At 60.1% G+C, this 57,671-nt stretch carries 56 protein-coding genes and 7 pseudogenes (1 of these 63 running past the window's edge); 19 read left to right on the forward strand and 44 right to left on the reverse strand.

All coding sequences use genetic code 11. The features are described 5' to 3' along the window. Positions 1-4: 4 nt before the first annotated feature. Entirely contained in the window at positions 5-94 is a 90-nt protein-coding gene (locus R4P64_RS34140) for an IS3 family transposase (RefSeq protein ID WP_411742747.1), read from the forward strand. A 403-nt stretch (positions 95-497) separates the two neighbouring features. Here R4P64_RS34140 and R4P64_RS31080 read toward each other — a convergent pair whose 3' ends face one another. Then, the gene (locus R4P64_RS31080; protein ID WP_317824067.1) at positions 498-1,322 is read right to left on the reverse strand and encodes an SDR family oxidoreductase; all 825 of its coding nucleotides are present in this window, start codon (positions 1,320-1,322) and stop codon (positions 498-500) included. Between the two features lie 218 nt (positions 1,323-1,540). On the opposite strand from R4P64_RS31080, the gene R4P64_RS31085 reads away from it, so the two are divergent. From R4P64_RS31085 to R4P64_RS31100, 4 genes are all read left to right on the forward strand, one after another. Continuing rightward, complete coding sequence (locus tag R4P64_RS31085) at positions 1,541-2,509, forward strand: IclR family transcriptional regulator (RefSeq protein WP_317824068.1); 969 nt, start codon at positions 1,541-1,543, stop codon at positions 2,507-2,509. After that, the gene (locus R4P64_RS31090; protein WP_317824070.1) at positions 2,506-3,324 is read left to right on the forward strand and encodes an alpha/beta hydrolase fold domain-containing protein; all 819 of its coding nucleotides are present in this window, start codon (positions 2,506-2,508) and stop codon (positions 3,322-3,324) included. Before R4P64_RS31085 ends, R4P64_RS31090 begins: the two co-directional genes overlap by 4 nt. A 737-nt stretch (positions 3,325-4,061) precedes the next feature. Then, positions 4,062-5,927, forward strand: a complete 1,866-nt coding sequence (locus tag R4P64_RS31095) for an NAD(P)/FAD-dependent oxidoreductase (RefSeq protein WP_317824071.1) — start codon at positions 4,062-4,064, stop codon at positions 5,925-5,927. A gap of 37 nt (positions 5,928-5,964) precedes the next feature. Then, positions 5,965-6,276 (forward strand): ABC transporter substrate-binding protein, encoded by a 312-nt coding sequence (locus tag R4P64_RS31100; protein ID WP_317824160.1) that lies wholly within the window; start codon positions 5,965-5,967, stop codon positions 6,274-6,276. Positions 6,277-6,676: 400 nt separating this feature from the next. On the opposite strand, the gene R4P64_RS31105 is transcribed toward R4P64_RS31100, so the two are convergent. Beyond that, positions 6,677-6,967 (reverse strand): TetR family transcriptional regulator, encoded by a 291-nt coding sequence (locus R4P64_RS31105; RefSeq protein ID WP_317824161.1) that lies wholly within the window; start codon positions 6,965-6,967, stop codon positions 6,677-6,679. A 720-nt stretch (positions 6,968-7,687) separates the two neighbouring features. On the opposite strand from R4P64_RS31105, the gene R4P64_RS31110 reads away from it, so the two are divergent. Further along, complete coding sequence (locus R4P64_RS31110; RefSeq protein ID WP_317824072.1) at positions 7,688-8,155, forward strand: MaoC family dehydratase; 468 nt, start codon at positions 7,688-7,690, stop codon at positions 8,153-8,155. 111 nt (positions 8,156-8,266) lie between these two features. Here the strand turns inward: R4P64_RS31110 and R4P64_RS31115 are convergent, their stop codons facing one another. The 6 genes from R4P64_RS31115 to R4P64_RS31140 form a co-directional block, all read right to left on the reverse strand. Next, on the reverse strand, positions 8,267-9,184 hold the full coding sequence (locus R4P64_RS31115; RefSeq protein ID WP_317824073.1) for an LLM class F420-dependent oxidoreductase: 918 nt from the start codon (positions 9,182-9,184) through the stop codon (positions 8,267-8,269). 65 nt (positions 9,185-9,249) lie between these two features. Next, complete coding sequence (locus R4P64_RS31120) at positions 9,250-10,161, reverse strand: SDR family NAD(P)-dependent oxidoreductase (protein ID WP_317824074.1); 912 nt, start codon at positions 10,159-10,161, stop codon at positions 9,250-9,252. A gap of 116 nt (positions 10,162-10,277) precedes the next feature. Then, positions 10,278-11,528 (reverse strand): CoA transferase, encoded by a 1,251-nt coding sequence (locus R4P64_RS31125; RefSeq protein ID WP_317824075.1) that lies wholly within the window; start codon positions 11,526-11,528, stop codon positions 10,278-10,280. A 234-nt stretch (positions 11,529-11,762) separates the two neighbouring features. Further along, on the reverse strand, positions 11,763-12,602 hold the full coding sequence (locus R4P64_RS31130; protein WP_317824077.1) for an NAD(P)-dependent oxidoreductase: 840 nt from the start codon (positions 12,600-12,602) through the stop codon (positions 11,763-11,765). Between the two features lie 26 nt (positions 12,603-12,628). Beyond that, on the reverse strand, positions 12,629-13,369 hold the full coding sequence (locus R4P64_RS31135; protein WP_317824162.1) for an enoyl-CoA hydratase/isomerase family protein: 741 nt from the start codon (positions 13,367-13,369) through the stop codon (positions 12,629-12,631). Between the two features lie 195 nt (positions 13,370-13,564). Continuing rightward, positions 13,565-14,803 carry an amidohydrolase family protein gene (locus R4P64_RS31140; RefSeq protein ID WP_317824078.1) on the reverse strand — a complete coding sequence of 413 codons (1,239 nt, stop codon included), beginning with the start codon at positions 14,801-14,803 and terminating at the stop codon, positions 13,565-13,567. 235 nt (positions 14,804-15,038) lie between these two features. On the opposite strand from R4P64_RS31140, the pseudogene R4P64_RS31145 reads away from it, so the two are divergent. Next, a pseudogene (locus tag R4P64_RS31145) lies at positions 15,039-15,818 on the forward strand (2-oxo acid dehydrogenase subunit E2); the annotation flags it as partial. Positions 15,819-16,775: 957 nt separating this feature from the next. On the opposite strand, the gene R4P64_RS31150 reads toward R4P64_RS31145, so the two are convergent. The 4 genes from R4P64_RS31150 to R4P64_RS31165 all read right to left on the reverse strand — a co-directional run bounded on the left by R4P64_RS31150 (position 16,776) and on the right by R4P64_RS31165 (position 19,975). Beyond that, complete coding sequence (locus R4P64_RS31150; protein ID WP_317824079.1) at positions 16,776-17,372, reverse strand: transposase; 597 nt, start codon at positions 17,370-17,372, stop codon at positions 16,776-16,778. 616 nt (positions 17,373-17,988) lie between these two features. After that, positions 17,989-19,548 carry a class I adenylate-forming enzyme family protein gene (locus tag R4P64_RS31155; protein ID WP_317824080.1) on the reverse strand — a complete coding sequence of 520 codons (1,560 nt, stop codon included), beginning with the start codon at positions 19,546-19,548 and terminating at the stop codon, positions 17,989-17,991. Positions 19,549-19,580: 32 nt separating this feature from the next. Continuing rightward, positions 19,581-19,778, reverse strand: coding sequence for a hypothetical protein (locus R4P64_RS31160; RefSeq protein ID WP_317824081.1), 198 nt, complete (start codon positions 19,776-19,778; stop codon positions 19,581-19,583). Between the two features lie 38 nt (positions 19,779-19,816). Then, complete coding sequence (locus tag R4P64_RS31165) at positions 19,817-19,975, reverse strand: hypothetical protein (protein WP_317824082.1); 159 nt, start codon at positions 19,973-19,975, stop codon at positions 19,817-19,819. 427 nt (positions 19,976-20,402) lie between these two features. Here R4P64_RS31165 and R4P64_RS31170 point away from each other — a divergent pair, with 427 nt between their 5' ends. Next, a complete protein-coding gene (locus R4P64_RS31170) occupies positions 20,403-20,717 on the forward strand; it encodes a hypothetical protein (protein WP_317824083.1) in 315 nt (104 codons plus the stop codon). Positions 20,718-21,760: 1,043 nt separating this feature from the next. Next, positions 21,761-22,549 carry an enoyl-CoA hydratase/isomerase family protein gene (locus tag R4P64_RS31175; RefSeq protein WP_317824084.1) on the forward strand — a complete coding sequence of 263 codons (789 nt, stop codon included), beginning with the start codon at positions 21,761-21,763 and terminating at the stop codon, positions 22,547-22,549. 35 nt (positions 22,550-22,584) lie between these two features. Here the strand turns inward: R4P64_RS31175 and R4P64_RS31180 are convergent, their stop codons facing one another. From R4P64_RS31180 to R4P64_RS31220, 10 genes are all read right to left on the reverse strand, one after another. Then, positions 22,585-23,388: a FadR/GntR family transcriptional regulator gene (locus tag R4P64_RS31180; protein WP_317824085.1), complete on the reverse strand. Its 804-nt coding sequence runs from the start codon at positions 23,386-23,388 to the stop codon at positions 22,585-22,587. 551 nt (positions 23,389-23,939) lie between these two features. Then, a complete protein-coding gene (locus tag R4P64_RS31185) occupies positions 23,940-24,695 on the reverse strand; it encodes an SDR family oxidoreductase (RefSeq protein WP_317824086.1) in 756 nt (251 codons plus the stop codon). Positions 24,696-24,906: 211 nt separating this feature from the next. Next, positions 24,907-25,218 (reverse strand): hypothetical protein, encoded by a 312-nt coding sequence (locus R4P64_RS31190; RefSeq protein ID WP_317824087.1) that lies wholly within the window; start codon positions 25,216-25,218, stop codon positions 24,907-24,909. Further along, positions 25,215-25,406, reverse strand: coding sequence for a transposase (locus tag R4P64_RS31195; protein WP_317824088.1), 192 nt, complete (start codon positions 25,404-25,406; stop codon positions 25,215-25,217). Before R4P64_RS31195 ends, R4P64_RS31190 begins: the two co-directional genes overlap by 4 nt. Positions 25,407-25,494: 88 nt before the next feature. Continuing rightward, positions 25,495-26,055 carry an IS110 family transposase gene (locus tag R4P64_RS34145; RefSeq protein ID WP_411742748.1) on the reverse strand — a complete coding sequence of 187 codons (561 nt, stop codon included), beginning with the start codon at positions 26,053-26,055 and terminating at the stop codon, positions 25,495-25,497. Positions 26,056-26,105: 50 nt separating this feature from the next. After that, on the reverse strand, positions 26,106-27,251 hold the full coding sequence (locus tag R4P64_RS31200) for an epoxide hydrolase (protein WP_317824090.1): 1,146 nt from the start codon (positions 27,249-27,251) through the stop codon (positions 26,106-26,108). Then, a complete protein-coding gene (locus R4P64_RS31205) occupies positions 27,236-27,610 on the reverse strand; it encodes a hypothetical protein (RefSeq protein WP_317824092.1) in 375 nt (124 codons plus the stop codon). The genes R4P64_RS31200 and R4P64_RS31205 overlap by 16 nt, the downstream gene beginning before the upstream one ends. Before the next feature lies 1 nt (position 27,611). Next, positions 27,612-28,469, reverse strand: a complete 858-nt coding sequence (locus tag R4P64_RS31210) for a mycofactocin-coupled SDR family oxidoreductase (protein WP_317824094.1) — start codon at positions 28,467-28,469, stop codon at positions 27,612-27,614. Then, positions 28,466-30,076 (reverse strand): NAD(P)/FAD-dependent oxidoreductase, encoded by a 1,611-nt coding sequence (locus R4P64_RS31215; protein WP_317824096.1) that lies wholly within the window; start codon positions 30,074-30,076, stop codon positions 28,466-28,468. Before R4P64_RS31215 ends, R4P64_RS31210 begins: the two co-directional genes overlap by 4 nt. A 107-nt stretch (positions 30,077-30,183) precedes the next feature. Then, the gene (locus R4P64_RS31220) at positions 30,184-31,575 is read right to left on the reverse strand and encodes a hypothetical protein (protein ID WP_317824098.1); all 1,392 of its coding nucleotides are present in this window, start codon (positions 31,573-31,575) and stop codon (positions 30,184-30,186) included. A 147-nt stretch (positions 31,576-31,722) separates the two neighbouring features. Here R4P64_RS31220 and R4P64_RS31225 point away from each other — a divergent pair, with 147 nt between their 5' ends. Next, a complete protein-coding gene (locus tag R4P64_RS31225; protein WP_317824099.1) occupies positions 31,723-32,679 on the forward strand; it encodes a PDR/VanB family oxidoreductase in 957 nt (318 codons plus the stop codon). 45 nt (positions 32,680-32,724) lie between these two features. Here the strand turns inward: R4P64_RS31225 and R4P64_RS31230 are convergent, their stop codons facing one another. The 5 genes and pseudogenes from R4P64_RS31230 to R4P64_RS31250 all read right to left on the reverse strand — a co-directional run. Then, entirely contained in the window at positions 32,725-33,462 is a 738-nt protein-coding gene (locus R4P64_RS31230) for a hypothetical protein (RefSeq protein ID WP_317824100.1), read from the reverse strand. A gap of 20 nt (positions 33,463-33,482) precedes the next feature. Continuing rightward, a pseudogene (locus R4P64_RS31235) lies at positions 33,483-33,817 on the reverse strand (transposase); the annotation flags it as partial. A 921-nt stretch (positions 33,818-34,738) separates the two neighbouring features. Next, a complete protein-coding gene (locus R4P64_RS31240) occupies positions 34,739-35,485 on the reverse strand; it encodes a glucose 1-dehydrogenase (protein WP_317824102.1) in 747 nt (248 codons plus the stop codon). Between the two features lie 66 nt (positions 35,486-35,551). Further along, positions 35,552-35,860, reverse strand: a complete 309-nt coding sequence (locus R4P64_RS31245) for a hypothetical protein (RefSeq protein WP_317824103.1) — start codon at positions 35,858-35,860, stop codon at positions 35,552-35,554. Positions 35,861-36,330: 470 nt separating this feature from the next. Beyond that, positions 36,331-36,952 (reverse strand): annotated as a pseudogene (locus R4P64_RS31250) (transposase); the annotation flags it as partial. Between the two features lie 87 nt (positions 36,953-37,039). On the opposite strand from R4P64_RS31250, the gene R4P64_RS31255 reads away from it, so the two are divergent. Together R4P64_RS31255 and R4P64_RS31260 are read left to right on the forward strand one after the other, a co-directional pair. Next, complete coding sequence (locus R4P64_RS31255) at positions 37,040-37,165, forward strand: hypothetical protein (RefSeq protein WP_317824104.1); 126 nt, start codon at positions 37,040-37,042, stop codon at positions 37,163-37,165. Positions 37,166-37,565: 400 nt separating this feature from the next. Next, on the forward strand, positions 37,566-38,264 hold the full coding sequence (locus R4P64_RS31260) for an alpha/beta hydrolase (RefSeq protein ID WP_317824105.1): 699 nt from the start codon (positions 37,566-37,568) through the stop codon (positions 38,262-38,264). Between the two features lie 137 nt (positions 38,265-38,401). Here the strand turns inward: R4P64_RS31260 and R4P64_RS31265 are convergent. The 9 genes and pseudogenes from R4P64_RS31265 to R4P64_RS31295 form a co-directional block, all read right to left on the reverse strand. After that, positions 38,402-39,449: pseudogene (locus R4P64_RS31265) on the reverse strand (IS256 family transposase). Next, positions 39,446-40,270, reverse strand: a complete 825-nt coding sequence (locus tag R4P64_RS31270) for a hypothetical protein (protein WP_317824106.1) — start codon at positions 40,268-40,270, stop codon at positions 39,446-39,448. The pseudogene R4P64_RS31265 and the gene R4P64_RS31270 overlap by 4 nt, the downstream one beginning before the upstream one ends. Positions 40,271-40,757: 487 nt before the next feature. After that, complete coding sequence (locus tag R4P64_RS34150) at positions 40,758-41,033, reverse strand: LLM class flavin-dependent oxidoreductase (protein WP_411742741.1); 276 nt, start codon at positions 41,031-41,033, stop codon at positions 40,758-40,760. Then, the gene (locus R4P64_RS34155; RefSeq protein WP_411742742.1) at positions 40,933-41,409 is read right to left on the reverse strand and encodes an LLM class flavin-dependent oxidoreductase; all 477 of its coding nucleotides are present in this window, start codon (positions 41,407-41,409) and stop codon (positions 40,933-40,935) included. The genes R4P64_RS34150 and R4P64_RS34155 overlap by 101 nt, the downstream gene beginning before the upstream one ends. A 59-nt stretch (positions 41,410-41,468) precedes the next feature. Continuing rightward, entirely contained in the window at positions 41,469-42,278 is an 810-nt protein-coding gene (locus R4P64_RS31275; protein ID WP_317824107.1) for an ABC transporter ATP-binding protein, read from the reverse strand. Then, positions 42,265-42,969: an ABC transporter ATP-binding protein gene (locus tag R4P64_RS31280; RefSeq protein WP_317824108.1), complete on the reverse strand. Its 705-nt coding sequence runs from the start codon at positions 42,967-42,969 to the stop codon at positions 42,265-42,267. The genes R4P64_RS31275 and R4P64_RS31280 overlap by 14 nt, the downstream gene beginning before the upstream one ends. 49 nt (positions 42,970-43,018) lie before the next feature. Next, on the reverse strand, positions 43,019-44,047 hold the full coding sequence (locus tag R4P64_RS31285) for a branched-chain amino acid ABC transporter permease (RefSeq protein WP_317824110.1): 1,029 nt from the start codon (positions 44,045-44,047) through the stop codon (positions 43,019-43,021). Beyond that, on the reverse strand, positions 44,047-44,922 hold the full coding sequence (locus R4P64_RS31290; RefSeq protein WP_317824111.1) for a branched-chain amino acid ABC transporter permease: 876 nt from the start codon (positions 44,920-44,922) through the stop codon (positions 44,047-44,049). The genes R4P64_RS31285 and R4P64_RS31290 overlap by 1 nt, the downstream gene beginning before the upstream one ends. Before the next feature lie 2 nt (positions 44,923-44,924). Continuing rightward, on the reverse strand, positions 44,925-46,121 hold the full coding sequence (locus R4P64_RS31295; protein ID WP_317824112.1) for an ABC transporter substrate-binding protein: 1,197 nt from the start codon (positions 46,119-46,121) through the stop codon (positions 44,925-44,927). A gap of 252 nt (positions 46,122-46,373) precedes the next feature. On the opposite strand from R4P64_RS31295, the pseudogene R4P64_RS31300 reads away from it, so the two are divergent. Next, positions 46,374-47,525, forward strand: a pseudogene (locus R4P64_RS31300) (IS3 family transposase). Positions 47,526-48,225: 700 nt separating this feature from the next. Here the strand turns inward: R4P64_RS31300 and R4P64_RS31305 are convergent. Next, positions 48,226-48,702, reverse strand: coding sequence for a transposase (locus tag R4P64_RS31305; RefSeq protein ID WP_411742743.1), 477 nt, complete (start codon positions 48,700-48,702; stop codon positions 48,226-48,228). Between the two features lie 339 nt (positions 48,703-49,041). Here R4P64_RS31305 and R4P64_RS31310 point away from each other — a divergent pair, with 339 nt between their 5' ends. Together R4P64_RS31310 and R4P64_RS31315 are read left to right on the forward strand one after the other, a co-directional pair. Next, positions 49,042-50,022, forward strand: coding sequence for an NAD-dependent epimerase/dehydratase family protein (locus R4P64_RS31310; RefSeq protein WP_317824113.1), 981 nt, complete (start codon positions 49,042-49,044; stop codon positions 50,020-50,022). After that, the gene (locus tag R4P64_RS31315; RefSeq protein WP_317824114.1) at positions 50,019-50,471 is read left to right on the forward strand and encodes a nuclear transport factor 2 family protein; all 453 of its coding nucleotides are present in this window, start codon (positions 50,019-50,021) and stop codon (positions 50,469-50,471) included. Before R4P64_RS31310 ends, R4P64_RS31315 begins: the two co-directional genes overlap by 4 nt. Before the next feature lie 301 nt (positions 50,472-50,772). On the opposite strand, the gene R4P64_RS31320 is transcribed toward R4P64_RS31315, so the two are convergent. From R4P64_RS31320 to R4P64_RS31335, 5 genes and pseudogenes are all read right to left on the reverse strand, one after another. Beyond that, complete coding sequence (locus R4P64_RS31320) at positions 50,773-52,020, reverse strand: IS256 family transposase (protein WP_317824115.1); 1,248 nt, start codon at positions 52,018-52,020, stop codon at positions 50,773-50,775. Between the two features lie 139 nt (positions 52,021-52,159). Beyond that, complete coding sequence (locus R4P64_RS31325) at positions 52,160-52,753, reverse strand: nuclear transport factor 2 family protein (protein WP_317824116.1); 594 nt, start codon at positions 52,751-52,753, stop codon at positions 52,160-52,162. Positions 52,754-52,873: 120 nt separating this feature from the next. After that, on the reverse strand, positions 52,874-53,272 hold the full coding sequence (locus tag R4P64_RS31330; RefSeq protein ID WP_411742749.1) for an integrase catalytic domain-containing protein: 399 nt from the start codon (positions 53,270-53,272) through the stop codon (positions 52,874-52,876). 36 nt (positions 53,273-53,308) lie between these two features. After that, positions 53,309-53,395 (reverse strand): annotated as a pseudogene (locus R4P64_RS34160) (IS3 family transposase); the annotation flags it as partial. A gap of 205 nt (positions 53,396-53,600) precedes the next feature. Beyond that, complete coding sequence (locus R4P64_RS31335) at positions 53,601-53,771, reverse strand: transposase (RefSeq protein WP_411742744.1); 171 nt, start codon at positions 53,769-53,771, stop codon at positions 53,601-53,603. A 33-nt stretch (positions 53,772-53,804) separates the two neighbouring features. Here R4P64_RS31335 and R4P64_RS31340 point away from each other — a divergent pair. Further along, positions 53,805-54,020, forward strand: a pseudogene (locus tag R4P64_RS31340) (ATP-binding protein); the annotation flags it as partial. A gap of 375 nt (positions 54,021-54,395) precedes the next feature. Here R4P64_RS31340 and R4P64_RS31345 read toward each other — a convergent pair. Further along, complete coding sequence (locus tag R4P64_RS31345; RefSeq protein WP_317824119.1) at positions 54,396-55,037, reverse strand: TauD/TfdA dioxygenase family protein; 642 nt, start codon at positions 55,035-55,037, stop codon at positions 54,396-54,398. Positions 55,038-55,147: 110 nt separating this feature from the next. Between R4P64_RS31345 and R4P64_RS31350 the strand changes: the two genes are divergently transcribed. Together R4P64_RS31350 and R4P64_RS31355 are read left to right on the forward strand one after the other, a co-directional pair. After that, the gene (locus tag R4P64_RS31350) at positions 55,148-55,690 is read left to right on the forward strand and encodes a LysR family transcriptional regulator (protein ID WP_317824120.1); all 543 of its coding nucleotides are present in this window, start codon (positions 55,148-55,150) and stop codon (positions 55,688-55,690) included. After that, the gene (locus R4P64_RS31355; protein ID WP_317824165.1) at positions 55,666-56,016 is read left to right on the forward strand and encodes a LysR substrate-binding domain-containing protein; all 351 of its coding nucleotides are present in this window, start codon (positions 55,666-55,668) and stop codon (positions 56,014-56,016) included. Before R4P64_RS31350 ends, R4P64_RS31355 begins: the two co-directional genes overlap by 25 nt. Before the next feature lie 87 nt (positions 56,017-56,103). Here the strand turns inward: R4P64_RS31355 and R4P64_RS31360 are convergent, their stop codons facing one another. Beyond that, positions 56,104-57,441 carry a CaiB/BaiF CoA-transferase family protein gene (locus tag R4P64_RS31360; protein ID WP_317824121.1) on the reverse strand — a complete coding sequence of 446 codons (1,338 nt, stop codon included), beginning with the start codon at positions 57,439-57,441 and terminating at the stop codon, positions 56,104-56,106. 101 nt (positions 57,442-57,542) lie between these two features. Between R4P64_RS31360 and R4P64_RS31365 the strand changes: the two genes are divergently transcribed. Beyond that, positions 57,543-57,671, forward strand: partial view of a hypothetical protein gene (locus tag R4P64_RS31365; RefSeq protein WP_317824122.1) — the 5' portion only. The gene runs 600 nt beyond the window's last position; only the first 129 of its 729 coding nucleotides appear in the window; its start codon is at positions 57,543-57,545; its stop codon lies off the right edge, out of view.

Below are 57,671 nucleotides of genomic sequence, written 5' to 3' on the forward strand. Positions count from 1 at the left end.
CTACCTGCGATGGTGGAACACCACCCGCATTCAACAGCGACTCGGCTACCTCAGCCCCGACGAGTACCGCGCCCAAACACCCGCCATCGCATAAGGTTCCATTAAGAGTCCAACTTTTGGGGTCCACTCCAGAAGATCATTGATATTTTCATTCGTCCCGCGCGGCCACGGACTGTAAGAATCGCAGAAGTAGACGCTATTCCGGCGGCAACAGTGAGGTCCGCGTGTCGGGCCATGCCCTTCCCCCAGACCCAGGTCAACGATCGGCGAGATGCTCCGATAGAGGCGACAATGCCGTGGTCAGAGCATCACGGACAGCCTCCGACTCGTAGCCGGAAAGTGCCGGCCCGTACTTCACGGGTGGTATTGTTCCGTATCCGCCTTGCGCGGCAGGTGCAGCAGCACCGTGAATCTGCTGGTTCGCTCGACCATTGTGCTGATCGCGGATCGGCTCGTGATTCTCTTTCGGTTGCGCAACTGGTGACCGTTGAAACAAGTCATGCCATGAATGCTCCACCGTTGATCCGGATCACCTGACCAGTCACGAATGACCCGGCCCCAGACACCAGCCACAGCACCCCCATCGCGATATCCCGAGATGTCCCCACAGTCGCCATGGGTGAGATGCCTTGCATCTTTGCGATGTACTTCGTGCGCTTATCTTCATCGATGGTGCCGTCAGGGGCTGTCCAGTGTTGCCTTGTCATCCCTGTCTCGACCCAACCTGGCGCAATCGCGTTGACACGAATACCTGCGGGGCCGAGTTCGAGTGCAAAGGTACGCGTCACTTGCACGACTCCACCCTTGGAGATTCCGTACGTGCCGCGGCCAGGGCTTGCGGTGTCGATGATCGCCGAGGCGAGATTTACTATTCGGCCATCGGCTTTCATGGCCCGACCAGCCGCCTGGCATGCGAAGAAAGTGCCGCCCAAGTTGATACGGAGCACTCTTTCGAGCTCGTCCGGCGTGACGTCGAGCGCGCTACGTGTGATGAGGATTCCGGCCGCATTGACTAGCACGTCGAGTTTTCCGTGCTCGACCATGACGTTGTCGACCGCCGCGGACACTGCCTCCGGGTCAGAGACATCCAGGATCCGTGTGTCGATGACCAGCCCCGATTCCTTTGCCAGAGAACGTGTCACGTCCAAACCAGCGCTGTCGATGTCGGTGGCGATCACCCGCGCACCGGCGGCGGCGAGCACGATCGCCGTCTCCTGGCCGATACCACTGCCGCCGCCCGTGATCAGCGCAACTTTGTCAGTGACCAAAAAGGTGTCAGTGATCCCAGTGACGAGATCGGGCGACGACGAGATACCAGACATCAGGTCCTTCTTTCGGTGTGTAGCTGCACTTGGTTTGCGATACTGAGGTTCCGAACGAAATGCCTTCAGCCGCGCATGCAGGGCGAATTTAGGCCGCTTCTTTGACAAACGAATCGATGAAATGTTTTCAGAATATAAAAAACATTGTCTCTAATACACGCGTTAAGCTAGCCTAGGCGAAAGTTGACGTCAACATCTTTCGACAAGTGAGGAGTGGGATGTCCACCTCGGCGCGACGCGCACTTCAAGTGCTGGATTACCTGTCCGTCAACGAGCGCGGCACATTTACGCTCAGTGAACTGGCCAGAGCATTGAAGATCAGCCCCGGATCGATGTTCGCGATCCTCCAGGTGATGGCCGAGGGAGGCTATGTCAGTCGGCACCCTCGTCACAAGACATACACACTCGGCCCGGCGGTGGCGGCCGCCGGGCACGCAGCATCCGTTGCTCACCCGGTCATAGAGCTGGCCCGCGCCGAGATGATCAATCTGGCGGCGGTCACCGGCCACGAATGTTCCGGAACCGTCTTGGTCGGCAAGGACGTCTTGTGCATTGCCGTCGAAGGCAAACCGACCGGCTTCCCGGTCGAACTCGCACCTGGACAGCGGGTACCTCTCTTGCCCCCGCTCGGCCAACCTTTCATGGCATGGATGCCGCCGGCCGAGCTGGAGGATTGGATCGCGACCATTCCAAGCGACCTACAGAAACGCGTGGCCGACTACATAAAGTCTCATGGTCCGATCGTCAAACAGCGGGGTTACTCGATCGGCATCGAGATCCTCAGCGCTACTCGCCCCGATGTGACACGGGAACTGGCGGAACGCCCGAACGATCCGCGAGTTCGTGAAGCCTTTCTTCAGCAGTTCTTCGAACGCCAGGACAACTTCGCGGTCCGCGAGTTCGACGCGAATTCCGATTACATCGTCGGGAATATCGCAGCTCCGGTCTTCGACCCCGACGGCCGAGTCGTCTTCAGCCTCACCATGGCCCATATCGGACGACTCCGTGGCAGTGAAATCCCCGCCGCAGCACAACCTGTCTCCGCATCGGCACAACTGCTGACGAGGCAGATCGGTGGCCGCACACCAACCCCCGGCTGGAACAGATCGCGTGACCGCTTCAACGGAAGCCACACGGATACACGCTATCCACTTCACGAAAGCAATAGACAAGAGGTTAAACGATGACCGAAGCCGACATTTCTACGACTGACTCTCGGACGAGGGTCGTCTTCGACCTCCTTGACGCCGCCGGCGTGCCCATCCTGCGAATCACCCCTGCCGAAGCCAAAAGTGACCGGGCCCTGATCCACTTCCACGGTGGCGGATATCGAAAAGGGTCGCCGCAGCACTTCGCCGAGAGCGTCGGCCGAATTGCCTTGGCGTGTCAGATGCAGATCTTCTCCGTGGGTTATCGGTTATCCACGGTCAGCCCATTCCCGGCAGCAGTGGATGACGCCTTGGTTGCCTATCAGTGGATCACTGAGCAGATCCGCCCTGACCGCATCGCATTATGGGGTGACTCTGCCGGAGGCGGCCTGGCGGCCGCACTACTATTGCGACTCCGGGACCTCGAGATATCGAGTCCTGCTGGAGCATTCCTGTTCTCACCATGGGCAGACCTCCGCAATACTGCCGAGACCTACTCCGAGAACAGTGCAACCGACGATCTATTCTCATTGACTCAGGCGATCGAAGCTGCCGAAAGCTATCTGGCGGGACACCCCGCCACCGATCCGCTGGCTTCTCCAGTGCTCGGAAGTTGGTCGAATCAGCCAAGATTGGTCGTCCAGGTCAGCGATGCAGAGGTTCTGTACGGCGACGGGGTGCTATTGGCTCAGACCGCGGCTGCCGCCGGGACTGACGTCCGACTGAAAATCCACAAGGGGATGCCGCACATCTGGAATCTTGCGTATCCGTCAACACCGTCTTCGAAAGAAGCAATCAGCTACATGATAGAGAATCTCCATGAACTGTTCGATTCGAACATCGAAACCGGATGAGTGGGCCGCCCGACGAATCATCGGAACATACTCTTGCAGTGTCCAACCGGCGGACAATTGAGGTCGACATCGACCTCGGCAGGATTTGGTGGCTATGTCGAGAGACCACGCCGTGAGTCAGATGCATTGACAATGGCCGCACCAATTCGCGATAGATTCGAACTCTGCAGGCAACAAACCATCTCGTGTCCACAGCGCACTTCCGGTGAATTACTCCTTGTGTGTATCGAGTCCTTTGCGATCTTCTCGCGGCCTACGACGTCACCCCTCTCTCGGCGCAACTGGAGCCATTGCGCGGCCGAGCTCCGCCTGCTTGACGTCAGCTTCCGAGGTTCCTCTATTCGCCTGCTAGCCAAATACTTTCATGTATTTCAGCCTGCGTATACGAGCTGGCGGTACCCTCGCTGGCAGCGTGGCGTGCCCCTTGATTACTCAAGCGTGATCCGGGACACTTTGTGATACAAAAGGTTTACTTCCGTTTCGCATCAGGGCAATTCGTTTACACACGCTCAGAAGTCCTCGGCGGCTTGTACATCGTTTGCAGCGCTGGCTTCGAGGACTGAATCACCAACCAGGCAGTCGGCCAGATTTCACTGAGCAGATGTCTGGATCCAAGCGCCGGAACTCAAGCAGTCAATCGCGGGCGATGTGGTTCACACCCCGCCGGAAGGGACGAAGAAGTGGACGAGGCATTCGTTAAGAGAGCCGTGGAGCAGGCTGATGTCAATGCGTTGCGAATGGCACTCTATCAAGCAACAGGCGACCACGAGATTGCAGAGATACCGCTCGAACAGCAAACAATCCGCGGAGGGCAAGCAACCAAGCTGACGATTGCCGAACCGCATCTGAGTGTTCTGCGCGACAAGGCAGTCCGATTCTTGCTTCGTGACGCCGGGGACCTCGAGCTTCGAGTCCCGACTGATGCAGAACTCGACGGACTGATCGAGATGGCCGAAAGCCATCCTGTCGACGAGCGTTTGCTGCGCATGCGCAGAACCTTGCTGTCGTTCGAGGAACTCCCACATTGTGCGCGTTGGAACGGCGAGCGTCCAGAGTTGCCTGAAGGTTTCGAGGTGCTCGTCATCGGCGGCGGCTTCGGCGGGGTGGCGATGGGTGTTCAACTCGGCCAACTGGGCATCCCCTTTGTCCTGCTCGAGCGACGTCACGAGATAGGCGGGGTTTGGAGCATCAACAAATACCCGGACGTGCGAGTCGACACGCTCACGGCGACATATCAATTCAGCTTCGAGAAGTGCTACCCGTGGACGGAGTACTTCGCCAGGCAACACGAGGTCCGCAGCTACCTCGAACACGTTGCCCGCAAGTACGGAGTCCTCGAACACACCCGCTTCGGTCAGGACGTCGTCAGCGCGCGTTTCGACGAGGACAGTTCGTCATGGCACGTTCGAGTGCGCTCTGACGACGGCACCGAGCGCGATATCAAGGCCGCCATCGTCGTCAGCGCAGTGGGATTGTTCGCGAACTCGCGAAAGCTCAACTTCGACGGCGTCGAAGATTTCGACGGAGAAGTCCTGCATACCACAGAGTGGGGGCCCCAACACACTGCCGAAGGCAAACGAGTGGCCGTTATCGGGAACGGCTCCACGGGGGTCCAGTTACTCGGCAAGGTCGCCAAATCCGCCGACCACGTCGACGTCTACCAGCGCACCCCGCAGTGGATCAGTCCTCGCGAAAAATACGGTGATCCGCTGACTGACGAAGCCGCGTGGCTGCTCGAAGCCATGCCTTACTACTGGAATTGGAGCCGCTACGTTGCGGTCATGCCGCTATTCGACGCCCGCGAGATGTACCTGACCGATCCAGAATGGGTCGCCCAAGGCGGGCAAATAAACGAACGGACCGACAAGGTTCGAGACGGGCTCGTCGCGTACATCAAAGAGCAGGTAGGCGATCGCCCGGATCTGATCGCGAAACTGATCCCGGACTACGCCCCGATGGCGCGCAGGCCAGTGGTCGACAACAAATGGTACGAGGCACTCACCCGCGACAACGTCGACCTCGTGACCGAACCCATCGTGCGGTTCACAGAAAATGGGATCCTCACCGACGACGGGGTCGAGCATCCGATTGACCTCGTGATCGCAGCAATCGGCTTCGATGCCCACAAGTACCTGTGGCCCGTCGACTACCGCGGGCGCAGCGGCGTCGGATTGCATGAGCGGTGGGCCGAGGCGGGCGCACAGGCATACCTGGGAATGACCGTCCCCGACTTCCCCAACCTATTCATGCTGTACGGACCGAACTCGCAACCGATCTCCGGTGGAGCCACACTACCGACCTGGTTCGAGATCTGGGCAAGCTACATCGCCAAACTCCTGATACCTATGATCGAGCAGGGCCTGAGCGAGGTCGAAGTTCGCGAGGACGTCTACGACGCATACAACCAGCGGCTCCAGGAAACAGCAGCCGAACTCGTGATAATCACCGACGAGCGCTCACGCGAAAAGAACTACTATGTCAACGAATTCGGGCGGATGCAGGTCAATGCCCCGTGGGAAGCCGAAGACTACTACGCATGGACCATAACCCCCGAGCTCGACGACTTCCTGATCACCAAAGGCAAAGCCCACCATCCGCGATAGCACTGCAGAACCTCGCACCATCGACACCGTGCAGTTGATGAACCAGGGCAACGCCAACTCTGTGCTGGCCAACGCGATCTTCGGCACCCTGTTCACCAGTGACGCGATCACGGGTGCGCTGCAACTGTCGATGGCGGAGGCCCTGAACACCACCGACAACGGCGCCACTTTCGAGCTCACAATTCGTGACGGGTTGATGTTCACCGACGGGAGCCCCTACAACGCCGAAGCAGTGAAGTTGAACTTCGACCGGCTACGCGACCCCAAGAATCTAGGCATCAACTCGGGGATGGCATCGGAAATAAGTATGAATACCGCAAGTTCGATCGTAAAACGATTCGATCGATGATATGCCGAGCGTTGCCCGGATCGGCCGCGTACCGCTTTGGCGGCCCCGCAATGTGATCATCAGTACCCACCCTGCACAAGGATATCGAATCTGCAGTTCGGCCTAATATACACAGAACGTCATCGAATGCGTCAGCAGGAGTGAGGATCTCGTAAGCAGAACTCAGCCTTGCTCTCTGTACACCGGCCCGTCGAACACGAGCGCCAGTAGATCCGCGAAGTCTGATTTCAAGTCCTCGATGGAACGCTGCCCGTGAAACCCACCGGATCATTCCGCCGAATGCGTGCACCTCGATCTGTGCACGAAGTGCTGCCGCGTAGCCAGGATCGAGTTCTTCCATCGGAGCATGGCGGACAGTGACGTATCGTGATTGGCCTGAAGTTCTTGCACAAGCGGGTCATCACTCGTCGCGGCTCTCACCCATGCCTCCACCCCTGGCGTGCGCGGCCCACTGTGCAGCCAGACGTTCGAACTGGTAGGCCGACCTGCGACGAAAGTCCCGGCTCCCACCACGAGGCAGACTGCGCACTGCCGCCCAGTGGATCCAAGCACTCGTTGCGCGGCAGACCAGGAAGTCACGAGAGGCGAAGAAGCGATAGATCGTACCGAGCGCCACTCCGCCAGCGGCAAGATCCCGCATCTTGACCGCCTCGTACCCACCATTGTCGGCCAATTGCAGCGCTTGCCTCATGATGTCCACGAGGCGCCGCTCATGGCGGATCGTCAGCTTGGGAGATACCTTCGAACACCGGGGCGAACATAGGCCACGAAATATCGAAAACCACCTCTTGAAATAAGGGAGTCTGCGTCGGCCCAACCGGCAGGGATTCGAGAACGTGCCTGCACGGGCGATGTGAACGGAACCTCGTTCACATAAACAGAGCCCACAACCGAATCCTTTCCGGAATATGAGCGGAAGTCAGCCAATACAACCGGCCGCCCCGGCCTGACGAAGCAGATGTGCGACTGAACGTGTCGGCGACACGTGCCGAGCGCTACGTACCACTGTGAGCCACATGATGATTCACATCAAATCTCGCGGAACGTCGTCGTCTACGACGCACCGAGGCAATAAGAAGCGGTGGCACCGATGAAACGACCGTTTCACCCGCTACACCACAGCCGCGGTCAGACTCGCACACCGTCGACGCCCTTGCCCGTCAGACTTCCAACGACGCCGTCTGCGCGGGGTCGCTGCGCCGCGATTTACGCCGCCGGGGACTTAAAGGTAGTCGAGGTGCTCGAAGGCCCCACAGAAGCTGGACCGCCAATGACGAGTGGAGCGAGTGATAATATACTGTATATTACGGTTCGATTTCCTCGCCGCGACGACTGTGGAGAGGAAATCGCCACCGGCTCTTTTCGGACACCACCGACCAACAGACCGCATCAGAAGAAAGCTGGAACGACAATGAGAATCATCAACGGGTTCAACGAACTCCGGGCATCGATCGGAGAGTTTCTCGGCTACAGCGAATACCATACGGTGACACAGGATGAAATCGACCGCTTCGCCGATCTCACGGGCGACCATCAATGGATCCATGTCGATCCCGTGCGGGCAGCCGACGGCCCGTTCGGATCCACCATCGCCCACGGATTGCTGACTTTGGCACTCGGACCGCAACTCGCCCACACCGTCTATCGAATCGACGGGATGACGATGGGCGTGAACTACGGGTACGAGAAGATCCGGTTTCCGTCTTTCGTACCGGTGAACAGCAAAATCCGCTTGGGTGCCACCCTTGCCTCCGTTGTTGATGTACCGAGCGGAGTGCAGGTTGGGATCTCCTTCAAGTGGGAGATCGAAGGCCAGGACAAGCCTGCCTGTGTCGCTGAGATGCTGTTGCGATACACGGCCGAGAAGGCAACTTCCTAACGACGGGCCCAAGGATGGGTGCGCGCGACGTGGCGTACCCATCCCTATTCGGACATCCCGATCCGCGCCGATCGAGTCGGAGTCAAGCCGAGAACCCCAAATATCCGAAGGTCATTGGGCCTGGATGACGGACTGCCCAAAACTTTCGATGGTGTCGAGGAGGTGCGTGAGACCATCCCCTGGAAGGTCAACCTGAACCCACGTAACACCCAGTGCCGCAAGGTCCTCGAGCCCACTCAAATAGGCGTCGGCATTGAAATCGGCGTCACCAGGATTACCGCCGGCGACGTTTCGGAACGAGATGTCGATGTCCGTTGAATCTCGGCCCATATTGTCCAACCTGCGGCGGAGATCGTCGATTCCAGCCCTCAAACCGGTGGTGTCGAGCACTGATGTCCGAGCAGCCTGAGCTAATGCGGGCGGCGCCGGGAATGGAGACCAACCATTGCCGTGGCGAGCGACTCGCGCACGCGCGGCCGCCGAGTTCCCGCCGATCCAGATAGGCGGATGTGGTTTGGTCACCGGCCGTGGGTGCGAGGTGATTCCGCTCGCCGTGAAATGCCGTCCTGGGTAGGAGTATTCGTCGGATGACCAGATTCCCCGGATGACTTCCAGGGCTTCTTCGAACAAGTGCGCTCGTTCGTCGAAGTCCACGCCTAACGCGTCGAACTCTCGTCTGAGATACCCCACACCGACGGAGAGAGTGAACCGACCATCGGACAACCGGTCCAACGTTGCCGCAGATTTCGCCACGACAAACGGATTGCGATACGGCAACACAATGAGATTCGGAATAAGACGCAACGTCTGGGTCTGGGACGCGACAAATCCCATCGCAACAAAGGGATCGACCGCATCATGGCCACCGCTGTCGAGCCAACGCTGGCTCGGCGCGGGATGATCGGTGAATCCGATGCCGTTCATCCCCGCCGCTTCGGCCGCCACGGCGACCGCGCCTATACCCGAACCCGTGACCAACTCAGGGTTATACGGATGCTTGTGCATCGGATGCGTAAAGGTGAAGTACATTCGTTCTCCGATCGCGCATTGCAGCGCCCTGGGCTGATCGAGGGATCGAGCACCCTACCCAAGACTCAGCGCAGTCCTGGTGCCCTGGTGTGGAAGATGTCGGTGGCGAGCTTCACGCCGAGGGTGTTTGCATCCCAACGGGTTTCGTTGCTGGACACCGAATCCTTCTCGTACCAGCCACCCATAAGATGTATCTTGTCATGAATAGCGCGGATCACTTGCCCCGTGACCAGTTGCGCCTGGTCGCTCGCGAGCCATGCGACCAGCGGAGAGCTTCCTGCCGGATCCATAGGGTGGTACTCATCAGGCTTGAGGTCATCGGGCTCGAAGGCCTGCTCCCCCACCGGCGAGGTCGCGGTCAAACGTGTCATTCCTCCTGGGCCGATGGCATTGACCGTGACTCCGAGACCGAGAAGCTCCAGACTTGTTGTCAGGGTGAGCCCTACGATCGCAGCCTTGGCGGTGGCATAGTTCGATTGCCCGAAGTTCCCGCTGAGGCCTGCACCCGACGTTGTGTTGATGATCCGGCCCGTGAACGATTCGCCGGCCTTGGCGCGTTCGCGCCATTTTGTTGCAGCGACATGAGTCATCAACCATGTTCCCCGAACATGGACGCGCATCACAGAATCGAAATCGCTCACAGACATGTTCCATATGGCTCTGTCCCGCACAATTCCGGCGTTGTTGACGACCACATCCACGCGACCGAATTCTTGTGTCGCACGATCGAACAGCTGTTGAACCTGGTCTTCGTCCGCAATATCGGAGTAGTCCGCAATGGCGATGCCGCCATTCTTCTCGATCAGCGCAACAACCTCGTCGGCATCGTGCCCGGTGCCTTCGCCGTGCACCGAAGTACCCAGATCGTTCACGATGACCTTGGCTCCGTGGCGAGCCAGCTCGAGTGCGTGTCCTCGTCCGATGCCATGAGCTGATCCAGTGACGATCGCGACTTTGTCTTTAAGCAGGTCGCTCATATTTGCCTCCTGATGTACACATCCGCCGAAGCCTCAGCAGCCGCCGGTGGATGTGAGTGATTTCTTAACCAAATCAGATCTGATCGTGCAATTTGCCAGGGTCGGTCCTCGCACCTTTACTCCGGTCCGAATGCGCCCGATTTACGCAGTGCTGCAATGCGATCGGGGCCGTAGCCAAGCACCTCACTCAGGACTTCGTCGGTGTGCTCACCGAGTTCCGGTGCCGGAGTCGACGCCGCCGGAGGCTGCTGCCCCACCACCCGGACGGGGAAGGGCAACTGCTCCGCTATGAGTGTCTCCGATGGCTGCCAGCCCATACGATCAGCGAACTGTGGATCCGCCGAGATGTTCTCAGGAGTGTTGACCGGGCCGATGGGGACATCATGCTCGAGGCCCAACTCGACCCATTCCGCGGATGTCCGCTGTCCGAATATTTTGGCCAATTCACTACGAAGGGCGGTGTCGCCCCTCGCATGATCGGCATAGATCTCTCCTGGTTTGGACTCGAACAAGTCCTGTCTCCCGATCGCCAGGCAGAAGTTCTTCCAGAACTTCTGCTCGGACGCCATGAACAAGACGTGTCCGTTGCTCGAGGCATAGAACTGATAGCGGACGCCATCCGCCATGCCGGAAGTACCTGGTGGGCGGCGCGCATAGTCATCGGTCGGATTGCCCGTCACCTCCGACTCTGGACGTCGATACGAGCGGTAGGTCTCGCTCCGCAGCCAGTCGAAAGCCGCAGCTGCATCCGACTGCGCAATTTCGAGATAGCATCCGCTGCCAGTCTTTTGAGCGTTTACGACCCCCGCCAGTATCGCTGCGGTTCCAAACAGGGGTCCCGCTGTGATCCCGATCGACGTATGGTTTGGAATGGAGGGCAGTCCGTCCGCGTTCGTCTCGGGAGAAACAGCGCCCGCCCAGGCATCGTAGGCGATTCCATGGCTGGGCAGATCGCGATAAGGCCCAGTCAGTCCGTATCCGGTGATGCTCAGCATGACGATCCGCGGGTTGACCTCACGTAGCTTTTCGTAACCCAGCCCTCGTCGCTCGAGGCCTCCGGGACGCATGGCTTCGACCACCACATCCGCGCCGGCAACCAGTTCGAGGAAGGTCTTTTTGCCTTCTATGTTCTTGAGGTCGATCACGACACTGCGCTTTCCCCGATTGACGTGCAGATGCAGCAAGGATTTGCCCTCGATGATCGGCCAGCTCATGTTGCGCACGTAGTCCCCGGTCGGCATCTCGACCTTGATCACCTCCGCACCAAGGTCTGCCAATGGGGTCGATACCGCTGCCGGCCCGAGCATTGAGCACTCGACTACCCTCAGCCCGGCCAACAACGTATTGCCGCTCGAATTACTGACCACCGATCAGCCTCCCTCTTATTTTTTAGACTATATATTATAGGATTCGCTGACCGCGTGCACACCTGACGAATCGCCATTGACCGACGCCGTTACACGAGAGTGCGCCGCAATTGCCGGCAGTCGTGACTATTGAACACATTGTCTCTCAACCTGTTTCGGTAGAGATCTCACCTACGGGCGGACATATTGCCCGACGCCCGTGCACTTCTCAGGCTGGCGCACTGACGACGGCTCTCAGCGAATCGTGGCAGTTGGTTCCGCCCACAGATCGAGCTTGAGATCGGCATCTCTTCCGCCCTCCGGCAGATACACCGACAAATCGGATACACCGGTGCCTGCGAGCACCTCGTCATCCATAAGGAACTGGCCGGTAAGGTCTTTCCCGGGCTGAGTCAAGATCACGTAGGCCGCGTCGGCCATGATGTCGACGGTCCGCGAGGAGGTATCGTCGGCTCGTCCGACGAAACGCGTCGCCGCGGTGAAGATCGTGGTGCGCGGCCACAGGGAATTGACCCCGATCCCGTCCTCCCGCAACTCTTCCGCCAAACCGAGGGTCACCAGGCTCATACCGAACTTCGACATCGTGTAGCCGGTAAACTTCCCGTGCCATCTGGGTTCGGTCTGCAGCGGTGGCGACAGCGAGAGAATGTGCGGGTTGACTGACTTGCGGAGATGCGGGATGCACAGCTTCGAGAGAAGGAAGGTGCCGCGCGCGTTTATGTTGTTCATCAGATCGAACTTTTTCATCGACAGATCTTCGGTACGTGACAGATCGATCGCGCTGGCGTTGTTGATCACTACGTCGATACCACCGAATTCTGCGGCCACCTTCGCCACCGCCGACGCCACGAAGTCGTCGTCGCGGATATCACCCACCAACGGCAGCGCGACGCCGCCGGCTTCTTCGATCGCTTTTGCCGCAGTGAAGATGGTGCCCGGCAGCTTCGGATGGGGTTCTGCTGTTTTTGCCAGCAGTGCCACGTTGGCGCCGTCGCGCGCAAGTTTGACCGCGATTGCCTCCCCAATGCCACGGCTTCCGCCCGACATCACGATCGTGCGCCCTTTTAGACTCATCCCGTTCTCTTTTCGTCTTTGCTCCGTCACAGTCCCTCGAACCTCGGTTGACGCTTTTCACGGAAGGCCGCAACGCCCTCCTTGTAGTCCTGCGATGCCAGCAACCGCGCCTGTTCGGCATCCTCAAAGTCCAACGTGCGGTTGAGGTTCGGAAGGCTGGCCCCATTGATCGCGGCCTTCATATTCGAAAGCGCCAACGTGGGGCCATGCGCCAATAGGTCCACCGTCTGGCCGACTGCCGATTCAAACTCGTGGTCGGGAACACACTTGCTGATCAGCCCCATGCGGTAGGCATCTTCAGCCGACAGCTTTTCTCCACTCATCGCCAGCTGCAGTGCTCGCGTCCGACCGACGGAGGCCGCGAGGAGCTCGTTGGCACCGCCATCGGGCATCAGGCCTACCTTCACGAAGGCCTGGAGAAACGTCGAACGCCCAGACGCCACCGTGATGTCCGCGGCCAGCGCAAGCGAACATCCGAAACCCGCGACAGCACCGTCGACCGCTGCCACAATGGGGTAGGGAGACGATGTCATGGTGGTGATGAGCCTTCGCGCTGCCGAAAGGAACCCAGGGTTGGGTCCGGCCGCGGACAACCTCGCTCCCGCACAAAATGCACCGCCGCTACCCGCCACTACGGCAACGCGCAAGTCCGCATCGTCAGCAAGAAGATCTGCCAAGTCGTTGACCTGTGCGGTGTCGACCGCGTTTCGCCTCTCCGGCGCATTCAATGTCACTCTCAGGACGCCGCCGGAACGGTCGACGAACATGCCAGTCACGCAATTCCACCTCACAGGTCGATCGGATACATCAACAAAGCGCCCGGTGACGATCTCCGCCGCCAACCGGGCGACAGGACGAACTTCCCCATCATCCGGTTGACGGCGGACCGACTGCGGTCGCCCGAGTACACTCGCTGCCCAGCAGTGAGCGCTGTATCCGACCGCCGACCGAGCGCTTCGACGTCAGTCAGGCAAGGTCAAACCGAGGAGCTCGATCGCATTTCCGCGAGCGATCTTGTTGATGACCGGTTGCTCCAGGTGACCGAACTGCAGAGCTGCAGACTCTCGTGAGTACGGCCACGTTCCGTCCTGGTGCGGATAATCGGTCTCGAAGAGAACATTGTCCACGCCGATTTTGTCCAGAAGATCAACGCCAACAGGGTCTTTGAAGAAGCAGCTAGAGACCTGACGGTAGTAATAGGTCGACGGCGGCTCCGGGCAGTTCAGCTGTCCATCTGCCCAGCCGCGGTGCGTTTCCCATACGTCATCGACACGCGCCAGGAGGTAGGGGATCCATCCGATCTGCGCCTCTGCGTAGAGCAGTTTCAAGTCCGGGAATCGATGCAGAACACCGGAAAACAGGAAGTCGGTCAAGCTGGCAACACTGTTGCCGAAAATGATCGTGGCACCTACCGCACCGGGCGCGTCTGCCGATGTCTGAGGAGTCTTGGTACCGGATCCGATGTGCATCGACACAACAGTCCCGGTCTCTTGGCACGCCGCAAAGAACGGGTCCCAGTAACCGGAATGAAGACTAGGGAGATTGAGATAGGCAGGCAACTCACTGAAGGCAACTGCACGCACGCCACGGGCCGCGTTACGGCGCACCTCTGCGACGGCAAGATTTACATCCCACAGCGGCACCAGGCACAGCGGAATCAGCCGCCCCCCACTAGATCCGCACCACTCTTCGACCATCCAGTCGTTGTAGGCCTCGACACTCAGTTTGGCCAGCTCACGGTCCTGTCCCCACAGAAAGATCTGACCGCAGAATCGCACATAGTTGGGGAAGCACATCTGTGCCTGGACACCGTTGAGGTCCATGTCGGCCAGGCGCTCGCTCGGAATCCAGCATCCCGGACGCATGTCCGAGAAGTTGATTCCTTCGTTAGTCACCTCATCGGCAGGCACGCCGGCGGCCGCAACATAGCGCTTGATCTGATTCTGAGTGTTCTCGTACACCCACCATGCGACGTCCGGACCTTCCGTCCCGGGTGTCTCGACATACTTTCCGTCGACCAGCTGGACTTCACCGGCAGGTGCGTTGACAATCCGCGGACCTGCATCACGAAAACGTGCCGGCAACCGACTGCTCCACAGATCTGGCGGCTCGACGACGTGTGCATCGACGTCGATGATCGGCGGAATAACCGCAACTTGCTCGTCCAGGACTTCCGGCCGAGCGATAAGACTCTCTGTCATGGCTCACTCCCATCTATATGTTGTATATAATATAACTAGAGTCGGTAGCGGTCAAGCCCGATCCGAACAAAACTCTCGAGTACATCCCGACCATAGAGGATATTCAAAAGGCCATCACAGTAGAAAATATATTCAACCCCCAAGGCCTCGGCGCTGCACTACTCGACGTCAGCTGAGCGCACCCTCTGCACACCAGCGTCCCAATCGAATTCAGTAAGCAAGGACACCAATGAGCGCAACGCATACCCATCCATCCAGCTCACCGGACTCAGTCGTGAACTCATCACTTGTTCCGAACGACCGAGTGGAAAAGCTTCCGCGGATCCGTCGCACGATCGCACGCCGCATGCTCGAATCTCTTAATACATCAGCCCAGTTGACCACCGTGGTCGAAGCTGACATCACTGATGTGGCCCGTCTGCGTGATCAGGAAAAGGCTGCATTTGTCACACGGACCGGAACAAAACTGTCGTACTTGCCCTTTCTGGTTTCTGCCGCCGTCAAAGCACTTGTCGAACACCCCGTGATCAACTCGTCGCTCAACGCCGAATGCACGGAGGTCACCTATCACGGTGCCGTTCACCTCGGACTCGCGGTTGACAGCGAGAAGGGCTTGATGGTTCCGGTGATTCGCGACGCCACAACGTTGGGGATTCCCGATCTGGCCCGGTCCATCCACGATGTCGCAGACAGTGTACGTGCGGGAACAATTCAGCCCGACGGGCTGAGTGGTGGGACCTTCACCATCACGAATACAGGCAGCCGCGGCGCCTTGTTCGACACCCCGATCATCAACCAACCGCAATCGGCGATTCTCGGATTGGGGGCCGTCGTCGAGCGGCTCGTTCCCACAACCGGTGAGGACGGGAGCTTCGAGATACAGGTCCGATCAATGATCTTCCTGTCGCTCTCCTACGATCACCGCATCGTCGACGGTTCGGACGCCGCCCGGTACCTCACCACGGTGCGCCAGCTGCTCGAAGACGGCCATTTCACCAGCGAACTCCTGCTATGACAGATTCTTGTCACACCGAACCGGCTGAAACACAGACTGTTTCGGAAATGCTCGGCATCGCGCTTCGCTGGGCACCGTCCGGAGGTGGCGACGAGTACATCTTTCGAGAGTTCGAGCTGACCCAGCCGTATTCTACGGCCGCGTACTCGACATCCTCCGTTCACGTGATCACTGGCACCTTGAACCTGAAGCTCACAGAAATCTGATGACATTCTGCATGAGGAAGACCTCGGATCGACATGTCGAAATCGATCCGTTGTCAGATGCGACCGGGAGTAAGCGGCCCGGGTGAATTCCATACAGCCTTCAGTCACCAATTTCCCGGGGACCGGAGGGTCCTTTGTGGCGATCCATGCCAGCCCGACGAGACATCCGCAGACCGCCGATCACCCCAGCCGCGATTCCGGTAGTCTGCGAAAAAGGTCAATCGACTTGCATGACAATTCTCGTGAAATCCTGCGGGTTCCGGCACGGCGACCCTGGGGGTGACGAACCTCACGAGGTCGATCGTGCCGTTCCAGGCAACGGGAGGTGCTATGCCTCACAGACGGGCAGCCGCCGGACATAGCCCAGGACTATCGAGGCGCCTCCGTGTTGCCATACATACGGCAGGTCATGTTCAGATTCTGCGAACCCGACTACTATGTCATCTACGACCGCCTCCACGCGCACGCCACCGCCGGGCAATGTGTGGAAAACACATCCGACCCGATGTCCACCTACAGACAGGGCGCCTCTCTATATGTCAACCCTTTGGGAAAACGAGGAGTTTCCGGAGGTCAGGCGGTCGTTGTATTGGGTGACGTGCGCTGGCGTTGTTCGTCGGCGATCATGATGCGCCACAGGTAATTCGACAAATGACATTCGAGCTCTCGTGGTCAAGTCGCGGTGACAAGCAGTTGTTCGCCGCGGTGCCGGGAAGGGCCTAATCGGTGTCGGTGGCCCAGCAGGCCCAAATCACCCGGACCCATCCGCGGGCGAGTATCCGTACCGCGTGTGGGTGCCGGGCACCCCGCGAGCGGGCACGCCGGTAGCAGTCGCCGGCCCACGCCGAACTGTGTCGAGAGTTGCCGGCGAAGACGGTAATGGCGACGAGTGCCGGCTTGTTGGCGGTGTTGCGGAAGCCGACGGTGCGGATTTTCCCGAGGCCCCGGTGACCGGTGCGGCCCCGCACAGGGCGGCGACCTGTGCGGGGTTGTCGCATCGCTCGAGCACCGGCCCGATCCCTGCGATGAACGCCGCGATGCTGACATTGGCGACGCGTGGAAGAGACTCGAGCAGAACAGTTTTGGGATGGGCAGCCAGGTGTTCCTCAAGTTCATGCTCGAGACGGGCGATTTCGGTGTTGAGCAGGGTGATCGGGGCGATGGATCCACGAACGATCGCTTCAAGTACCTTCGGCGCGATGGGGTCCACGGCGGCGGGCGCTGCCCGGAGCCGTCCGACGAGTTCGGCTGCAGACTTGCCACCCCGGTAGCTGTGCCGACGGCAGAACTGACGCATCCGGCCTTCGCCGAGAAGTGCTGCCGACTGTGGGGTGGGATAGTCGGCCAAGAATGCCAGTGCGACTTGGGATGTCAGCTTAAGAAACACCCTCGCCGCGCCGGGCCAGTGCTCGGACGAGATGGCCCACAACTGGTTCGAGGACGCCGTGCGTGCCTGGCCAGCGAGGTTCGTGCGCGAACGAGCGTGGCAAGTTCCCGAGTGGCCTGCGCTACGGGTTCGACCCGGGGCGGCCGGTGATTATCGGTGCGGGCGTAGAGGCACGTCGGTGCGGGGGCGACAACGCTGCGATGGAATCGTTTTCCGTGTTCTTGAAGGAAGGGTCCTCGACCGCCGACCCTGGCCACTTGCGACGAACTCTGGATCGCGATCGTGACCTGGATCGAACCGATGTAGCGCACCATTGTCGATGCTCGACCCGGCTCGGCAAATTGACCCCTGTCGAATACGAGACGGTCGTGACCACCAGCCACTCAGGCTGCGTGACCGAACCTGTCACCTGATCGTGCAGCAGTTCTACCCTCGAACGCGGTTTGGGTGTCTCGACCAATGGCGTGCGATCGCTCGCCGCTACGGCAATGCGCCTCCACCTATTTCGGTGGCGTTCCTCTGACGGCACTTGTTGTTCATCAGCGAGTTCGCAAGCAGTAGAAAGGTTCTAGGCCGGTTACGTATCCTCATCGTGTGTGAGGCTACCTATCAGGTCTCGGCGCAGTACCTTGCCGATCTCATTTCGGGGGAATTGCTCGACGAGGGTAAAGTCTGTAGGCACCTTGTAGGGGACCAGCTTGCTGCGGCACCAGTCTGAGAGTTCGTCCAAGACGACTGCGTCATCGGTGATGATCCAGGCATGCGGAACCTCACCTAGTCTGCGATCGGGAATGCCGGCGACAGCCGCATCGCGTACGGCCGGGTGCTCGCGAAGAACTTCCTCCACCTCGTCGGGGAAAATCTTCAGGCCACCTCGGTTGATCATGTCGCTCACTCGTCCCTGGATCCAGATGAAGCCGTCGGAATCGATCATGCCCATATCGCCCGTTCGTAGGTACCCGTCGACGAACCGGCTGTCATCGATGTCCGCGGAAGCCACGTAGTCGCGCATGCGGAATGGTGAGTTGACGTGGATTTCGCCATAGCAACCGTGTGGGAGTTCATCGCCGTCAATGTCGGTGATTCGGACGTCTACATCGTCGTAGGCGCGGCCCGCGGCACCGAGTTTGGTGAGTCCGAAGGTGCGCACATCCAAGGCGGTCCAGCCCACAACCTCGCCACCGAGTTCGGTTTGCCCATAGGAATTGAGAACGAATACGCCGAACTTCCTGTGAAACTTGCGGGCGATTTCCGGGGAGAGCGGGGCGGTGATTGACCGTACCAGGTTCAGCGGACCGAGATCATTGATGCTGTCGTCGTCGGCCAGCATCGTGATCATCGCCGGCGCCAGTACTGTCGACTTGATGTCGAATTCGTGGACGGCGGCAACAAAGGCCTCGACCGAGAACTTGTCCAGCATGACCACGCCGAATCCGGCGCGCAGGGCAAACGCTGCATTGTAGATCCCTGCCCAGAGGGCGAGAGACGTCGGGATCATGTTCATCCGTATTGGGCGCGGTGTGAAGCTCTGCGGTCGTGACGAATTGCGCCGAAGCTTTCTCAGGCTGGAATCGATTGCGCCGATGGTGCCCGAATGTCGCAGCAATACGGATTTCGGGGGGCCGGTCGTACCTGAGGTTCGCAGCGCCAACGCCACGTCAGGCTCGTAGCGGAAGTGTCCCGGCGCGGCGGGTTTCACCACGTGTGAGATCCGCTTTTCCATGTCGAATTCGACTAGGGGGGTGTGAATTTCGAGGCGTTCACGAGCTTGAGGCGAGGCGATAGTGAGTGCCACCGGAGTCTCGGCGAGAAACGCCGCAAGCTCTGTAGCTGTATAGCGACCATTGATGGGGACATAGACGCCTCCGGCGGACCACGTGGCGAACATCGAGACGAACGTGTCGGCGGATTTGTCTACCACGGTAGCTACCGGTGATCCGGATGTAACTCCGGCGGCTCGCAGTTTCTCTGCAAAGTCGGCGACCCGACTCTTCAATTCCCCCAGGGTCAGACGCTCGGCAGCAGAAACAACAACAAGCTGGCTGTTGTCCTGGCTGAGCCCGGCGATCAAATCGGCAAGCGAGTCGGTGTCCCGTTGCTCACTAATGCTTGTCGGGCAGACCTCAATCTTTTCCATACGCGCGATGCTATCATTGCAATGATGATATCTTAGTAATGAGTCGATAAAAGCGTTGCGGAGACCACTCCCGGGAGTACTCCTATCGGACCCAATGGATTTTGGGTGACTTCCTGGTAGTTGATGGTGGACGATGATGCCAGGTACGGCGCCATCGTCCAGGTGCGTTTGGCCCGGGGCTCCGCCAGTACCTCGGAGAGTCTGCCGTCGCGCACTGCCGTCGCAGCCATCTGACTGATCGTTGGACGGGTGAGCAACGCACGCTCGATCATGGCAGGGAAGCGTTGGAGCCGTCGACGATGATCATGTCGATTGTGCGACCACTGATGCGAACATGGCCAGCGGCATCCTCCGTGGTCAAATCACCGAGGTCGCCAATCGCGACATGCGGCCCACGCACCTCGATCTCAGCTCCCGAGGACCTCAATGTAGATGATTGCGCGGCTTGGCATTTCGCTCACTCTGCCGATGACATTGCTGCACCGAATGGCGATGACGCGGTAAACCTGAAAGTACCCCTGTGCTGATTCAGTCGGTGTGGAATCTGTTGCGCGGCTGACCTTTACGCCGCAGTGTTCCGCTGAGTTTCATATGTTGGGCGGGCAATGGTCGAAACCTCAGACAGCTATGCATGTATCCGAGGAATGCTCTGGAACAATGTCATCCAAGGTTTCGTCACATTTAGTTCGAGGGCGGCGCAAGGTTCGTGACAACGTCAACGTCACCGAGTTCTGCCGAACACACCACCCCGCACGAACCACGTTCTACAAGTACGTCACTCGCTTCAAATCCGAAGGAGCGGAAGGTTTCACCCGCCGCTCCACCAGTCGGCATCGTCGCCGAACCGCACCTCGGTGACGATGTGCGAGGTAGTCATTCGAGCTCGTAAGGAACTCGACGACGCTGCACTCGACAACGTCCCGCAGAGCATCTCCTGGCACCTCGAAACCCTCGGCGTCGGTCCGTTCCCTTCCGATCGACGGTGTACCGGATCCTGCGTCTGCAAATACTCGACGGCTATCGAGCAGGCGTTCGCCGCTACGGACTACCCGTGCGTGTCCTGTTCGACAACGGGTTGGAGTTCTCGGCCAAGCGCCGCGGTGGGACGTCACCGCTCGAACGGATCCCTTGCCGGACTGGGCGTGCTCACCATCACCCAACGCCTCTGAGTCGGGTTCGAGCCCCTATGACAGATCGTATCTCCGCCAGGGGGCGGGTGCGTCGACCGCGGACGGGATGTCGGGCCCGCCACGTAACGGCGTAAGCAGTGGTTCCATTGGTGCGCCGCGGGTCTCCCATGAAATACGAATTAACCAGTTCGAGAGGAGAATTCAAGACCCTGTCGGAACGACGTTTGGGCGGAGCCGCTTTTGCCCGGTTGCTACGGTAACCGCGAGTACGCTTACGAAGCAGCAAGCAGATCGGACGCCCATTTCCTGAGTATCGACTTGTCGACCTTGTCCAAGATTCCGCCGGGCAACTCCTCGACAGCCCAGATATGACACGGGGTCCTGAAACGTGCCAACAGCCCACAGTCACCCCATCCACTTGGGCTAGCAGTCTCGGATTTTACGCGATTGCACCCAGCTCTTTGGCGCGGGGCGGGGTGAATCGTTGATACCTGACCATCGTGTGAGCCTGGCACACGAACTGATGTGCGCGCAGTGGTTGAGCCAACGGGTCCGCCACGTTCGCATCCCAGCCGGTTTCATATGCCCCGCGACTACGTCGATGACGCCCTGTACAGCGGCTGTTAAGCGGCCCGGGTCGGAACGGTATGCGGGCGTGGTAGATACGGCTGTTCGTTTCGGGCCGTTCGCGGCGCAGGCGTTCGGTGATGGGTGTTTGTCGTGGCAATTTGATTCGTCAACTGTGTGTCGATCTAAACTACGGCGGGCCGGATGACGGGTGCGTTTCGTGTGCGCCGTTCGATCATCCCTCACCCGCAGTTGGTGTACCGGCGGCGCATTCGGTAGCGGGTTGGGTGAGTGTGGATCTGGGAATCGTGAACCTTGCGGTGACCTCCGGCCGATCCGGACAGTCTTGATGTGCGGTGGTCCGGCGGAGCGGCCACCGCATGCCGGACGAAGAATCTGGTGATGCGGTCTGCTGATAACTGGCTACTCGACCTCGAAAGCATCCGCACCACCTTCACCGCCATTTCTTGCTATCTTATACTTGATAGACTCCAAAGACCTTAGACGAGGTACCAATGCGCGGCAAAGTGATCACATCAACTCCGAGACCAGGAATTTTCCAGATCACGATCACCCGACCCTCTCGACGCAACGCCCTAGACATGTCTAGCTTCCAAGAGCTCGCGGACGCATGGTCGGCCTTCCGGTCGAGCGATCATCGGGTGGCGGTGGTGCATGGTGCCAATGGAGACTTTTCTTCCGGTGCCGACCTCGCATCCATCTCTGCGGAGGTTGGCCAGGCAAATCGGCAGGGCGGCGCCCGCCAAACCTGGGAAACGATTCGTGCCGCGGTCTTACGCAACGCAGACATGGACAAACCAGTCATTGCCGCGATCGAAGGAATCTGTTACGGCGGCGGTTTCGAACTTGCCGGTGGTTGCGACCTCCGAATCGCGGGTGAGAGTGCACGTTTCGCGGCGCCGGAGGTCCGCCATGGGGTGATTGCCAGCGGCGGCACACTCGCCCGACTCCCTCGCCAGATTCCGCGCGCAATTGCCATGCAAATGCTGCTCACCGGCCAGGAGATCGGGCCCTCTCGGCTGCATGAAATCGGCTACTTGAACGAGATTGTGCCCGATGGTAGTGCGCTGAAACGGGCGCTGGAGCTCGCCTCAGTCATCGCATCCAACTCGCCGGCGGCAATCCAAGCGACTACGAGGGTCGTGCGACGCGGGCAGCTGTGCACTCTCGACGCGGCCTACGCGATCGAGGCAGCGGCCGAGACAAGAATCATGTCCGGTGCCGACGCGATTGAAGGCGCGCGCGCCTTCAAAGCGAAGCGCCGGCCCTCCTGGGTGCAATAGCCAGTCCGCGCGACCGGCAACGAACTGATCAGAGGTCAGCGGGACGATGACAGATCGACGGCATCAAGTAGGTTTGCCGAAACTCGGTCGGTCAAACTCGATTCCAGAGTGCTGGCGTGTGATGCCGTCATATGGGTCGCAGCCAGTGCCGCTGCCCGATCCTGGTCACCCTTGATGATAGCGTCAAGGATTTTCTGATGATCCTTGAGCGCGGCGCGGCGCCACTTACGAGCATTGGGAGAATCCGGATCAGTGTCATGACGCGATAACTGTGTGGCTTCGCCCCACACCGTGGACTCGTGGGCAGACCAGATCTTTTCCAATGACCCGATAACCACCTTCATCGTCTCGTTACCGCAGGTGTCGACCATCGCCTCGTGGAAAATACGCGCGTTCGGGGTCCAGCTCTCGAGCTCGTCGAAGGTTTCTTCTTGTCGGACCAAAGCCTCGGTCAGTCTAGGAACGACCTCCGTCACCCGATCTTCACGGCCGGCGCACAGTCCGGCGCAGATCGGCTCGAGGTGTAAAAGGGCGGCACTGACGTCACTGAGCGTCGTCTCCCGTACTTGAAGGACCATACTGATCATACGAGCAGTTCGATCCTGGCTGGGTAGGTGCACAACCGCGCCACCGACGTTTCCACGGCGCACCGAGATGAGCCCCTCGTTCTCGAGGATGCGCATCGCTTCTCGAATTGCAGGCAAACTCACCCTGTACTCAGCGAACAAATGCTCTTGCCGCGGAAGGCTGTCACCCTCCTTCAATTTTCCGGTGAGGATGTCGTCGCGCAGACTCGCGGCCACGATCTCGGCCAATCGTGGTTGCCTCAACTGCTGCAATGTGGACTCCTTCCGATCCTGGCGCCAACCAGTTCGCTACTCGAGACTAGAACCAGTAAGCAAAACCTGACACTCGTCCATCTATTGATAGTTATAGTTTATAGTAATCATTGCCCTCTTGTGCCTCGCCCAGTACTCTCAGCACACGCCGAGACAGTCGTCCTTGACGACTTCGGATGAGCGTCTACCTTCAGTGGTGCACTCCATCGTCTCGGCGTTCGGACCTACTTACCAGTCGAAGCTCGCGGTTGCATTGGGTCCCATCGCATCCCATCGTCGGCAACCCGACACCTGTACTGGGTGCAGTATTCGAATGCGATAGTCGTCCGGTACCCCCTCGCACAGCGTATGCGGGAAGTTTTGCTGGCCGCGTTCGACCGACTGATCTGCCCCACAGCGTCGCAGAACCCGCGTCTTGATTGAAAAATCGTCTGTGATCACGCCCAATGAGGCCGGCATCGCGACTCGGTAGGCACGTAGCGTTGGTCAACGTTGTTCGAGGTTGACCAACGCTACGTGTAATCATTTTGAGCGTTGCGGGCGACGCCGAATCAGTCCTTTGGACCACCCGCGACATATATGACCTGACCACTGACGAATCCGGCGCCTTCACTGGCGAAGTACGATGCAGCATGCGCGATGTCCGCGGGCGCACCGACCCGGCGAACTGGGATGACTGCCGCCGCGTTCACTTTGTGCTCGTCGAACGGGATGCCGATGCGCTCGGCCGTCGCCTGTGTCATCTCGGTGGCGATGAAGCCCGGAGCAATAGCATTAGCCGTGATCCCGAACGGGCCTAACTCGATCGCCAGGGTTTTGGTGAACCCCTGTATCCCCGCCTTGGCCGCGGCATAGTTGGCTTGTCCTCGATTACCCAGTGCAGAGGTACTCGACAGGTTGATGATGCGACCGTACTTTGCCTCGACCATGTACTTCTGTGCTGCCTTCGTCATGAGGAATGCGCCACGTAAGTGCACTGCCATCACCGCATCCCAGTCATCGACACCCAACTTGAACAGCATATTGTCCCGGATGATGCCGGCGTTATTGACCAAAACCGACGGCGCACCGAGTTCGGCCACAACACGGTCGAACGCCGCTGCTACCTGATCCGGATTGCTGACGTCCGCGCCAATTGCCACGGCGGTACCCCCGGCCTCGGCGATTGCGGCAATGGTCCCGGCGCTGGCGGCCTCGTCGAGGTCTACGACCGCGACTGCGAATCCATCGGAAGACAGGCGTTTGGCCACACCTGCCCCGATTCCACGGGCGGCACCGGTGACGATGGCAATACTGGGTTTGGACATGAGGGGCTCCCTAATTATTGGTCGGTGCACGCATCTCAGACAGACACCATTATACTAAAATTACAATGATAGAACTATAAACCCGTGTCATGACATGTCACGCAGTCCGAAACTCACCGGCTCTCCGAAAGGGAGTTCTGCAACAACGAAAAAGGATCTGGGACTGCACCCGGTTTGGATGCTCTTATTGATGTCAAGTGGACTGTGCAGGTTACTCTTTCAACCATGCGCGGTAGCGTGATGCGAACTCGTAGTTCAGTTTGATGGCCCGTTCTGTCCGCGAGATTGTTGTCAGTGAGACGTTGAAATGATCGGTGACGGACTGCATGGACAGGCCCGTGTTGTGCCGGAGCGGCCGAAGATCGTCGACGCTCTGAACTGCCGGCGGATCGATGAGCAACGTGTAGATCTCACGGGCAATGTGTCGTTTGAGGCATCGCTGAATCTCCCGCGGCGATTCCCCTTCCACTGTTCGACGTGCGACGTAGGTACGCGATCGCTCGTCACGGCTGGTGCGGTTCATCGCGATTCGCCAGAGCGTGTTGTTGGCTTGACGATCTCCGCCGCGGGTGAGGCGGTGGCGGGTGTGCTTCCTGAGGACGCCTCGATCGGAGAGACCCCGCACAGGGCAGCGAACGATGCTTCACTGTGCAGTCTTTCGGGATTGTCGCCTGCGCTGACGAGCAGTGTGGATGCACTGTCGACGCCCACCCCGGTGCGGCCAGAAGTGCAGGGTTGACTCGGCGCACGAGGGCGGTGAGCTCGATTAGAAGCCGGTCCATTTCTTTGCCCTGGGTGATCACCTGACGGGACAGCAACCGTAGCGTCGATCGGTCGCCTCCCGAGGATCAGCAGGTGCGCCCTCTGCGACTCGCAACCTCGAGCGGTGGCGCAACACGGCTCCGGTTGTCATCGATTCGAGCTGATCACGTAAGTCGGGAGGGGTGCCGACGATGACATTACGTAGCGAAGTAGTCAGTGCCGTAGAGCATTTCCGCAACCCCGACAAACTGATGCGGAGTAACCGGATCGATTCGATTGTTTCGTCGTGTGACTTCGGGACAGCACTCGCGGTTCCAGAAAGTACAGACCTCGCCGCCGCCTCGGCATCGATCGAATCGGTCTTGCCTCGCAAACGACGTATCTGCCGATTGGGGCGGTTCACCTCGACCCCCTGGCTGCGCAGAAGCGCGGTCACGGCGACGCCGTACGAACCGGTACCTTCCACGCCGATCCGAATCACGGGACCAATTGACGAAAACCAGTGCAGCAGAGCCTTGTAACCCGTGACTGTCGTCGCTGCAGTCAAAGTGTCCAGCAGTCGCCCCGATGATCGATGACTGCGACGACGTGAACGAATACGACACTCACTTCGGCGTTGATTCGCTGTGCGAGCGCGTTTTCAGGTTTCTAGCGAACCGCGGCAGCGAATCTCCGAATCGAGTCCACCACGAGATCGGGCCGCTCCAAGGCCGCGAAATGCGCACCGGAATCGAGATCGGTCCACTGAACGATGTTGAATGCGCCCTCGGCCCACTCGCGTACCGCCGGAACTATGTCGTTTGCAAAGGCGGCTACCGCAGTCGGCACTTCGACGGGTGGTTTCACTACACCGAACGAAAATGCCTCCCGGTAGAAGCGCCCCGCTGACGCGGCGGTGCGCGTGAACCAGTAGATCGAGACGGTGGTGAGAATATGGTCGTCATCGACTGGATAGTCTGGGTCTCCCCATTCCAAGAACTTCTCCGCGATCCAAGCCAGCTGTCCCACCGGAGAATCCGTCAGGGCGTACGCCAGCGTCTCGGGCCGCGTGCTCTGGACATATGCGTACGCGGACTTGTCCTTCATGTATTCCCCGAACCGTTTCAACGCCAATCGCTGTCGGTCGGTGGTCGGAGGCTCGCCCGTATGCTGTGAGGCGAACTTGACTCCCCCGGCGTTGACGTGAAGGCCACGCACGCGACCGGGAACGCGGATCGCGATCATCTCGGCCACCGCCTGACCTGCGTCCGAACCGTGCACGAAGTACTCCGAATAGTCCAGAGCACTCATAAGGTCGATGACGGCGTCAGCCATACGCTCGTCGTTCCATCCGAGATGCGGCGTGGGACTGGAGAAGGCGAACCCCGGAAGCGACGGTGCGACGACATGGAACGCAGAAGATCCGACATCCGATGGCTGGGTCAGGGGTTCCACGACGTCCCGGAACTCGGCGAACGTGCTGGGCCACCCGTGTAGCAAGACCAGAGGTACTGCATCCGACCGCTCCGAACGCACGTGCATCGCGTGCACGGCCTGGCCGCCGATATCTGCTTTGACTTGTGCAAACTTGTTTAGGGATTCCTGCTGCGCGTACCAGTCGAAATTGTCACGCCAGCGTTCGAAGAGCCTCGTCAATGCCTCGTGAGGGATCCCGTTGACGCCCTCGGGCAGATCGATGGGGTCAGCCCATCGAGTCTGCGCGAGGCGCCGGCGGAGATCGTCGACCTCGCTCTGATCGACATCTATCTCGAATGGACTGACAACTACGTCGTTCGTGGTCAGGTTGGTAACCATTGATGTTCTCCCAGTTCTCGTCTGTACCTACGAGCTCCCTTCGGAGCAGCGATGGTCAACAGCGGGTGAATACTTTGATCGCCGGTGGGACCGACATCGTGATCGACGACGCCGCCGACACCACCGCCAAAGCCGAGCAGGCGGGTTTCGTGTCGACCTGGACTCGCTGCTGCGCTCCAACGAGCCGAGAACATCACGGTTTCGTTTGAGATTCCGGCCCCGACCGGATGATCGAGTCCCAAGATCTCGGTGGGTTCACCCACCTTGTTCGACAGCCACCGCTCGAGGATCTCTCGTGTCTCGTGGAGTTCCCAGGGCTTGGTGGAGATCGGATCGGGCGCGCGATTGGTTGTTGTCATCTCACGCCATCATGTTTCCGGCGAGACCGCCGCCATCGACCTTCAACTGCAGCCCGGTAACGTATCGAGATTCGTCAGACGCCAAGAACAATACGGCCTCGGCAACGTCCGTCGCCTCGATCGCGGACAGACCTGGCCACGGATGCATCGTCTCCATCGAAGCGACGGCATCCTCTTTGCTGACGTGGTCCAGGTCGGGTCGGAGGGCGTTGTACATCGGCCGACTGTGGAGCATGTTCGTGTTCACATTGGTCGGGTGAACGCCATTGACCCGAATCTGGTACGGCGCCAAGGACTTTGCGAGAACATCCACGAACCGCGCAACCTCCTGCTTCGAGAATCGGTAGCCACTTCCCCCGGACCCGTTGTGTGGCGCATCCACTGCGCCTTCGCGCAGCGACGCCGTCGAACCGGTTGCGATCAAGGATGCGCCCGACCGTAGATGCGGATACGCCAGTTCGAAGGCGTTGATCACGCCGGTCAGGTTCACCGACACAGCATCGAAAAAGGCCTGCGCACTCAGGTGGCCGCCGATCGGCGCCACGCCGGCATTGGCGACGACGACATCGAGTCGGCCGAAGCTTTCGATCCCCGCTTCGTAGGCCGCGGCGAGCTGACCGCGGTCTCGGACGTCTGCCTCGACTATCACGATCCGGCGGTCGAGCTTCTCGACCAGCTCTGCGGTTTGCCGCAGATCGTCGGCGCTACCGAGCGAATACTCGACGCTCTTGATGTCGTCGCACAGATCGACGGCGACGATATCGGCACCTTCTTCGGCGAGCCGGATGGCATGCTGACGGCCCTGACCACGCGCTGCGCCAGTGATGAACGCGACTTTTCCCTCTACGCGTCCGCTCATGATGGACTCCTATCCGCTGTCTGTGGTGTCTGGAGCTGGGGATTGGTGTCCTCGATGCTCGACGCTTCGACAAGAGGCTGTGAAGCCGCGGCCCTGGCGGACTTGGCCAACACACCTACCGGGTCCGGATACAACCGCGACGACGGAACCCGCAGGAATCGAGTCAGAACCGCATAACGGCGGTGGGTCCAGGGCCACTGGGTTACGTTCTTACCCGACTTGGTCATGTAGAAGCTGTTGCAGTTTCCGGCGAACGCTTCGACCTTGCCGAGTGCGCGCCGTAGTAGGCGTTCGTAACGGGTCGACCACGAACGCTTCACCTCTATGTGCGCCGATCGATTCTTCCCGAGCCTGCGGACGTCCTCGGCGATGAACTCGGCCTGCCTCTCGAGTACGTAGCTGACGATCGTTCCGTGAGTGTTGGGGCCGTAGAGCATGTAGAAGTTGGGGAAATTCGGAATCGTCAGTCCGAGGAATGCTTCCGGCTCACCGTTCCACTGGTCGTGGAGGCGGGTACCCCCGATGCCCACCAGATCGAAGGTCGACAGATAGTTCGTGGCCTGGAAACCTGTCGCCATCACGATCACATCGACTGGATGTTCTTCTCCCGCACCATCGATCACGCCGGTGGGGGTCACCTCGACCACCGACTGCTTCACCACTCGGGCATTTGGCTGGGCCAACGACTGCAGGAACACGTCGGACAACACGACTCGCTTGCATCTGACCGGATAGTCGGGTGTCAGCTTCTCGATCAGCTCCTCGCGTCCGCCTACGGCCTCTGCGATGTATGCCGCACTGACCGCTCGTGCGTTCAGAGCCGCCTTGCCTTCGACGTTCTTCCCCGTCTTGAGCGTGCTGTCGGCCAGCTTGATGATGCTCCGGCGCTCTTCCTGCTGTTTCTTGTGCGAATCGAGTTCCGCTGCCTCCACGGCGTTGAACTCACGTGAGCCCTTCGGCAGAACCCAGGCCGGCTCCCGCTGAAACGAAACGAGTTGGGATGCCCGTGGGACCAGCGCCGGTACTATCTGCGCCGCCGACGCACCGGCACCGACAACGGCTACCCGCTTGCCATCGACATCGACATCGGAATTCCAGGTACTCGAGTGCAGGATGGTTCCTTCGAAGGATTCGACCCCGCTCATGCGAACCTCGTTCGGCACGTTCAGCATTCCGACCGCACTGACCACCACGTCGAACTCGTGCGCCGCGCCGTCGCTCGTGGTCACGGTGTAGGTCGACGTCGCCTCGTCCCACACGGCTCTCTCGACCGCTGTACCCAGCCGGAGCTTGTCGCGGAACCCAAACGCATCCACCGTGCCCGACAGATATTGCTGAATTTGCTCTTGGGTCCCGTGTGTCCGTTGCCACTGGACCACCCGAAACGAGTACGAGTAAGCGGCAGACGGCACATCGCATTCGGCGCCAGGGTACCGATTGTTCCACCAGGTCCCGCCGGGCCCATCTGACTTCTCGAAAATGGTGAACGAGTTGATCCCACGCTTGGTGAGGTTCACTGCCGCACCTATACCACCCATGCCTGCACCGATGATCGCGACTCGTGGTGTGGCGCTCCCGCCGTACCTGTCCTGATCTCCTACACTCATCGTCTTAGGGCTTCCTTTCGCCTTGCTGATGCCGAGTTGTCATGTCTCTCAGCGAAGTTGCGGAATAGACTTGGTCACCGGTTCGCCTTCCTGCGCCATCGACGCGCTCACGCCCCAATCAGAGGGGGGATCGCGAGAGGGTCACCCGCAGCGGCGCCGACAGTACGACCATCAGCGATCCAGTCGGCAATCTTCTTCTGGACGGAAGGGGTTGTGAGGTAGCCGTTGTCCATCCACAGCATGGCCTTGCGCGCTGCCAGCGCAACCTCGGGTTCGGCGGACTGGACCTCGACGAATGCTTTGGCGAACTCCGGCGGCGTCTTGGCGGGCGGCTCCATGTTCTCGTACTCGACGCCCTCGTAGACGGAGTCGGTCTTGACCGCGTTGTCCCAAGCCAGGTCCACCATCGGTGAAAGCTGCTTCTGCAGCCGGTCGGCAACGCCTGTGATGTCACCGTTCGTCTCGCGGAGGATGGACCGTAGTTCGACCGATCCCACCGCCGCCATCGTCATACCCTGGCCGTAGGTCGGGTTGTACGACGCAACCGCATCTCCGAGAACGACGAGCCCCTCGGGACGCCGGTCCATGTCTTCCCACCGAATGCGCTGGTCACCGGACATCTGATAGGTCTTCGGCTCGCTGACGACCTTCGCCGACCGAATAGCGTTCGCGATGAGGGGGGTCGGAAGATTGTCGGCGATCTCGAGCACACCTTCCACCGACGCGGGCGGGTAGTTCCGCATTGTTCCCGCAGCCACCACGATGTGCTGACCTCGTCCACACGGCCAGACGGCCATGCCGTTGGACTTGTTGTCAGCCGTCGGCGCGCAGGCGAGGGCCGAGACACCCTCGGGCAACTCACCCTCCGGGATCTCGATCAAGAAGCAGGAGTAGCCCATGTACACACGCAGGTGCCATTCGGCGGGACGCGGGTACCCCAGGTCCTCGATCCACCTCGGCGTCTTCGTGCCGCGACCGGTGGCGTCGACAACGAGATCGCCTAGAAGGACACCATCAGACGCGTTCTTCACCTTCGCTCCGATGATCGCCGACTTGTCGTCGGAGGCGACCAACCCACTGACAACACCTTTGTGTGTGGTCACATTCGCAATTTTCAGCACACGCCGCCGGATGACGCCCTCGAAGACTGGACGGGTGAAACAGGTCAGTTTGAGATCACTCTCGAACCGTGCCCGCCAGGCCCCGTAGGTGAATTGTGCGAACTCTGCGAGGTTGTCGTGCTGACTGCACCCCTCGGCCAACAATTCTTCGCTCAAGCCTGGAAGTAGTTGCTCGATCCGGTCAGCCCCCAGGGCAAGAAGGTGATGCACTTGATCACCTTGAGGAACACCGCGGCGCGACTTCAGCGCATCCGGCCCGTCGCCGACCAGTTCGTCGCGGTCCACTATGACCACACTCTTGACGACGTCGGACAGGGCTGCGGCAGCCAACAGGCCAGTGACGCTGCCGCCGAGAACAATAGCACGTTGAATTGACATACCCATGAATCCTGACTGGCGATTGCACTGCGGTCGGGCGCGGACAAATTCGCCTCGTTATATCTATCTTGATAGTGATAGCAATCACTATACTATTCTCGAGTGGATCGAGACACAGTTCGAACGGCTATTTCAGGAGGCTGCCCGATGACCACAGGTGACCCGCAGTACCGGGAATTCCGTGTCGCGACTTCCAAGATGGTGGCCGACGAGATCGTGCTCGCGAGGCTCGAACCACGCGACGGTCGACCTGTCTCCGAATGGGAGTCCGGTGCTCACGTGGAGATTCGCCTCCCATCCGGATTGATCCGGCACTATTCCCTGTGCGGAGATCGCGCCGACCGCGGTGGTTACGAGATCGCCGTGCTGCACGAACGGGCCGGACGCGGCGGCTCCCGAGAGTTCCACAGCCTGACCGCAGGCGCCGAAGTCGGTGTCGGCGAACCACGGAACGGATTCTCGCTGGAATCTGCCGCCGAGTACTTGTTTATCGCCGGCGGCGTCGGAATCACACCGATACTACCAATGGTTCGCCAGGTTGCCTCGGCTGGCGGGAGTTGGAACCTGTTGTACGCGGGCAGATCTCAGAGTTCGATGGCCTTCATCGACGAAGTCCGTGCAATTGATCCGGATCGAGTGCGAGTTCACTGCGACGACGAGTCCGGTACCCCTGATTTTGCCGGGGTGCTGGCGACGGCGGGGACTTCGACCCGCATTTACATGTGCGGACCCGGACCCATGCTCGATCATGTAACGACCCTTCATTCGGAAGCAGCCATACCCGGGCCCCTCCACCTCGAACGATTTGCAGCCGGAACCGCCGCGGTCGTCTCCGGCGAACCGTTCGAACTCGTCGCACAGCGATCCGGCGTCACCGTCACGGTGAGTGAGGGCCAGACAATCCTCGAGTCTCTCCGTCCACACATCTCGCGACTGCCGTTTTCGTGTGAGGAGGGTTACTGCGGGACCTGCGAGACCGAAGTGATCGACGGCATTCCGGATCACCGCGACACCTATCTCGACGACGACGAGAAAGAAAGCGGTGGCACGGTGATGATCTGCGTGAGCCGTTGCGCCGGGCGGAGACTGGTGCTTGATCTCTGAATCCGACGAGGACAGTCCGGGTACGGGTCACAGTGCTGCGAACTCTCAGTTCGATGTGGACTGCTGGGCCCACGCCTCGCCGAACGCATGCTGTGAAAACTCCGGCGACCGGCATACCTCGATCACCTTCCGCTCAACCGTCTCGTGCTCTCGAATCGCTCCAGGTAGTTCGTGTGCCAAGGAATGTGGAATCTTGACGACACCGTGAAGATCGGCAAGAACGAGGTCTCCTTCATGGACCGTCAGCCCACCCATCTGCACCGGGACCCGACGTCGACGAGGTCTACGAATCCGGCTCCCACATCCACACCGCCGGCGAATCGCAAATTCGGTCTCCGTCACTGCGGGAACGTCCCGAACCGGGCCGGTGGTGATTCCCGCGCGGATACCGTCCACCAGATTGGCGTGCGCCATTACCTCACCCCAGATACACACCGGGCCACGCAATTTCCGACGGTTTCCACGACGAGAATTCTGGGCAGGGACGCCCGACCTCCCCGCGTCTGCTCCTCTGCCTGCGATTTCAAACGGCTCACCCGGTCGGAGTCCACGTCGAACGGAAGCCGGCTCGTGGCGACCGTACGCGTCAACGCATAGCCGACCCGAGGTCGAGCTCTGAGGTGATCGGCCGGACCTTGTGTCTGTCCATCGTCTCGAAATCGCGGGAAGCACACCCAGACGTTTCAGACCGTTGAGGACGGACGGCATACTGAACTGCCCGAGTTCTGCCAGAACCTCTGCACTTGCGCGTTCGAAATCAGCATCGCCGTCTACTGGACGCATTCCTGCACCTGCTCCGAAATATAGAACGCTAGAGTCGAGAAACCGAGCACCCGGCAGGTCACCGTGACGGGAACTCCATCTACGGTGAGGTCGCGGACCAGCGGGAACATCATTTTGGGAGAATGCCCTGGCTGAGATATGCCGCGGCCCGACGCAGGACCTCGTTCCTGCTCGAGCAGTCGATTGCGCTTCTTGAGTTCGCGCAATTCAGCGGATTCTTCCTTGGTCGTTCCTGGTCGGTTGCCGTCTTCGATGTCGGCTTTCTTGAGCCAGTTGTGCAGCGTGGCCTCGCTGATACCGAGGTCATTCGCGATCTGGAAAAGTGGGGCTTCGCGTTGCGGGCGACCGCGACCACGTCGCGACGGAACTCCTCGGGCTTAACTTGCCCTCTGCGGCGGCCAGGACGAAGTCGTTGTCGCCGTTGCTGCTCATCGCCAGGATCGGTGCTTCGGTCATGCCATATCCGGAGAGCACGCCCACACCACCCATCTCGCGTTTCACGTCAGCATGCAACGTGAGCGGCTTGGGTGCAGCGCCGCTGGTCATGGCCCGAATCTGAGGGAATAGTCTTTCGGTTCTGGCCCACTTTCCGGAATCGATTTTGAATGTGCCAGTTGCTGAGGAGTATTCGTCTGGGGAGTAGGTCGAATCCGGCACGGCCGTACATTTGCCGTTTGAGCATCTTGATTCAGTTCACGTGGCCTTCGACGGCGCTGGAATTACAGGGCAGGGTCAGCCCATTACGGACGGCAGCGTGGTCGGTGTCGGGGCCTCGAACGAAGCGATGCAAGTGCGGAAGACCAACTGCTACGACGGCAGCCATCCACGAGTTCAATTGTTTCCCAAGGCGTTCGGTGAGCATCTCCGCAAACGATGCGACATGCGCTGCAGTTGCTTCGAGATGTAGGCAACTGGCGAGGACCTGCTTTAGTCCGATCGGCTCGTCGTCAGTGAGGTTGCCTTCGGTGACGCAACATCCAGGATGTGATCCGCCGGACCTTCGGGACCTGTTTTCTGGCCGGCGCCGCGCCGATGTTACGCAGCGGTCTCAAGTAGTCGCGGATCGAGCTGTAGCTGCTATATCCCAATGTTCGAAGTTCTTCGTAAAGTGCATGTGACCACGATCGACGACCCGCCAGCGGAAGACTTCACCGCTTCAGTTCCAAACGTGAATGCCGGACGACAGTTTCGGCCAGCGGCCCCCCTCGACGTAGTTTCGACTTCGAGAGGGCCGCTGGCGCGCCCGTTATGGACCGGAATGCGGCCGGGGATGGAGTCAGATCCGTCCCCGGATCGTTCCCCCGTCAACCAGCAAGGTCTGGCCCGTCATGAACGACGAGTGCGGCGAGGCCAGATAGAGCAGCGCGCCTGTGAGGTCTTCGGGCCTGCCCTGTCGCGATAGCCGCTGAAGCGCCAACTGCTGCCGAATCAGCTCCTCGGGAATCTTCGCCGTCATCATCCCCGGTGCGATCGCATTGACTCGGATGTTCTCGCTCCCGAGCTCGGTCGCCATCATCTGGGTCATCCCGACTACTGCGAGCTTGGTGACGCTGTAAGCGCCTGTCTCCATGTACGCGGCACTCGACGCCAAGTTGATGATCGCACCGCCTCCGCGAGCCACCATGCTCGGGCGGCACGCCCGTGCGCAGAGCAGCGGCGAGAGCGAGTTCACCGCGAAAATTCGCATCCAGTCCTCGGCCCCGAGTTCGAGGCCCTCGCTCCACTTGCCACGAGCGAGACCCGCATTGTTGACCAGGATGTCGACCCCGCTGAACTCTCGGCAGGCGGCATCGACCATGGCCGTCACCTGCTCCTCGTCGGCGACATCGGCAGCAACGCCGAGCGCACGGTGTCCCTTGTCCACGATCCTGGAGGCAACCTCCTCGGCCGCCTCACGGTCGATGTCGACGACCACCACGGCGGCACCGGCATCGGCGAGCGCCTCGGCGAACACCACCCCGAGACCACCGACGCCGGCGCCGCCGGCGCCGGTCACGATCGCTGTCTTACCGTCGAGCTCCATAAGTCCCTCCTCGAACTACGAATAATTATGTATTTTATACAACCATGGCACCTACACGGTTAGGTGCTATCGGTCATCACCGATGACCTCGTCCAGTCCGCATTCACCGTGCCGCCAGCGTGCGCCCGGAGGAAGGCTCCGGAGCGCCCCATCACCGCGATAGCCTGCGGTCGACCCGGCTGCACCGACGGCCAAGAGTGCGGGACGCCCGGCACTACCCCGAGCGCAACTGAGCTCCCGCTCGGCGAGCCGCCCGGTCAGCGCGAGGGCACCGCAGAGCTCGATCTCTTCCGCGTTGGCGAACGTCAGCGTCGGCGCGAATCCGGCACGCGCAGCGAACAGAGGGGAAGCCAACGGATCGTCGGCCGGGTCCATGAAGACAGTGCTCCGCAGCGTCGCGCGCCGCTGAGAGCGGGAAACACAGGTCGCTGCCTGCGCGCCTTACAAATGTCTGCGAGGTGCAGGTCAGGTCCAGCTACGGTGAGAACAGCACCGTTCCGGCGGGCGGCGGCGCACCAGTGGGCACGGCGTAGGAGACCAGTGCTAGCGCAAGCCCCCACCGGCGGACTCTCCCGCAACGGCACATACCGCATCGTAGACGACGGCCGGGACAGACGGTTCGGGGCGTGGGGCGTGCTCGTAGCTCATCGCTACCCCTCCCTGTCTGCAGATGCAAGATTTTTGAATTATTGTCATATAAACTACTTCAATATAATATATTGAACGCGAAAGCAGGAAACCCGCGGAGAACACCACACCGTGCCGAATCGCAAAAGCGCCACTGCAGCACGCGCGCTTCGCGCCTCCTGCAAAGGCCCTGCCGACGACTCCGACGAGCCAGATCAAGCGGTACGATCCGGAAAGATTCCGACCACATCGGTTCTGCGGCGGATTTCTTTATCGAGGCGCTCCTGCGGATTGTTGCTCCAGATCTGCCTCCAGATCTGCTTGGGAAACGCGTTGAACGCCAACAGATCCGGGCGTGCCCTGTCGAGGTGGTCGGCGACCTTCGGCAGCTTCACCTCGAGCGCATCGATGACCCGATCGCATTGGGCGTACACCGAATCCGCGTTGGGTTGGTCGTAGAGCGAATGCAACAGCGTTTTCACCCAGGGCCACGACGCCTTCGGGGTCACCGCCATCAAGTTGGTGGAGTAGTCCTGCATCTCTGCCAGGTGGCGCCGGGCAGGGTCGCACCGATCGCCGCCACCAGCCTGGCATGCGCATCGGAGGTCGCCAGCTGCACCCCGGTCAGGCCGCGGGCCGCCAGCCCGCGGAAGAAGCTCAACCAACCGGCCCGTCCTCGGCATAGGTGACATCCACGCCCAGGATCTCGCGGTAGCCGTCGGCGTTGACCCCGACCGCCACCAGAGTGTGGGCGTTGACCACCCGCCAGTTTTCGCGGACCTCGAGCACGAGGGCATCGGCGGCGACGAACGTGTACGGAGCGGCATCGGCAGATCGCGACGAGTTGCTGACGCCGCACACAAAGTTGTGGATCACGTCGGGGGCCCAGTCAGCGCTGGTGAAGCGGTCCTCTGCGATCGTGGGTACATGTCTTGGGCGAAGAGCAAGATCATCTGGGCGTGTCGCCAGGTCACCACCAAATGCGTTGCCGCGTCAGATGATACGGACCAGCCGTTTGCCTTCATCGTCGTCGAGTTCTCGCACTCGCGCTGACACCTAACCAGGTTGACCGATGCCGTTGCGGACAAGCCGAGTCTCGACGGCGTGTCCGCGACGAGGCAAGGCTCACAGGTGCGGCACTAGTGAGTGCGGCGCGGAGCCCCTTGCTTCTGATGTGTGCGACCTATATAAAATGTTTGGACACTATATAAAATACTATGGGTCAACCAACCAGTCTGAGCCTTGATTCAAAGGAGCGAACTGGGACGTTCGAACTACCGGGGGTTGGCCGTTCTCACTGGTGCAGCGAACGCCCTCATGATGTCAGTCGGACCGACATGAGCGGTGCGGGCGCGAGCTGGAGGCCTGGCGCAGGAGACCTCAGGCATCACTTGATCAGAGCCCTTCGTCCTCCGAGTGCAGTTGAACCATCCTATTGATAGGGAGCACAGAAATGACGTTCGTTTTCGTTCACGGCGGCGGCAACACCGCGCGGAGCTGGGAGCCAACTATGTCTCAGTTGGCGTATCCGAGCTTGGCGATCGATATGCCGGGTCGTGGTCGGCATCCGGCACCCCTGGACAAGGTTCGGATCGACGACTGGGTCGAGTCCGCTGTCGCCGACATCAAGAGGTCTGGCGCTGACGACATCGTCCTTGTCGGGCACTCCATGGGTGGGTTGACCGTGCCCGCGATCGCAGCCGAACTGGCGGATCGAGTCCGCCATGTAGTGTTCATCTCCGCTTCGATCCTCGGCGAAGGAGCGACCCTCATCCAGATGGTCGACGAAGAAACGCGCGCCCAGGTGGAAGAACTCAAGCCCGACCCCGATGTCCAGTTGCTCCCTTACGAGCTATTGAAGGAGATGCTCTGCTACGACATGGATGAGGCGCAGGCGCGGTGGTTCCTGGATTTGCAGGTTCCCGAGGCATACTGGCCGACGCGCGAGACGCCGAAGGTCCTTACGCTCGACCCGAAAGTTGATCGCACATGGATCCGACCGCTCCGCGACAGGACTTTCCCGCCCCAAACCCAAGATGAGATGCGGAAACGGATCGGCTGTGACCGGACCATCGACATAGATGCCGGCCATATGGTGATGGTCAGCCGCCCTGCTGAACTGGCCAAGATCCTTAACGATCTGCATCACTGACCCAACCTGGTTTGAGGGAACGGTGCGCTTGAGCGGACCAGCTATCTGGGTCGCCGATCTGCGCTCTGGATCCTTATCCCGAGCGACTCTTACAGCTGGCGTTGATTTCCCGCGGAGGCATAGTCAAATCCTGTGGATTAGGGATCGTGAGGCGACCTCAGATACCAGGTGTCGGGTGACGGTTCCGGGGTGATGTCGACGGGCCGCTCGATGAGCTTGCCCTTGTGGAACAACGCACCGGCCCGCACCAGTGCGACCAACTGAGGAGCGTTGACAGCCCGCCACCGCGCCTGTGCCGCTTCTATCAGCTTGTGGGCCATCGCCATCCCCGCCGCCCGAGACCCGGGCTTTGGTGACCTTGGTACATAAACGCACTGTGACAAAAGTACTTTCGTTTGGATTCGTCGTACGCAGATGCACCGAATGCTCGGCCGGATATCGGAAGTACTCGAGCAACAACGTCGGCGTCATCGACGATCTTCGCAACCGCCTTCGGATACTTGCCGCCGTAGTCCCGCTCGAACGCCGAGATCGCGAGCTGCGCCTTGTCGATGTCCTCTGCGTTGTTGATGTCGTTCATCGCCGCCAAAGCACCAGCATGCGCCGACTTCGGGAGCGCAGCAAGAACATTGGCTTGCTTATGGAACCAGCACAGCTGCTCCCTGGTCTCCGGAAACACCTCCTGCAACGCCCGCCGGAACCCCCACGCCCCATCCCCGACCGCCAACACCGGGGCCCGCATTCCTCGCCGACGGCAATCCCGCAGCAGATCCGCCCAGCATGCGGTCGACTCGCGGTAACCGTCGGTGAGCGCGACGAGTTCCTTACGCCCGTCGGCGCGGATCTTGAGCATGACCAGCAGGCACAATTTCTTCTGCTCGAGCCGCACCTTCACGTGGTTCCCGTCGACCCAGAGGTACACGTAGTCGACCTGCGAGAGGTCCCGTTTCCCGAACGCTGCGGCCTCGTCCTGCCACTTCGTGGTCAGCCGGGTGATCGAGGAGGCCGGCACCGGAGCCGAGGAACTGCTCCAGAGCGGGCCCGAAATCGCTGGTGGAAGGCCGTGCAGGTACAACAGCGGAACACCTCGGACACCTGTGTGGACTTGCGCGCCCACGCCGGCAGGATCGACGAGGCGAATCCGGCCCCGCATAGCTCATGCCCAGTCCCAACCCCGATCGTCAGATTTCGTCCAGGCGCTCCGTTGTGCCAGGAACGGTCGGAACAAAGCCGCTCGCAAAACGGATCTCCTGCTCTGTTTCCGACTCAACTCGGGCAGCGTATGCCCGCACCGCGTGCCAAGAATGCTCGGGCTCCTCGCGCAAGAATCCCATTTGCAGCAAGACCGGCTCGTCCTTCGACGCCGTCGGAACGAGGACCTGCTCGCCCCTGAAGCCACCGGGCCACGTTTTCTCCCACGTCGAAAGCAGCGCAACGCCATTGTCCACCACCGTCTCCGAAGCAATCGCCTCCAACTGCGCGACTACACCCTCCTGCGCGTCCGTCGGCTTGCTGATCATCGTCACCAGCAGGCCCTTGAATGGATGGAGCAAGGCGAGCTCCAGGGGCACGCGCTCCTGCTGTTGGCGAGTCACCGACAGAAGGCGATAGTCGGCGGTGTGGACGTGGTCGCGATCGCTGGAGATGCGTCCGCGCGCATTAAGCCAGTGCCACTGACCGCGCGCCCAATCCTCCGCTTCCTCCTCCGCTCCCTTCTCCTTCCAGTAGGTCGCAAGGAACGAGCCCTGACTCACGTCGTCGATGATGCCGTCCGAGGCAGGAAAGCGCAGCTTCTTGAGTGCCCGAGTTGCAACCCAACGCCGGTTGGAGAAAAAGTGAGCACCCAGCGTCGCCCCACCGAACTGATGGTCTCGCTCATACCAGTCGTTATAGGCAACGACCCGTCCAGCGTGGGGCTCGACCATGGTGAACAGCATCGTTCCGACCTCGACCGGTGGGATCCCCGCCGGCTCAGAAAGATCCTCGTTCGCGATAGCACTGCTCATTTCTCTCCTCAGATTACGTTGATCCATCCAAACCGTTGCGCGATTGCTCTCGAGAACCGGCCCTGCGCAGCCACCCACTCACGAGGCCGGCTCATTCCACCGGCGGGATTAGTCACTCTTCGCGCAAGCGAGGCAGGACCGATGCCACGAACAACTCCAGTGATTCCCAGCCGATGGCGGGGTCGGCACCCGAGACGAGCGGCTTGAAACTGAGCGCAGTTCTCTACGGGAGACCGCACCAACTCGACACACTCGTCCTGAGTCACAATCGCATATAGGCCTGCCGCACGAGCATCTGCCACGGCACCCATCTCCTCGTAGGGACCGCCTTCACCCCGAGGCGTCATCAGACCGTAAGCGTTGAGCTCATCGGCCAGATAGGGGGCCGAACCTTCTCCAAGCGCCTTCGACGTCTTCGATTACATGTACGGCCATCGGTTGCCGACATCCCACAACCAGGCCCTCCGCGCGCCCCAAGCGATGGGCCTCAGCAACCTACATGTCGACCAAACGCTGGTTGGGATCCTGGGGAAAAACCGTCCCCGAAGCGCGCTGCCCGACGAGCGCTCGCCGGACTCGCGCCGCCGACCAACACCGGGGGCCGGGGACGCTGTACGGACCTGGGCGTGACGCGGAAGCGACGACCCTCATACTCAACGGGATCACCCGCAAGCGCGGCAACAATAGCCTCGAGCTTCGACTCGAAGACAGAGATCCGATACTTTCGGGTCGACTCCGTACATGGCAAAGTCGGCTTGGGCATAGCCCGGCACAACCCTGATCTCAAGGCGGCCGTTCGACAGTTGATCAACAACAGCAGCGTCTTCCGCAGCGGCCGCTGGATCCTTGAGAGTAAGTACTAGAGCCTTGAGAGCGACCGTGCAGTGTTCCGTCGCAGCCGACAAAGCTCCGGCCATAACCATTGGACTCGGCAGATACCCATCGGCTGCGCCGTGATGTTCGCTAAACAACACCTGGTGCATCCCGTGATGGTCCCCCCACTCAGCCATCTCGTGCGCCCCACGGTAGAGCTCCGGGTCTCCGACTCCCTGCGCCGACGATCTCGTGTCGAAATGCAGCTGCCAACGAACCGCGCTCACACCAGGAGGAGGCCCGATTGGGTAACATGCCGTGGACACCGCGGGAGTACCTGACCAACCAACGCCAAATCACCTAGCAACCCACATGCCTCGCATGATCACAACGCCGGATGCTCACCCTGATCCGAGGGTTGCAATCCCAAGTGGCACCGCTCTCCCCTGCCGTCGCTGGCGTCTGCGGCCGATTGTGAATCATGTTCGATCGGGGCTGCGACATCTGTGCGGCCAAGATAGGAGTCAACCAGTCGCTTCTGCCCAGCCAGCTCATCAGAGGTGGCTTCAATCTGTATGCGGCCATTCGCCATCACATACGCCCGCCCGCTCAAGCCGAGGGCAGCCTGAGTGTTCTGCTCGACGACCAAGACTGTCACCGAGTCGAGCACCTGCGCCAGCGCCTCATAGAGATTCGCGATTACCAGAGGCGCCAGCCCCATCGACGGCTCGTCCAGCAACAGCAGTCGAGGACTCCCAGCCAAAGCGCGACCCACCGCAACCATCTGCTGCTCGCCGCCGGACAATGCCCAGGCTGCGCGGTCTCGCAATGGAACCAAGGCAGGAAACAGATCGTACACTTCGCTGACTGTCGGGCCAGGGCGGCCTCGACGGGCGCTCTCACCAACCAGGATGTTCTCGTGTGCCGTCATCGATTTGAAGAGATGCCGACCCTCTGGAACCAACATGAGGCCAGCGCGCGCAAGCGTATCGGGTGAGCGCTTGCGGTCATTGCCGTCAAACTCAATGCGCCCGCTGGACTTGACTGCCCCGACGATGGCCTTCAGGGTCGAACTCTTGCCGGCTCCGTTCGGCCCCAGCAGCGCCACTGCCTCCCCGGCGCCGATCTCAAGGCTGACGCCGTGAACCGCGTCAATACCGTTGTAGGAAACGCGTACGTCCTCAATCCTCAGCATGAGCAACCCCCAAATAAGCCTCGATAACGCGCGGATCCGTCCAGATCTCGCCAGGCGGACCCATTGCCGCCACCTGCCCGGACTCGAAGACGACGACCTTGTCCGAAACGTGGTCAATGAAGTCGATCTTATGTTCAATCACAATCGTGCAACGGCTCTCCGATCGAATGTTGCGAATCACCTCAGCAAGCTCCGCTGTCTCATCGTCGTTCAGTCCAGCGGCCGGCTCGTCGAGAAGGATGATGTGTGGCTCCCTGGCGAGGGCACGGGCCATCTCGATCCCACGAGCAACTGACAACGGCTGTTCGCCGCTCAGTTGGTGAAATACGGCCGGCGGCACTTTGGCAAGTTCGAGGTACTCCTCGGCCAGCTGGAGCCGTTTGCGTTCGGCCTTGCGCGCCGAGCCAAAGCCGGCCCACGCCCCCAACAGGCCCGTTCCGAACCGGTTAGGTGAGCCGAGGGCCACGTTCTCCAAGCAGGTCAGGTCAGGATGAATCTGCGGAGTCTGGAATGTACGACCGAACCGGACGCCTGAGCTTCGGAACGGCATGTCCTCGGTCTCAACAGAATTGACCTTGATCCGGCCAGTCGATGGAACGAGGCGATTGATCGCGTTGAGGAAAGTCGACTTCCCTGAGCCGTTCGGCCCGACTATACCCAGCGTTTCACCAGCGTCCGCCGACAATGTCACTGCATCAACCGCGACGACGTTCCCGAATCGCACCGTCAGCTTCTCAACCTCAAGCACGACGAACCACCTTCCATGCGCGCTCTAACACACCAGTGATGCCCTTGGGTACCAACAACAGCACACCAACAAGCAAGGCGGCGTAGACCAGCGCGGCATGCTCCGCCAGGCCACGAAGGAGCTCTGGTAACCACGTCAACAAGTACGCACCGATGACAGCACCCCATACCACCGAGACGCCACCCATAATGACCATCAGGAACACATTGAGCGAAATGGTCTCGGAGAAAGAGAATCCGCTCAAAAAACCGATCATGTGCGCATACATGGAACCCGCCGCTCCCGCAAAGGCACAGCCCAAGGCGAACATGATCAGTTCGATCCGGCTAGCACTCACGCCGAGTGTCTTCAGGATTCCGCGGTTGTCACGCGCAACTAGCACATAGCGCCGAAGCGGGGAAAGCTCCAGCAGGACCCCGAGACCGACCGCAACTGCCGCCATCGCTGCGTACAACCAATACACGTTGTCGGGCGTCGGAAGGGCTCTGCCGAAAAACGTCGGGACGGCCAAACCACTGAGCCCCGCGAATCCACCCGACAACCATGTCCAGCTCTGCACGACCACGAGCGCAATGCCGTTGAGGGCGAATGTAGCGATTGCGAAGTAGATCGCATTCACCTTCCGGAGCGCAAAGCGAAACAGCGCCCCCAATGCCACGCACACCACGATGGCAGCCACGAACCCAAGCCAGAAGTGATTCTCGCCTGCAGCCTTGGCGGAGACGACCGCTCCGATTGCGAAGAAGCCGCCGTGCGCGAAGTTGAACTGACCACTCATTCCGAAGACGAAATAGAACCCCGCAGCGAAGACGACGAACACCATTGCCTGGTTGAGGATTCCCCACTGGTAGTTGTTCGTAGTCCACAACGGTGCAGACGCCAGAACACCAATAAAGACGAGGAACAACGTGACATGAAGCCGCACGCGACCTGGCCGGGCCTGGATCGGTCTCGCACGCATTGCAGATGCACGCATTGCAGATGGCGGGGAACCCTCCACCGATTCGTCGACCGCCAGCATCAGTACCTCACCTTCACTTGGCTCTTGAATAGACCGTCAGGCCGGATGGCGAGCACCACGACGAGGATGATGAACGGATAGACCGTGGAGTAGGTCGAAGACACATAGGTCGTGGCAAACGCCTGGACCAGGCCCAAGGCCAGTCCGGCTACCATGATGCCGACGAATCGGTCTGTACCGCCGAGCACCGTTGTCGCGAACGCCATAAGAAGAACACCGAAGCCCAGTGTCGGACTGACCGACAGCACCGGCGCGAGCAGAACCCCTGCCAATGCCGCGAGCGCTCCCGCCATAACGAACGCGAGACTCGACAATAAGCCTGCACGGATCCCAACGAGGAACGCTGTGTCCCGATCAGCAGCCAAAGCTCGGAACTGGCGGCCGAGCTGCGTTCGCTCGAAGAGAAAGACGAGCGCAGCCACCGACACAAGCATCACGCCCACGATCAATATGCTCTGATAGGGAATGACCGCCTCTCCGATCTGGACCGATTTATATCCGACTAGCGGCTCCAACGGATGCGTTTCAGATCCCTGCCATAGCACCAGCAACTCGCGTATAAACAGCCCAACGGCAAACAGGGTCACCATGATGCTCAGTGTGGATCGCGTTCGAATCGGACGATACGCCAGACGTTCCATGCCTAGTCCTACCGCGGCTCCGGCGACGATTGCACACACATACCCGAGCCAAATCGGGAACGAATGCAACGCGATAAGCACGAAGGCGATATATGCCCCTACGGTCAGAACGTCACCATGGGCGAAGTTAATCACGCCCGTCGCCTTGCTGATCACCACTAACCCGAGCGCGGCCATGACCGCAATGCTGCCCTGGCTCACGCCCGAAGTCATCGTCGAAATGAAGGTATCCACTATCAGTCAACTGCCTTGAGCTGCCCATTTTCGATGGACACTATGAAGACGTTCTCAGGAAGCGCAAGAATGTTCGTCGTCGGGTCAGACTTGTACGCACCGCAGGCGCCGACAAAGTCGACCGCGTTGGTCAGATAGTTAATGAGCGCCTCGGAGTTGCCGGTGCCGACCTTCGCGAACGCCTCGGCCGCAATACCCACGGCGTCGTACGACATGGCGGCGAACGTCCCCTGCTTCAGGTCGCCGTACTCGGCCGCCCATGCCGTCAGGTATGGCTTGGATTCTTCGACAGTGTTGTGCTCCAGGGGGATGTCGGCGGCACAGACACCCGGGTAGTAGACATCACGAAGTTGATCCGCGGGGGTCAGATTGTTGGCCACCTGCTCCGGCCCTGCCGTTGACAAGATAATCGGGACGTCGACGCCGTTCTGGCGGGCGTTGCGAATCAGGATCGTGTCCACTGCAGGCGTGTTGTTCGTCACGATGACGTCCGCGCCCTTGAGGTTGAGGACCTGGGGGGTCATGTCGGTCACAGTCGGGGCGACCTTCTGATCACTCTGGATCTGCAGACCAGCTTCTGTGATCGCCTCCCGAACCTTCCCGATCACAACCTGTGAACCTTCGTCAGTGGTACTGGTCAGGGCGGGGTTCTCGGCCTTCAGCACTTCCTTGACGAACTCGGCGTCGGCTGCACCCAGCGCACTCGAAGGCGCCTGGAGCGCGAAATAGTTATCGGAGTCGAACACGTCCTTGCTGAGTTCGGCCGTGTTGGCCATATAGAGCAAAGGCAGACCGGCCCGCTCCAGCACCGGCCGGACAGCCTTTGCCGCGCTGGTCCAGGGCACACCGATCGCGATGTCCACGCCGTCCGCGATCGCCTTGTTGGTGGCATTGACCGCCGAGTTCGGGTCGGCTCCCATATCGTAGACGCTCAACTCCACGTTTCGACCGTCAATGCCCCCATCCGCGTTGATCTCGTTGATCCGCAACTCCGCAGCCTTCACGTACGTCGGCTGCGGCACGGGTCCCGTCAACGGAATGATCATGCCGATATTGATGGGGCCATCAGCGCCTGTGTCGTCTCCACTAGCGCTGCATGCCGAGAGCGAGAGCACACCGACTGTAGCCAGCGCGAGCGCGCCTCTGCCCCAAGCCGACGTGACGCGCGGACGGCGCCCCTCCTTCGTATCGATGAACAACTTTCTCTCCCTTGCATAGGTCCAGCCGAACTGCCGGTGACCAACACCACGCCGTGATCTCAGCCACAGTCAGCTGAGCGTAAAATATAAAGTATTCTCCGTCAAACGACTTCAGAACCTAGATGGCTGATTTCTTGATCACCCTTCAGTGGTTGAATCGCACCGGAGTTTCCGGAGATGATGATGTACCCCAAGTTTTCCGGAGTTCGTTTGTTTTACTTCAGGCATTGATGCACCCGAGAGAGGTCCACGATGCCCCGACGCTATCCACCTTCAGTTCCGCCGAAAAGTTCTCGACCTGTTGAAGTCAGGCCGCACGGTCGCCGAGGTCGCCTCAGGGCTCGATGTCACCGAGCAGAGCACTACAACTGGCTTGGGCCAGGAGCTCATCGATACAGGGCAGAAGCCGGGCCTGAGCTCGATCGAGAGCGCTGAACTCGCCGCTGTCCGTCGTCGAATCGGGGAATTGGAAACCGAACTTGCCATTGCCAAACGCTCCACCGAGTTGCTGAAGTCGGTGGCGGCCGCAAAGGCGGTTCGAAGCGATAAAAGTGATGGCCAAGGAAGGACTACCCGTCCAGACGGCGTGCCGAGTTCTGGAGGTATCGGAGTCCGGTTTCTACGAGTGACGGAAACCGGCCACCCTCAGAACGCTCACTGCGACATGCCTGGCTGACACAGCTGATCACCGAGGTTCACACCGCCTCGCATGGCACCTACGGTGCCCGCCGGGTCCACGCCGAACTCACCCTTGGTCACAGTATTGCCGTGGGGCACGGCTGTATCGAATTGTTAAGGAGAACTGCTGGTGTGAAAGGACTTCCAGGAAACAAGCGTGCGCGTTCCAAGCATCAGACCCCGAGCGCGAGCGATCTCGTGGACCGTAAGTTCACCCGCGACGAACCGAACAAACTGTGGGTCACGGATATTACGGAACATCCCACGCGTGAAGGCAAGGTTTACTGTGCCGTTGTCTTGGATGCGTTTTCGAGGCGGGTCGTCGGCTAGTCGATCGACAGCTCGCAGACAGCGACATTGGTGACGAACGCTCTGGGAATGGCCATTTCGAATCGGGTCCCGACACCCGGCACACTCATTCACTCGGACCACGGAGTGCAATTCACATCGTGGGCGTTCACCCGCCGGGCCCACGACTCAGGACTGGTCCCGCCGATGGGATCGATCGGTGATTGCTATGACAACGCCGTCATCGAATCTTTCTGGGGCCGAATGCAAATCGAACTCTTGAACCGGAAACGATGGAAAACGAGAATCGAACTGCCCAACGCCATGTTCGAATACCTCGAGATCTTCCACAACCGCCAACGCCGACACAGTGCCCTCGGAATGCTGACACCGATCGAGTTCGAGAACGTACACTTCACACGTCAACCCGTAGCCTGAAGTCAAATATCACGACTCCACGAAACTCGGGGTACATCAGGCAGCCTCGACGACACGGTAGCCGGTGTCGGTGGCGTCGCGCGCCAGCTGCGCACCGTAGCTTCCTGCTCCCTCGATCACCCATTGTGCGCCGGCAAAGCCGCCGGTGCGGCGCACGGCCCAGGAGATAGCGTGGGAACGGCCTGCCGAGGTATTGGGAATGTTGCGGTTCCGAGGTATTGGGAATGTTGCGGTTCCGAGGTATTGGGAATGTTGCGGTTCCGAGGTGTTGGGGAATGCTGCGGTTCCGAGGTGCTGGCCTTACGCCGTGAGGACTGCGTAGGTGCGAGTTTGGCGTGGGTGTCTACGCCGATGACGAATGGATGAGTTTGCGCGACAATGGTATTCACAGCTTCAGCTCCTTTCCTGAAATGGGCGATGACTCGGTCGCTGACGACCGGCGCCGGCCCGGAGAGGATCACTTCGGGGCATAACTGTGATGAGCGACGACCCGCAGGGTCGGGCATGCTTCTGATCAAGCCACTGAGGTGGGCTGGGTCGGCGCCGGCCACCTGCCGCAGCCGGACAATTCATAGGCGAGGCACCCGTGAGGAGCCATACTTGTCATGAGTCACGACTACGGCGGGGCGACCAACACCCACCCTGCAACAACCACCCTGCCAGCTAGTACCGGACCAGCCACTTCCAGACTCACAGTTCGTCAATCGAAGATCTGGTCGTTGGCATCTCTGGCAGCGGATTCCATCACGCGGTAGAGCTTCCTGGCGAGGGTTCGTTTGAGGCAGCGTCGAATATCGCGATGTGTCTTACCCTCCAAAGTTCGGCGGGCTTCGTAGGCGCGGCTTTGTGGATGACACCACAACCGGGTGATCGCGACGGTGTGCAGTGCCCGATTCAGAGCCCGGTCGCCGCCTCGGTTGAGTCGGTGCCGACTTCGCTGCCCGCTACTGGCCTCGAGTGGAGCGACACCGGCGAGTGAGGCGAACATTGCCTCGTTGCGGACCCGCCCAGGATGAGACCAGCTGAGCAACAGTCGAGCAGCCACGACAGGGCCGACGCCCGGTTGCGCAAGCAACGCCGGCCCAGCAGGATGCTGGCGCAGCAGCCGACCCAGCTCCGGATCGAGTTCGTCGAGTTGACCTGTGAGGAAACGGATCCGGGCGGTGATCGACTGCAACGTCAGTACAGTGACACGATGCTCGACGGTGGCCGTCGTCGTCGTCGTCGACGCTTCGATGCGGGAGAGTTGTTTGGTGAGCGAAAGTCCACACAGAGTGATCGATCATCGGGACGGGCAGGTCCGCGCCGAAACCGATTCAGCAAAGTCCCCACTCGAAAGGCTCTGGCGAAACAATACTAAGTATGTAGTATGCATACATCCAGCGGCCGGGCTGCACGAATATCAGTCACACTCGTCGCGATCCGTGACGCTCGTGACGACCGCACGAACTGACGCAGCGGAGCACCCCACGGCTAGCCATCGGCAGCCGGGCTTCCGACCCTCGAAGGGACACGAATGAGCACAGTACTTGTCACGGGTGGCACCGGACTTATCGGCGCCAACATCTGTCTCCAGTTACGTGAGATCGGCCACGACGTCCGCGCCCTCGTACGCCCTGGTAGCGACTACCAGCCACTCCTCGAACTGGGTGTTCAACCTCAGGTGGGCGACATCACGTCGCCGGAGGACGTGCTCCAAGCCGTCGACGGAGCCGAGTACATCATCCATTCTGCAGCTGTGTTGGGCGGTGCGTCACAGGATCCCGGCGAGCACGAACGCGTCAACACCGGCGGGATCGCAAATGTCTTGGATTCGGCCGAGAAGGTCGGCGTCAAACGAACTGTCGCCCTGGGCACAACTACCTACTTCGACTATGTAGACCAGCCGCTTACGGAGAAATCCACGCTCCTCCCCCAACCCCCTACTGATCCCTATTCGGTCAGCAAGCGAGCAGCCTTCGTCGAGCTGATGCGCCGCGCCGAAGAAGGACTCGATGCATGTGTCGTCATCCCGGGCGGCACCTTCGGCCCCTCGCCGGTGCCGGCCAGAGCTATGGTGCCCCCCAGCTACAACTTGCGCATCGCGCTCGCGCTGCGTGGAGAGCTTGATCAAGACATACATTTCCCCATCCCGTGGTCCTACGCCGAGGACGTCGCGACGTGCGCGATCGCTGCGCTCGAGCGCGGGGTCCGCGGCGAGAAGTACCTCGCTTTCGCATCCCCGGAAGACGTGACGAGCACAGCCGAGTTCCTCAACTGTGCGCTGGAGATCGCAGGCAGAAACCACCGTATCGTCGACATCACCGCCGCGGAGCTCGATCGTCGCCCGGAGCTCGAAGAACAGGTGGGCCTCACTCTGGCCTCGTTGGCGCGCCGCAAGTTCCCTGAGCCGTACTTCTCATCGGAACTGACACGGAAGCAGCTCAGCTATGATCCGCTTCGGCTCGACGAGGCGCTGCGCCGGACCGTCGACTGGATCCAGGAGGTTGCCCGATGAACGCCCCTTCCAACAATGCGATCCTGTGGGCTGAACGCTGTCTCCTGCGGACACCGGTCCTTTACACTCGTGGGATCGACCGACGCGATTGGGATCTCGTTCGCTCATGTTTCGCCGATGATGCCTACGTCGCCGGCTCGCGAGACACCGCCGCGTTCGCGGACTATTTCCCGACCCTCAGAACTGGCGTCGAGTACTTCCCGTCCACTATGCACTTCGTCGGAAATCAGATCGCCGAGGTGAACAATGATGCGAAGTCGGGTTGGGTCGAGACATATGCGGTCGCATATCACTGGAGAGGCGATTCACCCGGAGCAGAGCATCCGGAAAATCTTGTGATGGGTGTGCGTTATCAAGACGAAATCGCGGAGTTCTCCGGAAGGTGGCTGATCACTCGCCGCACAGTGAGCGCCGATTGGTACCGCGGGAGCTTTCCGGCACCGAACTGAGGAAGCCCGACATCCACATTTCATCATTGATGCCTATCAGGAGAAGGCCATGATGCGGTGGGAGACAACTGATGTTGAGATCAATCGCGGCATCGTGTGGGTGCCGCGGCGGCGCCCGAAGCGCTTTATCTGAATCCGTGGACGCAGCTCTGTGCATGGATGCGGTGGGCCGGCATCTACCGGATCCGCTGACCGTGACACAAGCCGGGGTGCGTCTTATGCATGGATATTGTCCCTTGGGGTGGTGGACTTCGGATCAGATTAAGCCTCTAGCGTTGTGATCAACGAGTCATGTTGGATATTAGGCGATTTGGTGTTGTTTGGTCAAAGATCCAGCGGTGGCTGCTGCGCGGGCTTTGTCGGCGATGACCTTTCTGAGTTCGTCCATGCTGACGTCAGAGACATAGCGGCGGGTGACCTGCCACTCGTCGTGTGCTTCGATGACCACTGCAGTCGCGAGCCGCAGGAATGCGGCCGGGTTGGGGAAGATTTCGACGACGTCGGCTCTGCGTTTGATCTCCTTGTTGAGTCGTTCGATCGGGTTGTTCGACCAGATCTTCTGCCAATGGGCTTTGGGGAACGCAGTGAACGCCAGGACGTCAGCTTTGGCTTCACGCATCATCTCGGAAACCTTCGGGAACGACGGTGCCAGGGTGTCGGTGACCTGATCCCACTGCTCGTGGATGGCGTCGGGTTCGGTGTGGGCGAAGATTGTTTTCACTGCGGCCATGACCGGTGGGATCTGCTTGGCAGCGACTTTGCCGTGTAGGTTGCGCATGAAATGAACTCGGCACCGTTGCCATGATGCGCCGGTGAATTGTTGTGTGAGAGCTGCTTTCAAGCCGGCATGGGCATCGGAAATGACCAGATGCACTCCTGCTAGGCCGCGCGCTTTGAGGCCGGTGAGGAACTCACGCCAAAACTCGAAGGACTCGCTGTCACCTACCGCGGTGCCGAGTACTTCGCGGGTGCCCTCGATTGATACCCCGGTCGCCACGACCATCGCATGCGAGACCACATGGGCACAGATACGGACTTTGCAGTAGGTCGCGTCAAGGAAGATGTAGGGAAAGGTGGTGTGGGTCAGGGTGCGTTCACGGAACCGGGCGATCTCACCATCGAGTTGCGCACAGATCCGCGAGACCTCCGATTTGGAGATCCCGGAGTCGACGCCAAGGGCGGCGACGAGGGCGTCAACGTTGCGGGTGGAGACGCCGTGGACGTAGGCCTCCATGATCACCGCATGCAACGCTTTGTCGATCCGCCTACGCCGCTCGAGCAGCGAGGGAAAGAACGATCCGGACCGCAGCTTCGGGATCTGCACCTCCACGTCGCCGGAGGTTGTGGAGACGGTTTTGGGTCGGTGGCCGTTGCGTTGGGTACTGCGCTCGCTCGGTCGCTGGTGACAAGCAGCACCGATCTTTTCGGTCGCTTCTGCCTCGATCAGGGCTTGTAATCCGGCGCGGATCAACTCGGCAAACACCGATACCGAATCGGCACTGGTGAGTGCATCGAGTTGGGCAAGCAAGGCAGAATGGTCTTGGGTCATCGCGTGGATCGCTTTCTCTGAGTCACTGTGAGAGGTACTCATTGATCACTACGCGATGACCCACCCAAAGCAGGTCATCGACACACGTTTTCGCTGGTTCTGGCCTTATCGAAACCCCACCACTTCAAGGGACTTACCCTTATGCATGTCTTTCTGCCAGCAACTTCCGCAGCTCGTGCGGGCGCTGGATTCCCGGCAGCTCCGGACGGTCGAGCCAGGACGGCCGAGGCTGCGCCTGGGTGCGCGCCCATCCTGGCCCGTCGGGCCAGTGCCGCCGAGTCATAGTCTGCACGGGGTCGGTGATACCGGCTCGCTCGCAAGCATCGAGGAACTGAGCGGTCGTGCGCCGTGCGCCCGTACGGTCCCAATAGTCGAATTCAGATTCCCAGAGACCATCACCGGCGTAACGGAGCACTGTCAGGCCCGGGAAATCGAAGTACGACGGACCATCGTCGTGCGGGTTGTCGCGGCGGTTCTGACACTGGAGGACTACCTTCTCATCCTCGATGATGTGCCAGTCGTAGACGGTGTAAATGGCCGGTACACCCTTCATGACCGCGTTGATCCAGAGGTCGACCTCGCCGCGACCCTGGAGCGGTCCCCAGAAGTAGTCCTCGTAGGTGACATCGGGGACGAACAGGTTAGCCCAGGAGGTCCAGTCCTCCTCGACATTGCCTATCGTCCACCAGGTTTCGAACGCATCCTGGACCTCTTCTCGGCTGAACCGGACCATTCCTGACTCCTCACTTGGGTCTCATGGTTACCGATGCCAGCATAGCTCGGATGAAGAATATTGTATATGTATATAATGGCGATCCTCGATAATCGGTCCGGTCGGTTCTAGAACCGGTCCCTACTTGCAGTCAATCAGTTGATCTCGCACGCCACCGACTGGTGCCGCGCAACCGGTTGTTGAAGGACTCGGTGAACCCGTTGTTCCACGGCATGCCCGGTGGAATGTAGGACACCCCACCGACCCAGCACAGAAGGCTCGCACGGCTTCTGAAATGAACTCGGGCCCATTGTCCATGCGCAGCACGTGCGGCGACCCACCCCACGTCGCGAACGCCTTGTCCGATCCCTCGATCAACCGGTCGGCGGTGATCGAGCGGTCCACGATGTTCGACAACGACATCCGGGTGTGTTCGTCGACCATCGACGCGATCGGCGCTGTCTTGCCGTCGACGGTCAAGTCGACCTGGAAGTCCAATGCCCACGCAACATTCGGAGCATCCGCGTCGACGATCGGCACCGAGGACTGGCCTGCACGTTTGCGGCGTGGGGCACGCCGGACTTGCAGTCCCTCTTCCTTCCACAGGCGGTACACCTTCTTCTCGTTCACCTCGACGCCCTGGTCGTAGCGCAGCCATGCCCACGCCCGACGGACCCGTGCCGCGGATGCTTGCGGGAATAGCTGCGCAGCTCTGCGCGCAGGTCAGCGTCCGGGTCGTCCGGTGTCTGCGCCAACGGCAGTCGTCGGTAGACGGATCAGGAGAGCCCAACGGCCTTGCACGCGAACCGCTCCGACATCTGCAGGGTGTCGGTGAGCATGATGATTGCGGCGCGTTTGACGGTCGGGCTCAGAATTTTCCCTTGCCGATCTCCCGCAGCGCGTCCTTCTCCAACTCGGCATCGGCGAGCAGCCGCTTGAGCCGGCTGTTCTGCTCCCGTAGCTCCTTGAGTTCCTTCGCTGCATCGGCGTCCATGCCGCCGTACTGGCGACGCCAGTTGTACAGCGTGGCCGCCGACACCTCGAGTGCGGCGGCGATCTCTTCGCCGTTCTAGCGGAGCTGCTTTTCCAGGTGCTCACCGACCGGGAAGAAAAGAATTCCGTCGCCATCGTGTCGAACGAGTCGTTTTCCGGTTGGACGAAGACGTTCACCGATCCGAGGCTTTGCGCGATTGGCGATCGGCTCACGTTCGGCGGCAACATCATCGAAACCGGCACGGACTCCTACCGGTCGCTCATAATCGAGCTCAGCAATCCGCCTGACCGATAGCCGTAACCGAGGTAGGTCCGAAATCTCATCGAGTTGGTCATGTTCCCGGCAACTGGACTGAGATTCGTACAGGACGATGGTGATCACGTTCGGCGCGCCTACCGGCTCCTCGTTCCTGGAGCTGTCATTGCACATCCACATTCCCTTCGATTGGTGCCACGGAGAAGCCCGATGCAGTACCGCCACTAGCAGTGCGCCAGGTCAATCGGGTCGCTTTTGCACGGAACAGATTTCGAGAAAAAATAACGAGAGGTGCACCGAAAAGTGTTGTGGTACAGATGGTTTCTGATTCCACTTCGCTAGTAGTGACGTTTGGTATTCCAACACCCATATTTACGTATCCGATATCCGATTTGTCGTCGCTAACCCGAATGATCAGATGGCAGGATCGAAAAACGGTCGGTCGCCGGCCACTTCAACCCTGCGGATGCTACGGGCATGAGGGAAACGGTCCCCAGCACTTCGTTTATTGGTCGATCTCTCATCCCAGATGGCCAAGTCGCCCGGCTGCCAACGCCACCGGCAGTGAAGTCGTGAATCCTCGATGTGGCGTGAGAGCAGCTCCAGAATCGCCCGGCTCTCATCGTCGTTCAGACCATCGATATGTCGCATGAATCGGCCGCCCAGGGAAAAGGACTCGTCGTCCAGTGCCCGGATGTGTTCGTCGCCACCCCGCTCCGGCACTACTTCTGTATGTAGGAGTGCGCACTTCGGTGGTTCGGCGACCCAGGTGACATCGGTATGCCAGTAGTCGGCCTCGGGAGGACTGTCCGGACCATCTGTGATCACCTGGCATGTAGGTTCCACCGACCCGCTGAGCCTGGATGTCGAAAAGATGTTGATCGCGCAGATCTTTGCGGCGAGATCCATATACTCTACGGCAGTCAGGTCCGCGCCGCGGAAGAAGACAACCTTATAGCGATATAGCACATCGACGATGTCGGACAACTGATTTGAATCCAGATCCAAGAGGTCGACCTCGGGGATCTCGGCCCCCAAAGCTCCTGATACAGGCACTACTCACATCTGATTTCTTTCCCTCAACAGTTGGTGTGTTCAGCTCTGTTGATACCAACTACTTTCGTCTAACAGATTTTGCAGTCCCTCTTCGTGCACGATATGAATAGATGGCGGAGTTACACCAGTTGCAGTGGGGGGTGGCGATCGCCGACCACGGCACTTTCACCCAGGCGGCCACAGCACTGCAGCTGAGCCAGCCCGCTCTGTCTCATGCCGTGGCCCGACCAGAGCGTGAGCTCGGTGCCAAATTGTTCGAACGGTCGGCAGCTCGAACCCGATTGACCGAAGCAGGCAAGGCATTTCTCGCACCGGCGCGTCGAACGCTGACCGAAGCGGATAGTGGCCGCGCTGCGGTTGACGCGGTAGTCGGCGTGTTGAGCGGCGAACTGCGTGTGGTGGGAGTGCGGACCGCAATCGTCGAGACGGCACGTCTGATCACAGAATTTCACCGTCACAATCCGGGTGTTCTGGGCTCCATCGACGAACCAACAGGTGACCAAAGCGTCATCGATGCTGTCCGCGCGGCACGATGCGATGTCGGCATCGTCCATACCCCAGTGGCCCCGCACGATCCGACACGTGCGGCAGCCGTGCACAGGAACTGGTCGCGGTCTTCCCGTCGAACCTGGCACCGACGACCGACACCCTAACGGTCGAATTCTTCAGTGGCCTACCCCACGTCGCTCCAGTGACAGGCAGCGACCAGCGGGCCGCCTACGATGCGTTCTTTCGAAGTGGTACGGGGAACGGAAAAGTCGTCGCTGAATGCTCGCACAGCGGTGTGGTCATCGAACTCGTGCGCGGTGGCATGGTCGTGGCGATCATGTCGGAGTTGGCAGCTTTCAAGACCGTCGGACTGGTCGTCCTCGCCATGCGACTGCATGTTCGCACCGAGCTCACCATGATCTGTCGGCCGAGAGCTTCGCCCGCTGCCGACGCCTTGTGCCAGATGCTGACGCACGACGCCAGGTCATAACGTGAACCTCGCGATCCTTGTTACCGGTACCTCTTACTGATCTCGATCGCAGTGCTCCAACAGCAAAGGTCGGTGCCACGGTGCCAGTCAGCCTCCGCCGAACACCGGTCCGATCACGCCTGTTTCACGCAGTCGGCCGAGCTCGGAACTGTCGAAACCAAACTCGTTCAACACGGAGTCAGTATGTTGCCCCAGACCAGGAATCGCGCCCATCGGGGGCTCGAAACCCGAGATGACCGCCGGTGGGAGTAGCGCCGGAATCGGCCCACCCGGGGTGTCAATCTCTCTCCAGCGTTCGCGGGCGGCAAGATGCGGATGTACCAGGACCTCGCTGGGAACGTTGTATCGGGCATTGCCGATACCAGCGCTGTCGGCGACGCTCTGGATGTGCGCCAAGTCAAAGCGCGCACACCATTCCGCGATCACTTCGTCGAGTTCGGCACGGTGGTCCACACGACTCGCGTTGGTACTGAAACGTGGATCGTCTGCCATGTCGTTGCGCTGCAGTATTTCACGTGCGAGCCTGAGCCACTCCCCGTCGTTGGTGGTTCCCAAGACCACGGTCTGACAGTCTCCCGTCCGATACGCCCCGTAGGGCGCCACTGCGGGCGAGCTCATGCCCAGCGGTTCTTGATCAATCCCTGAGTGTTGGGTGTAGTTCAGCTGATATCCCATTATCTCGGTCATGGTGTCGAACAAGCTGACTGCGATGGAAGGACCGACCGCCGGTCCCGCAGGTGTTCGGCCGCGTGCATACAGCGACGCCATGACAGACAGGGCGGCATATAGACCCGAACACAGATCGGCCACCGGCGGACCCGGCTTGGCCGGTGCGCCAGGGCGGCCGGTAACCGCACAGGCGCCCGACTCGGCTTGGACGAGCAAGTCATAGGCACGTTTATGAGACAACGGGCCACCGGCGCCATAACCATCAATTTCCGCCGATATCAGGTGTGGATGTCGTTCGGCGATGTCGACCGGTGAAATCCCAAGTCGCGCCGTCGCGCCGGGGGCCAGGTTGGATACGAGCACATCAGCACTACTGAGCAACTTGTGCAAGATCTCCATGCCCGATGGTGACTTCAGGTTCAGCGTCACCGACTCTTTACCTCGGTTCGCCCATACGAAGTGAGCCGCTTGACCTTTCACGACCTGGTCGTAGTTGCGGGCGAAATCACCACCGTTGGGATTTTCGACCTTGATTACCCGCGCGCCGAAGTCCGCGAGGGTGCGGGTGCACATCGGTGCAGAGACCGCTTGTTCCAGAGCGACGACCACGACATTGGCAAGCGGCCCCGCCCGGTGCACTGCACGGCCTGGGCCCTGCGCTTCGCCTTCAGCCTGCTCCTGCCTCGTGTGCCCGTTCGACATCACATCACCGTCCCTCTGTGTTTCAAGAACAGGCAAGACCACGGTGGTCGCCACTACCCGTCGCATGTCGGCCAGGAACCACAACAAGCGAACATGGGCATCATGTAATGTAATATATAGTATTTAATTGCAGCTTTATATGTGAAGGCGGACAATTGAACGACAAGGTCTACATCCATGAGTTCATCGACATCACAAAACAAAACCGTGCTAAGTACATGCATCACATCGCGGCAAACTGGAGTCCGATCGGACAAGAAGAGCGACACCAGCTCTGCTACGGC

The organism is Rhodococcus sp. IEGM 1366 (genome assembly GCF_033142425.1).
GTDB lineage: Bacteria > Actinomycetota > Actinomycetes > Mycobacteriales > Mycobacteriaceae > Rhodococcus_F > Rhodococcus_F globerula.

Coding starts and splice junctions, on each gene's coding strand:
- R4P64_RS31175 (WP_317824084.1), top strand. CDS start 21,761: ATGCGCGGCAAAGTGATCACATCAACTCCGAGACCAGGAATTTTCCAG.
- R4P64_RS31200 (WP_317824090.1), bottom strand. CDS start 27,251: ATGGTTACCAACCTGACCACGAACGACGTAGTTGTCAGTCCATTCGAG.
- R4P64_RS31240 (WP_317824102.1), bottom strand. CDS start 35,485: ATGGAGCTCGACGGTAAGACAGCGATCGTGACCGGCGCCGGCGGCGCC.
- R4P64_RS31095 (WP_317824071.1), top strand. CDS start 4,062: ATGGCACTCTATCAAGCAACAGGCGACCACGAGATTGCAGAGATACCG.
- R4P64_RS31260 (WP_317824105.1), top strand. CDS start 37,566: ATGACGTTCGTTTTCGTTCACGGCGGCGGCAACACCGCGCGGAGCTGG.
- R4P64_RS31245 (WP_317824103.1), bottom strand. CDS start 35,860: ATGGACCCGGCCGACGATCCGTTGGCTTCCCCTCTGTTCGCTGCGCGT.
- R4P64_RS31210 (WP_317824094.1), bottom strand. CDS start 28,469: ATGAGCGGACGCGTAGAGGGAAAAGTCGCGTTCATCACTGGCGCAGCG.
- R4P64_RS31310 (WP_317824113.1), top strand. CDS start 49,042: ATGAGCACAGTACTTGTCACGGGTGGCACCGGACTTATCGGCGCCAAC.
- R4P64_RS31100 (WP_317824160.1), top strand. CDS start 5,965: ATGAACCAGGGCAACGCCAACTCTGTGCTGGCCAACGCGATCTTCGGC.
- R4P64_RS31140 (WP_317824078.1), bottom strand. CDS start 14,803: ATGACAGAGAGTCTTATCGCTCGGCCGGAAGTCCTGGACGAGCAAGTT.
- R4P64_RS31110 (WP_317824072.1), top strand. CDS start 7,688: ATGAGAATCATCAACGGGTTCAACGAACTCCGGGCATCGATCGGAGAG.
- R4P64_RS31215 (WP_317824096.1), bottom strand. CDS start 30,076: ATGAGTGTAGGAGATCAGGACAGGTACGGCGGGAGCGCCACACCACGA.
- R4P64_RS31315 (WP_317824114.1), top strand. CDS start 50,019: ATGAACGCCCCTTCCAACAATGCGATCCTGTGGGCTGAACGCTGTCTC.
- R4P64_RS31325 (WP_317824116.1), bottom strand. CDS start 52,753: ATGGTCCGGTTCAGCCGAGAAGAGGTCCAGGATGCGTTCGAAACCTGG.
- R4P64_RS31080 (WP_317824067.1), bottom strand. CDS start 1,322: ATGTCTGGTATCTCGTCGTCGCCCGATCTCGTCACTGGGATCACTGAC.
- R4P64_RS31255 (WP_317824104.1), top strand. CDS start 37,040: ATGTCTTGGGCGAAGAGCAAGATCATCTGGGCGTGTCGCCAGGTCACC.
- R4P64_RS31090 (WP_317824070.1), top strand. CDS start 2,506: ATGACCGAAGCCGACATTTCTACGACTGACTCTCGGACGAGGGTCGTC.
- R4P64_RS31185 (WP_317824086.1), bottom strand. CDS start 24,695: ATGTCCAAACCCAGTATTGCCATCGTCACCGGTGCCGCCCGTGGAATC.
- R4P64_RS31275 (WP_317824107.1), bottom strand. CDS start 42,278: ATGCTGAGGATTGAGGACGTACGCGTTTCCTACAACGGTATTGACGCG.
- R4P64_RS31230 (WP_317824100.1), bottom strand. CDS start 33,462: ATGCGTCCAGTAGACGGCGATGCTGATTTCGAACGCGCAAGTGCAGAG.
- R4P64_RS31285 (WP_317824110.1), bottom strand. CDS start 44,047: ATGCTGGCGGTCGACGAATCGGTGGAGGGTTCCCCGCCATCTGCAATG.
- R4P64_RS31205 (WP_317824092.1), bottom strand. CDS start 27,610: ATGACAACAACCAATCGCGCGCCCGATCCGATCTCCACCAAGCCCTGG.
- R4P64_RS31160 (WP_317824081.1), bottom strand. CDS start 19,778: ATGGCTGCGACGGCAGTGCGCGACGGCAGACTCTCCGAGGTACTGGCG.
- R4P64_RS31220 (WP_317824098.1), bottom strand. CDS start 31,575: ATGTCAATTCAACGTGCTATTGTTCTCGGCGGCAGCGTCACTGGCCTG.
- R4P64_RS31155 (WP_317824080.1), bottom strand. CDS start 19,548: ATGGAAAAGATTGAGGTCTGCCCGACAAGCATTAGTGAGCAACGGGAC.
- R4P64_RS31270 (WP_317824106.1), bottom strand. CDS start 40,270: ATGAGCAGTGCTATCGCGAACGAGGATCTTTCTGAGCCGGCGGGGATC.
- R4P64_RS31190 (WP_317824087.1), bottom strand. CDS start 25,218: ATGAACCGCACCAGCCGTGACGAGCGATCGCGTACCTACGTCGCACGT.
- R4P64_RS31350 (WP_317824120.1), top strand. CDS start 55,148: ATGGCGGAGTTACACCAGTTGCAGTGGGGGGTGGCGATCGCCGACCAC.
- R4P64_RS31135 (WP_317824162.1), bottom strand. CDS start 13,369: ATGTTCGTCGACCGTTCCGGCGGCGTCCTGAGAGTGACATTGAATGCG.
- R4P64_RS31225 (WP_317824099.1), top strand. CDS start 31,723: ATGACCACAGGTGACCCGCAGTACCGGGAATTCCGTGTCGCGACTTCC.
- R4P64_RS31120 (WP_317824074.1), bottom strand. CDS start 10,161: ATGAGCGACCTGCTTAAAGACAAAGTCGCGATCGTCACTGGATCAGCT.
- R4P64_RS31320 (WP_317824115.1), bottom strand. CDS start 52,020: ATGACCCAAGACCATTCTGCCTTGCTTGCCCAACTCGATGCACTCACC.
- R4P64_RS31115 (WP_317824073.1), bottom strand. CDS start 9,184: ATGTACTTCACCTTTACGCATCCGATGCACAAGCATCCGTATAACCCT.
- R4P64_RS31105 (WP_317824161.1), bottom strand. CDS start 6,967: ATGAGGCAAGCGCTGCAATTGGCCGACAATGGTGGGTACGAGGCGGTC.
- R4P64_RS34150 (WP_411742741.1), bottom strand. CDS start 41,033: ATGCCCAAGCCGACTTTGCCATGTACGGAGTCGACCCGAAAGTATCGG.
- R4P64_RS31130 (WP_317824077.1), bottom strand. CDS start 12,602: ATGAGTCTAAAAGGGCGCACGATCGTGATGTCGGGCGGAAGCCGTGGC.
- R4P64_RS31085 (WP_317824068.1), top strand. CDS start 1,541: ATGTCCACCTCGGCGCGACGCGCACTTCAAGTGCTGGATTACCTGTCC.